This is a genomic window from Streptomyces sp. NPDC090025, from assembly GCF_044748125.1.
Taxonomy (GTDB): Bacteria; Actinomycetota; Actinomycetes; order Streptomycetales; family Streptomycetaceae; genus Streptomyces.
Genome location: NZ_JBIVFL010000006.1, coordinates 62,726 through 118,223 on the forward strand (window position 1 = coordinate 62,726; position 55,498 = coordinate 118,223).

Sequence of the window (55,498 nt, forward strand, 5' to 3'; positions counted from 1 at the left end):
CAACCTGGGCCTCACCCACACCAAGCACCCCGAGACCGGCGTCCGCAACCTCGGCCTCTACCGCCTCCAGCGGCACGACAAGCGCACCATCGGCATGCACTGGCAGATCCACAAGGACAGCCGGAACCACTACGCGGTCGCCGCGGCGCGCGGTGAGCGGCTGCCGGTCGCCATCGCCTTCGGCTGCCCGCCGGCCGTGACGTACGCCTCGACCGCGCCGCTGCCCGGCGACATCGACGAGTACCTGTTCGCGGGCTTCGTGCAGGGCAAGCGGATCGAGATGGTCGACTGCAAGACCGTGCCGCTCCAGGTCCCGGCGCAGGCCGAGGTCGTCATCGAGGGCTGGCTGGAGCCGGGCGAGATGCTGCCGGAGGGCCCGTTCGGCGACCACACCGGCTTCTACACGCCGCAGGAACCGTTCCCCGCGCTGAAGATCGACTGCGTGACCATGCGGAAGCGTCCGCTGCTCCAGTCGATCGTGGTCGGCCGCCCGCCGACCGAGGACGGCCCGCTGGGCCGTGCCACCGAGCGCTTCTTCCTGCCGCTCCTGAAGATCATCGTGCCGGACATCGTGGACTACCACCTGCCCGAGTCGGGCGGCTTCCACAACTGCGCGATCGTCTCGATCGACAAGAAGTACCCGAAGCACGCCCAGAAGGTGATGCACGCCATCTGGGGCGCCCACATGATGTCGCTGACCAAGCTGATCATCGTGGTGGACAAGGACTGCGACGTCCACGATCTGCACGAGGTGTCCTGGCGGGCCCTCGGCAACACCGACTACGCCCGCGACCTCACCGTCGTCGAAGGCCCGGTCGACCATCTCGACCACGCCTCCTACCAGCAGTTCTGGGGCGGCAAGGCGGGCATCGACGCGACGAAGAAGCTGCCCGAGGAGGGCTACACCCGGGACGGCGGCTGGCCGGACATGGTGGAGTCGGACCCGGCGACGGCGGCCCTGGTGGACCGCCGCTGGAAGGAGTACGGGCTGTGACCACGGCCGCCGTGCCCGGCGCCGAGCCGGGCCGCACCAAAGCCTTCCTCCGGCTGGTGATGATCGAGCACTCGGTCTTCGCGCTGCCCTTCGCGTACATCGCCGCGCTGACCGCGATGTACCAGCTGGACCGGAACATCCACTGGTGGACGCTGTTCCTGGTGACGGTCTGCATGGTGGGTCTGCGGACCTTCGCCATGGCCTGCAACCGGATCATCGACCGCGAGATCGACGCCCGCAACCCGCGCACCGCCGGCCGCGAGCTGGTCACCGGCGCGGTGTCGGTGCGCTCGGCGTGGACCGGCGCGGGCGTCGCCGTCGTCGTGTTCCTCGGCGCGGCGGCCCTGCTCAACCCGCTCTGCCTGGCGCTCGCGCCGCTCGCGGTGATCCCGATGGTGATCTACCCGTACGGGAAACGGTTCACCAACTTCCCGCACGCCATCCTCGGCCTCGCCCAGGCCATGGGCCCGATCGGCGCCTGGCTCGCGGTGACCGGCGAGTGGTCCTGGGACGCGGTGATCCTGGGCCTCGCGGTCGGCATCTGGATCGGCGGCTTCGACCTGATCTTCGCCTGCCAGGACGTCCAGGCGGACCGCGCCCACGGCGTGAAGTCGGTCCCGGCCCGCTTCGGCATCCCGGCCGCCCTGTGGGGCGCCCGCGGCTCGGCCGTCGTGACCACCGGACTGCTGGTCTGGTACGCGCTGGCGACCGACGCGGGGCTGTTCTTCTGGGTCGGGCTCGTGGTCGTGATCGCCGCGTTCTGCTACGAGCACTCGATCGTGAAGCCGCACGACCTGTCCCGGCTCAACCGGGCGTTCTTCACCACGAACGGCTTCATCGGCATCTCGCTCTTCGTGTGCGCGCTGCTCGACCTGCTGGTGCGCGGCCTGACGGTGTAGCCCCTCCGACGGGCGTACGGTTTCCCGCCCCGCTCAGTCGATGACGAAGCGCGGGCGGGCCGGGGCGGCTGCCGCGGCCGCCGGATCGGGCTGGTTCATCTGCCGGAAGCCGCCCAGCGGGTTGCTCCAGCTGTCGTCGCTGCTGTCGGAGTCGTAGTCCGAGTTCGGACCCATGTCGGCGGCGATGTCCTCGCCCTTGCGCGGCGCCCCGCTCTTGTCGTTGCGGCGCTTGATCGAGTCCTGGAGCGTGTTCGGGTTCTCCAGGAGCGGCATCCCGAGGCCCGGCGCGGACTCACCGGTCGCGGCCGTGAAGGCGGCGCGGGCGAAGGTGGTGCAGTTGAAGGTGGCCAGGTTGTACTCGCGGCCCTCGCTGCTCCGGATGAACTCGCGGGCGTTGTTGTACTGCTCCTCGGTGAGCTCCGCCGTCAGCTTGGACGAGGCGTTGTCCGGGCTGTCGTGGTTCCGCTTGACGACGCCCTGCACCGACGTGAACGGCTTGTTGTGGGGGACGTTCTCGGCGGGGAAGAAGCCGTACGACTTCCAGGTCGACTGCCCGCCCTCCTCCTTGTAGAGGGCGACCCAGGCGTGGCCGAGGGCGAGGTTCGCCCAGTAGTCGAGGTGGTGGGTGCGGCTGTTCTTCGTGGTCTGGATCTGGATCCGGTAGCGCGGCGGCGCGGCCGTGGTCGCCGCGTCGCTCGCCCCGCCGCTCGACGAGCTGTCGGAGTCGGCCCGCTGCACGGCCCGCTGCCGGCCGACCGCGTCGACGGCGGCCGCGTTCCCGGCCCCGGCCTGCATCGCGCGCAGCCCGGCGGGACTGAGCGGCCGCCCGGCCCCGGCGCCCTGGGCGAGCCGCTCGGCGTGCGGCTGCGGGCCCTGCTGGGCGTTGCGGACGCCCGGGGCGCGGCCCGGCGCGGGGCGGCCCGCGGCGCGGTCTCGGTGGGTGAACATGGCCGCTCCGGAAGGCGAGACGTCAGGACGTGCGCGTCCGCAGTCTTCCGGGGTACGGCGGGGCCGGTCGAGGGCCCCGGGGGCAGAGCCGGGGGCAACGCGGGGCGGCCGGGCGGTCCGGGGGCCCGAGGAACGGGTTCCTGCCCGGTCCGTCAGGCGGGGGTGCCCGCCGCCGTGCGGCGGCGCAGCAGGACGGCCGCGACGATTCCGGCGAGCAGCCCGCACAGGTGCCCCTGCCAGCTGATCACCGGCTGCGGCACGAGCCCGGTCAGCATCGTGCCGCCCCAGACCGCGCCGACCAGCAGGCCGACCAGGACGTCCAGCGGGCGCCGGTTCACCAGGCCGCGCACCACCAGATAGCCGAACAGGCCGAAGACCAGTCCTGAGGCGCCGAGGGTGAGGGTGTTCGGCGGGGCGGACAGCCAGATGCCGAAGCCGCCCGCGAGCACGATGAACGCGCTGACGAGGAGGAAGCGGCGGATGCCGCCGAGCGCGGTGAGGAAGCCGAGCACGAGCAGCGGCACGCTGTTCGAGGCGACGTGCCCGAAGCCGAGGTGGAGGAAGGCGGCGGGGACGATGTGCGACAGCTGGGACGGGTCGCGGGGCACGATCCCGTACGGGTCGAGGGCGTGCCCGGTGACCAGGTCGACGCCCTCCAGGGCCCACAGCAGCGCCACCCAGCCGAGCATCAGCTTGGCCGCGGCCTTCGCCCGGTCGGCCCGCGACCACGTGTCCGGCGTGGCCAGGATGCCGCTGGTCCCGCCTCGGCCCGGTTCCACCACAAGCCCCCCTTGCGTGCGGCACCCGCGGTGCCCTGTTGACGTCCGGGGGACCTTACCGGGTGGCCCGGACGCGGCTGCGGATAGGCTCGTCGGCGTGGAGCCGGTGAACAAGCAGCAGCGTCGTCCGTGGGTCGTGGGAGTGTCCGGAGCGTCCGGGACGCCGTACGCCGCCGCCGTGCTGCGAGGGCTGCTCGCGGCGGGCGAGAGCGTCGACCTGATCGTGTCGCGGGCGTCGCGGCTGACCCTGCTGGACGAGACGGGGATCGCCTTCCGGGACGCGCACTGGCGCGAGGACCTGGCGACGTGGCTGGCGCGTGGCGCGGACGGGAAGCCGGACTCGTTCGACGTGTCGGGCCGGCTCGCCGACGCGCTGGACGACGTGCGGTACTGGGCGGCCGGTGACCTGGCCGCGGGGCCGTCGTCCGGCTCGTACCCGGTGCAGGGGATGCTGATCGTGCCCGCCTCGACGGCCTCGGTCGCCGGGGTGGCGCTGGGTCTGTCGAAGGATCTGCTGCAGCGGGTGGCGAGCGTGACGCTGAAGGAACGGCGTCCGCTGGTCGTGGCCGTGCGGGAGACCCCGCTGAACGGTCAGACGCTCAAGCACATGGTGACGCTGGACGAGGCGGGCGCCGTGGTGCTGCCCGCCTCTCCGGCGTTCTACGCGGGTGCGACGCACATCCAGGATCTGGTGGACTTCGTCGCCGGGCGGGTGCTCGACGCGGCAGGGGTGCCGCACGGCCTGTACCGCCGGTGGGAAGGGGAACTGGGAGGTTCCCGGGAGTGACGGGGAGTCGGTGACGGGGAGCTAGCGCTTCTTGGCGGCCGAAGGCTTCTTCGCGGCGCGCCGAGCTGCGGTGGACGGCTGGTGGGCACGCGAGCGGTTGGCCAGGTCCTGCAGCTCGCGCATACGGGCGTAGGCCATCTCGATCGTGTACACGGTGAACCACTCCTGAAAGATCGTCTTTGATCTGCTGAAAGATTCACAGGGTGTCGCCCCTGTGTGCCTTAGATTCTATACCTATACTCGCGGTATCGCTGGACAATGGAAGGCTTCATACCTATGGACGCCGTGGACAGGCAGCTCATCCAGGCCCTGCGCGAGAACGGCCGGGCCTCGTACGCCGAGCTCGGACGGCTCGTCGGGCTCTCCGGCCCCTCGGTCACCGACCGCATCAACCGCCTCGAAGCGGCCGGTGTCATCACCGGCTACCGCGCCACCGTCGACGCGGCCTCGCTCGGGCTCGGCGTCACCGCCCTGATCGGCATCTCGCTCTCCGACGCCGCCGACCACGAGGACGTGGCCCGGCGCCTGAAGGACCTCGCCGAGATCGAGGACTGCTGGTTCATCGCGGGCGACGACTCCTTCATGCTCAAGGTCCGCGTCGGCGACGTCGACGGTCTGGAGAAGACGATCCGCCGGCTCTCCGGCACCAAGGGCGTCTCCCGCACCCGCACCACGATCGTGCTCTCCACCAAGTGGGAGAACCGGGTCGGGGATCTGCCGGAAGAGGGCTGAGAGTACGGTGGTGGGGCGCCGTTCCCGGCGCCCGACCGCGCCGGGTCGCACCCGGTTCGCGCACGCAGACGAGAGTGGGAGGCGACCGTATGGACGCGGGGCTCAAGCGGGAGCTGGAGCAGAAGGTCCGCGCCGGTGAGCGGCTGAGCCGTGAGGACGGCATCGCGCTCTACGAGTCGGACGACCTCGCCTGGCTCGGCGGTCTGGCCCACGAGGTCAGGACCCGCAAGAACGGTGACCTGGTCCACTTCAATGTCAACCGGCATCTGAACATGACCAACGTCTGCACCGCCTCCTGCGCCTACTGCTCCTTCCAGCGCAAGCCGGGCGAGAAGGACGCGTACACCATGCGCATCGAGGAGGCCGTGCGCCTCGCGAAGGCGATGGAGAACGAGAACCTCACCGAGCTCCACATCGTCAACGGGCTGCACCCCAACCTGCCCTGGCGCTACTACCCGCGCTCGCTCTCCGAGCTGAAGAAGGCGCTGCCGAACGTCTCCCTGAAGGCGTTCACGGCCACCGAGATCCACCACTTCGAGACCATCTCGGGCCTCTCCGCCTCCGAGATCCTCGACGAGCTGATCGAGGCCGGTCTGGAGTCGCTGACCGGCGGCGGCGCCGAGATCTTCGACTGGGAGGTCCGCCAGCACATCGTGGACCACCGCACCCACTGGGAGGACTGGTCCCGGATCCACCGGCTCGCGCACGAGAAGGGTCTGAAGACCCCGTGCACGATGCTGTACGGGCACATCGAGGAGCCCCGGCACCGGGTGGACCACGTGCTGCGGCTGCGTGAGCTGCAGGACGAGACCGGTGGCTTCCAGGTCTTCATCCCGCTGCGCTACCAGCACGACTTCGTCGACATGCAGGACGGCAAGGTCCGCAACAAGCTCCAGGCGCGCACCCAGATGGCGACCGGTGCCGAGGCCCTGAAGACCTTCGCGGTCTCCCGGCTGCTGTTCGACAACGTGCCGCACGTCAAGGTCTTCTGGGTGATGCACGGCGTCCAGACCGCGCAGCTGGCGCTCCAGCACGGCGCGGACGACATGGACGGTTCGGTCGTCGAGTACAAGATCACGCACGACGCCGACAACTACGGCACCCCGAACAAGCTGACCCGCGAGGACCTGCTCGAACTGATCACGGACGCCGGGTTCCGCCCGGTGGAGCGCAACACGCGCTACGAGATCATCCGCGAGTACCCGGGTCCGGACGCGGAGCGCCGCGAGGCGCCGCAGCCGATGCGGTTCTGACCGCGTCGATCCGTCCCGCGCGTCCGCTGCGGTCGCGCGGTGCTCAGTCAAGCGGCAGCAGCATGATGATGTCGTCGCGGTCGTCGCCCGGGGAGACCCGGATGGCGGCCGGGACGCGTCCGACCTCCTTGTACCCGGCGCGCGCGTAGAACGCGTCGACGCCGGTGCCGCCCCGGCAGGTCAGCCGGATCGCCTCGATGTGGCCGAAGCCCTCGGCGGTCCGCGCCGCGTCCTCGACGGCGGCCATCAGCTCCCTGCCGTACCCCTTGCCCTGATGGCGGGGGTGCACCATCACCGTGTACAGCCACACCCAGTGGGTCATCAGCTGGTGGGTGTTGTACGTGAAGAACGCGGTGGCGGCGATCTCGCCCGCCGCGTCCCGCCCGACGAGCAGCCGGGTGCCGCCCTCCGCCATCCCGACCAGGTGCTTGAGCAGCGAGGGCCGGATCTCGTCCGGGGTCACCGGCGGGGTGAAGCCGACCGAGCCGCCCGCGTTGGAGACGTCCGCCCAGAGGGCGAGGACGCCGTCGCGGAGCGCGGGGTCGATGGCCGGATCCAGCTCAAAAGTAAGGGACATGTCCGCAGAGTACCTATTACCTGGCGAGGCTCTCAAGAGCTGACGACCTTCGCCCGTCCGGTTCGGGACCTTCGGCGGTAGGGGCGGGGTAAGGGGAGGCGTAGCTTGTGAATGTATTCACAAGCTCGCGCCGCGAGTTCGGTACGAGGAAGGGGAGAAGGTCCCGTCATGGCCGCTCTGCACACGCCGGAACGTCACACCACCACCCAGCGGGTCGGCGGACCCGGCAGCCAGGACGAGGTGCTGGTCCGCTCGGGCAAGGCCCGCGCCCTGCTCGCCGTCGCCCGCGTCCTGACCGGGTTCTACTTCCTGTGGGCCTTCCTCGACAAGGTCTTCGGCCTCGGCAAGTCGACCCCGTCGGAGGGCGCCTGGATCCGTGGCGGACACCCCACCGAGGGCTTCCTGCTGCACGGCACCACCGGCCCGTTCGCCCACGTCTTCGACTCGGTCGCGGGCGCCTGGTGGCTGGACACCCTCTTCATGCTCGGCCTGGCCGGGGTCGGCCTCGCCATGATGCTCGGCATCGGCATGCGGATCGCCGCCGCCTCGGGCGCGCTGATGATGGGCTTCATGTGGCTGGTCACCCTGTGGCCCGGCACCAACCCGATCATGGACGACCACTGGATGATCGCCATGGTGCTGCTGATCACCGCCGCGACCGGCGCGGGCCGCTACTACGGCCTCGGCGGCTGGTGGGCCGGCCTGAAGCCGGTGCGCGAGCACCGCTGGCTGATCTGATCCGAAGCCGGCCGTGGTCGGCCTTCGGGAGCCGGGTCCGGCGCGACATCCCGCGCCGGACACCCCGGTCAGATCGAGCGTCCCTCCCCGTGCTTCACTGGAGGGACGCTCGTCCGGTATGGGAGGGACACGCATGCTCCGCTACACCCTGATGCGCCTCGGCATCTTCGCCGGCAGCTTCCTCGCGCTGTGGGGCCTGGTCTACGTCGGCGTGCTGCCGCGCGGCCTCGGCGACTCCAACCTGCTCTGGGTCCTGGTGCTCGCCCTGCTGGTCTCCGCGCCGCTCAGCTTCGTGCTGCTGCGCAAGGTGCGTGACGACGCCAGCGCCGAGGTCGTGGCGCGGGTCGACCGGGCGAAGGGCCGCCTGGAGGCGAACCGCTCGGCCGAGGACGCCGCGTAACGCCGTCCTCGTCCTCGTCCTCGCAAAACTGGCTTGATAAAGCTGACGTAAGTTAGCTCACATCACCGATACGTCCGGACACCCCGGGCGGGAGCTTCGAAGGCTCCCGCCTGGGGTGTTCTGCGTTTCGCAGGCGTTCCCACATCCTGGGATCCCAAAGAATGGCTTTGAGGATCTCAAAGTTCAAGTGTTAACGTGTTCGCCATGACGTCCGCAGCGCACCTCTCCCACGCCCTGAGCAGCCCGCTCGTGGCGCGCCTGCACGTCGATCTGTGCCGCTGTATGTCCGCGGTCTGTCGCCGCGCGTTCTGATCCGGCATCATGCAGCGGCCCGCGCCCGTGGCGCGTGCGAGTGCCGCACCCCCCGTCCCCGTATTTCCCCCGATACGCACCAGTGGAGTGCCCGTGTCCGCGTCCGCTTCCGCGCCCGCGAAGTCCCCGTCCCGTATACCCAAGGTCCCGTTCTGGGCCCAGATCGTCGCCGGTCTCTTCATCGGCGTGCTGCTCGGCTGGCTCGCCCGCAGCCAGGACATCGGCTGGCTGAAGGAGACCCTCGGCCAGGTCGGCGGCATCTTCGTCCAGCTGCTCAAGCTGGCCGTCGCGCCCCTCGTGTTCTTCGCGATCCTCGTCTCGATCACCAACCTGCGGAAGGTCAACAACGCGGCCCGGCTCGCCGCGCAGACCCTCATCTGGTTCATGATCACCTCGCTGATCGCGGTCGCCATCGGCCTCGCGATCGGCCTGCTCACCAACCCGGGCGCGGGCACCGGCCTGACCCCGAAGGACGGCAAGCTCCCCGAGCACCAGGGCAGCTGGATCGACTTCCTCACCGGGATCGTCCCGACGGACGTGATCACCCCGTTCACCGAGCTGAACGTGCTCCAGATCGTCTTCATGGCGGCCGTCGCCGGTATCGCCGCGCTCAAGCTCGGCGAGAAGGCGCAGCCGATCCTCACGCTCTCCGAGTCGGTCCTGGAGCTGCTCCAGAAGGCCCTGTGGTGGGTCATCCGGCTCGCCCCGATCGGCACCGCCGGTCTCATCGGCCGCGCCATCGTGAACTACGGCTGGGACCTGATCGGCAAGTACGCCACCTTCACCGCGGACGTCTACATCGGCTGCGCCCTGGTGATGTTCGGCGTCTACCCGCTGCTGCTCGCGACCGTCGCCAAGCTGAACCCGCTGCAGTTCTACAAGGGCGCCTGGCCCGCGATCCAGCTGGCCTTCGTCTCCCGCTCCTCGGTCGGCACCATGCCGGTCACGCAGCGCGTCACCGAGCGCCTCGGCGTCCCGAAGGAGTACGCCTCCTTCTCCGTGCCGTTCGGCGCGACCACCAAGATGGACGGCTGCGCCGCGATCTACCCGGCGCTCGCCGCGATCTTCATCGCGCAGATCTTCGACGTGCAGCTGGGCGTCAAGGAGTACCTGCTCATCGCCTTCGTCTCGGTGATCGGCTCGGCGGCCACCGCCGGTCTGACCGGCGCGACGGTCATGCTGACCCTGACCCTCTCCACCCTGGGCCTGCCCCTGGAGGGCGTCGGTCTGCTCATGGCGATCGACCCGATCCTCGACATGATGCGCACCGCGACCAACGTGGCCGGCCAGGCCCTGGTCCCGGTCATCGTCTCGGCCCGGGAGAAGATCCTGGACCTCGCCGCGTACGAGTCGGCCTCGGCCTCGCCGGTCGACGACCTGGTCGACGGCCGTGACGCCGACGCCAAGGTCCCGGTGGCCGCTGCCGCCTGACCCGTCCGGTCCCGCCTGACCCGCCTGACCCGTCCGGTCCTGCAGTCGAGGCCCGCGCCCCCCCGGAACACCCGGAGGGAGCGCGGGCCTTCGGCGTTCCGGCGGGCCGCCGCGCCGTCGGGGATCTGTCCAAATCCCGTTCCACACCCTAGATTTACTCGGAAGTAAGGTTACTGTCCGGTTCTCCCCGAGGAGCCGCACGTGCCCGTCGTGTCCGAGCAACAGCCGGTGCCCGAGCCCGAGTTGGTCCGGGTCGACGGAGTGGTGCGGGAAGCGGCCGTGGCGCCGCTCGCCGGGCCGGTGCGACGGGGGTCGCTCGCCGACCTGCCGTACGACACCGCCCGTGACGAACCCGGCGCGGTGCTCTTCTCCCGCAAAGGGGAAGGGGGCTGGCAGGACGTGACCGCCGCCAGGTTCGCCGCCGAGGTGCACGCGGTGGCCAAGGGGCTCGTCGCGCAGGGACTGCGGCCGGGCGACCGGCTCGCCCTGATGGCCAGGACCCGCTACGAGTGGACCCTGCTCGACTTCGCCGCCTGGGCCGCCGGACTGATCACCGTGCCGGTCTACCCGACCTCGTCGGCGTACCAGACCCGCTGGATCCTCCAGGACTCCGGCGCCGCCGCCTGCGTCGTCGAGGACGCCGCGCAGGCCCGGATCGTCTCCGCCGAACGCCGCCAGCTGCCCTCCCTCGGCCAGCTCTGGGTGCTCGACACCGGCGCCGTCGACCAACTGCGCAAGGCCGGGGCACGGGTCCCCGACGAGGCCGTCACCTCACGGCGCGGACTGCTCACCCCCGAGACCCTCGCCACCCTCATCTACACCTCCGGCACCACCGGCCGCCCCAAGGGCTGCGCCCTCACCCACGCCAACTTCTTCGCCGAGGTCGACAACGCGGTCGCGCTGCTCCACCCCGTCTTCAGCTCGGTCAGCAAGGAACCCGCCGCCACCCTGCTGTTCCTGCCGCTGTCCCACGTCTTCGGCCGGATGGTCGCCATCGGCTGCGTCCGGGCCCGGGTCCGGGTCGGCCACGCGCCCTCCGTCGAAGGCCCCGAACTCCTCGCCGACCTCGCGAGCTTCAAGCCCACCTTCCTGCTCGCCATCCCCTACGTCCTGGAGAAGGTGTTCCACACCGCCCGCGCCACCGCCGAACGCGCCGGCCGCGCCGCCTCCTTCGACCGTGCCGCCCGGGTCGCCGAACGCTACGGGCGCGGCGCCGCCGCCCGGGCCCGCCCCTCGCTCGGCCTGCGCGCCGCCCACGCCCTCTACGAACCGCTGGTCTACCAGCGGATCAGGGCCGCGCTCGGCGGCAAGGTCCGGCACGTCATCAGCGGCGGCTCGCCGCTCGGCGCCCGCCTCGCCGAGTTCTTCGCGGGCGCCGGGGTCGACGTGTACGAGGGGTACGGCCTGACGGAGACCACCGCCGCCGCCACCGTCACCCCGCTGCGCGGCCCGCGCCCCGGCACCGTCGGCAGCCCGCTGCCAGGCACCGCCGTGCGGATCGCGCCCGACGGCGAGATCTGGCTCAAGGGCGGGCACGTCTTCGCCGGTTACTGGGACGCGCAGCGCGGGGTGGCGCTGCCGTACACCGACGAGGGCTGGTTCCCGACCGGTGACCTCGGGGCCCTCGACGACGAGGGCCATCTGCGGATCACCGGCCGCAAGAAGGACATGATCGTCACCTCGGCGGGCAAGAACGTGGCCCCCGCGCCGCTGGAGGACTGGCTGCGGGCCCACCCGCTGATCGCCCAGTGCATGGTGCTCGGCGACGCCCGCCCGTACGTCACGGCGCTCGTCACCCTGGACCACGAGGGCCTGACGCACTGGCGCCGGATGCGGCACAAGGACCATCTGGCGCTGTGGGAACTGGCCCGCGACGAGGAGCTGATCGGCGTGGTGCAGCGGGCCGTCGACGACGCCAACCGGCTGGTGTCACGGGCCGAGTCGATCCGCGCGTTCCGCATCCTGACCAGCGAGTGGACGGAGTCGGGCGGCCACCTCACGCCGTCCCTGAAACTGCGCAGACGGGCGGTGCTGCGGGACTTCGCCCGGGAGATCGAGGACATGTACCCGCACTGACCGGGTCCGTACCCGGACTCCCGTCACGGCCAGAGCAGTTCCCGCTCCCAGAGACCGTCGTCGTGGCGCCGGTAGCGCAGCCGCACGTGCCGCCGCCGCTCGTCGCCCTGGAAGAACTCGACCTCCCGCGGCTCCACCAGGTACGGCGTCCAGCTCGGCGCGTCCGCGTCCGGCTCGGCCACCGCCCGCTCCCAGGCCGCCGTGCTCGCCGCCGCCAGCTCGTCGAGGGAGCCCAGCGGCTCGCTCTGGCGCCCGACGAGCGCCGAGGCGAGGGCGCCGGTGGTCCGGGCGTGCAGATCGGCGTACGCCTCCGCCCGCGTCCCGGCCACCACCCGGCCCCGCACCCGGACCTGGCGCCCCTGCGCGGCCCAGTAGAAGGTGAGCGCGGCCACCGGCCGGTCGGCCAGCTGACGCCCCTTGGCACTGCCGGAGTGCGAGGCGAAGTGCCAGCCGCGCCCGTCCGCCCCGTGCAGCATCACGACCCGGCTGTCCGGCAGCCCGTCGCCGTCCACGGTGCCCAGCGTCATGGTGTGCGGCTCCACCACCCCACCCCCGACGGCCGCCACGAACCACCGCCGGAACAACTCCACCGGCTCGTCCGGCACGTCCGCCGGATCGAACCCGGGCAGTGTGGTGTCCCAGACCCTAAGAGACCGCAGGGCCTCCTGAAAACGCCGTTCGTCGTCCATGGCGTCCATCATGAGGCCCTGCGGGGGTGCGCCGCGGCGCACGGGGGTGGGTCGGTCGTTCAGTCGCGGCCCAGGATCACCGTGCCCGATGAGCAGAACCAGCCGCCGGTGCCGGAGGCGACCGCGAGGTGGGGCAGGGAGCCGTCGGGGCGGCGGGTCTGGCGGCCGGGGGCCTCGCCGCGGAGCTGGCGGACCGCCTCGACCAGCAGGAACAGGCCGCGCATCCCGGGGTGGCAGGCGGAGAGGCCGCCGCCGTCGGTGTTCACCGGGACCCGGTCCTTCTCCGCGAAGTACGCGCCGCCCTCGCCCTTCGCGCAGAACCCGAGGTCCTCCAGGGTCACCAGGGTCATATAGGTGAAGGCGTCGTAGATCTCGGCGACGTCGATGTCGGCGGGGGTGACGCCCGCGCGCTCGAAGGCCAGGCGGCCGCTGACGGCGGCGGGCGAGACGGTGAAGTCCGCCCATTCCGACATCGTCGTGTGCGACACGTGCTCGCCGGTGCCGAGCACCCAGACCGGTGCCTTCGCGGTGTCCGGCACCAGGTCCTCGGCGACCAGCAGGACCGCGCAGCCGCCGTCGCTGCGGATGCAGCAGTGCAGCTTGGTGAACGGGTCCGCGATCATCGGTCCGGCCAGGACCTCGTCCACGGTGACCGGGGTGCGGAACATCGCCTCCGGGTTGAGCGCCGCGTTCGCCCGGGCGTCGACCGCGACCGCGGCGAGCTGCTCCAGGGTGGTGCCGTACTCGTGCATGTGACGGCGCGCGGCCATCGCGTACTTGGCGATCAGGCTGTGCCCGTACGGCACTTCGAACTGCAGCGGCCCGCGCGAGCCGAACGACAGGTTGCCGGTGCGGCGGCGCGCCTTGATGTCGGCGCGGGCGGTGGAGCCGTAGACCAGCAGCACCGCGTCGGCGTGCCCGGCCGCGATCGCGTCGGCGGCGTGCGCCGCCATCACCTCCCAGGTGGCGCCGCCCACCGAGGTGGAGTCCACCCAGCGGGGCCGCAGCCCCAGGTACTCGGCCACCTCCACCGGGGCGAGGGTGCCGAGCCCCGCCGAGGCGAGGCCGTCGATCACCGCGCGGTCGAGCCCGCTGTCGGCGAGCGCGCGGCGGGCGGCCTGGGCGTGCAGCGCGTACGGAGTGGCCTCGTCGACCCGGCCGCAGTCGGCGAGGGCTATGCCGGCGACCGCGACGCGACGACGGCGTTCCGGTGTGATGGTGGGCATGAATCTGACGGTACATCAGATTCGACGGGATCCCGAGGGTCTGGCGCTCTGTGCTTCTGCCCCACACGGCTCTAGCATGACGGCCCGTCAGATACGGAGGGGAGCCCATGCACACCGCCGCCGTCACCGAGGAACAGCGGGAGATTCGCCGCACCCTGCGCGAACTCCTCGCGAAGAGAGCGGGACCCGCCGAGGTCCGCGCCGCCGTCACCACCCCCGAGGGGTACGACACCGGGCTCTGGGCCACCATGGCCGGCACCCTCGGCCTGCCCGGACTCACCCTGCCCGAGACGTACGGCGGAATCGGCTGCGGCCCCGCCGAACTCGCCCTCGTCTGCGAGGAGACCGGCCGCGTCCTCGCCCCCTCCCCGCTGCTCGCCACCGCCGTGCTCGGCGCCCCGCTGATCGCCGCCCTCGGCACCGACACCCAGCGCGCCGAACTGCTGCCGAGGATCGCCGACGGCACCCTCACCTGCGCCCTCGCCCTCCCGGGCGGCTCGCTCCCGCTCGCCCTCGCCCTCACCGGCGACAACACCGCCGTCCCCTGGGCCGGCGGCGGCCGCTCCGGCGGCGTCCAGGCCACCCGCCCGGACGACGGGCCCTGGCGGCTGTACGGCGAGGCCGGACACGTCCTCGACGGACACAGCGCCGGACTGCTGCTGGTCGCCGCACACGCCGGAGGCTTCCCGCGCAGCCGCACCCTGCTCTTCCTGGTCCGCCCCGACGCCGCCGGACTCGACCGCCGCCGGGTACCCACCCTGGACCTCACCCGCGCCCAGGCCACCCTGCAACTGAGGGACGTGGAGGCCGAGTTGCTGGGCGAGGAACCGATGGAGACACTGCCCGCGCTCGCCGCCGCCGGACGCAACGCGGCCATCGCGCTCGCCGCCGAGGCGGTGGGCGCGGCGCGCGGCGCGCTCGACCGGACCGTGGAACACGCCTCGACCCGCGAGCAGTTCGGCCGCCCCATCGGCTCCTTCCAGGCGGTCAAGCACCGTCTCGCCGATCTGCTCGTCCAGGTCGAGTCGGCCCGCTCGCTCACCCTGTGCGCCGCCCGCGCGGCCGAGGCAGAGGCGGCGGCGGCCGAGGCCGGGGGAGGGGGCGGGGAGCCGGACCCGGCGTCCGCCGCGCTCGCGCTCGCCCAGGCCCTGGAGGCCCAGCGGGCCGCCGCCGCCGAGACCGTCCAGCTGCACGGCGGCATCGGCATCACCTGGGAGCACGACGCCCAGCTCTACTTCAAGCGGGCCGCCGCCGACGAACTCCTCTTCGGCCCCGCCGTCCGGCTGCGCGCCCGGGCCGCCGAGACCATCGGCCTGTTCGGCGACGCGGGCAGCGGACCCGGCACCGGCGCCGCCGGGCGCACGGCGGGGGAGGTGGCCTAGATGGCACCCGTCGGACTGCGCATGATGCAGAAGGTCTCCGCCACCCGCACCTTCGCCAAGGTCGCCCCGCACGTCATCCCCGCCATGGACCGGGCCGTGCACCGGCTCACCCGGGGCAAGGTGCTGCTCAGCGCCAGGATGCTGCCCGGCGTGATCCTCACGGCGAAGGGCGCCAAGTCCGGACGGCCCCGGGTCACCCCGCTCGCCTGCATGCCCGAGGGCGACGGCAGCTGGCTGCTGATCGGCTCCAACTTCGGCCGCCCCGGCCACCCTTCGTGGACCGCGAACCTGCTCGCCCACCCCGCCGCCGAGATCAGCTGGCGCGGCGAGAGCTTCCCGGTCACCGCCCGGCTGCTGCGCGGCGAGGAACGGGCGGCGGCCTGGCAGGCGGCCCTCGCCTTCTGGCCGCCGTACGCCACCTACCAGGCGCGGATCGACCGCGAGATCAGACTGTTCCGGCTGACCCGGGGCTGACCGGGGGCTCCTGGCCGGGGCGGGGCGGGGCGGCCGGCACCCGCCCCGTCACCGTGAACGCCACCGAGTACGTCAGCGTCTCCTCGCTGTCCAGATGCGCCAGGAACACCCCGACCGCCCGCTCCGCCGCCTCCGCCGAGCCCAGCGCCCGCGCGATCAGCGGCCGGGCGATGTCCAGCTTCAGCGCCCACTGCTCCCGCTCCACCGGGTCGATCCGGCCCGCGATCAGGTGGTACGGGTCCACCCGCACCGCGAGCTCGGTCAGTCCGGCCGAGCGGGCGAGCCCGAAGAGGCGCCGACCGGTGTGCGGGTCGAAACCGGCCGCCCCGAGCGCCGCCGTCACCGGGTCGAGCAGCGCGCGCAGTTCGGGCCCGACCGGGTCGTGCCAGACCAGCTGGCCGTCCAGGTCGAAGAGCACCACATGGCCGCCCGGCCGGGTCACCCGCGCCATCTCGGCGACGGCCCGGCCGCGCTCGGCGACGTACTGGAGCATCAGGCGCGAGTAGACCAGGTCGAACGAGCCGTCCGCGAAGGGCAGTTCGCGGGCGTCCCCGGTGCGGCGCAGCAGGGCGCCGCCGGCCTGCCCGCCGGTGCCCGCGGCCAGCCGCTCCGGGTTGCCGTCGAACGCCGTCACCTCGGCGCCCGGCCGGGCCCGCAGGACCGCCTCGGCGAGGTGCCCGGGACCCGCGCCGACGTCGAGCACCCGGGACCCGGCGGCGCCCGGCGGCGGCAGCACCGGGTCCAGGTACTCCCGTACCCAGCCGTCCGCGTCGACCTTCGCGATCAGCCGCCCGGCCTCGCGCCGGTCCTCCATCAGATACGGTACGGCGCTCACGCGCTCCTCCTCGGGGTCGTGGCGGCGACGGCGGGGGCCCCGCCGCGGCCCTGGCGGCGGCGCTCGTACAGGCCGTCGATGTGGCGGGCGAAGTCCTGGCCCGAGCTGCCGAGCCAGAGGGCGCGGCTGTACGGGCGGACGGGTTCGGCGCCCGCCGGCAGCAGCCGGTCCATCGGGGTCTCGCTCGCGACCGGGATCCTGGCCGGTTCGAAGTCGGCGTAGACGGGGGCGACGGCGGCGAGCAGCGCGCCGACCGCCGCCCGGGCCGCCGGAGGGTCGAGCGCGGGGTCGACGAGGAGGTCGCAACGATTCTCCAGGAAGGAGAAGTTGAAGCCGAGCGGGCCCCGGGTGGCGAGCGCGGCGGCCTGGATCCGGCCCGCCCGGTCGTGGTGCACGAAGATCCGCCGGTAGCGGCGCAGCCCGACGAGCCGGTAGAGCCGGTCGACCTCGTCGAGGCCCAGGTCGCCGAGGTCCAGGCTCTCGGCCCTGACGAAGACCTCGCCCCGGCAGCGGGCGGCGAACGCGGCGAGCTCGGGGCAGGCGCCGCCGTCCAGCTCGGTCACCGGGCCGGGCCCGGAGCCGGGTCCGCCGAGGGCGTGGGCGAGGGTGAGCGGGACCATCAGGTAGTCGCCGGGCAGCACGGTCGCGGCGGCCGGGCCGAGGCTGTCGGCGACGGTGCCGAACACCAGGGCGGCGAAACGGTTGCTCGGGCTGAACCAGTTCTGCTGGGCGAGGTCCGTGCCCCGGTCGGCGCGCATCGCGAGCGCCGTCGTCATCACGGCCCGGCCGCCCGCCAGGGTGCCGGAGGAGACCAGGTGCTGGGACTGCCAGCCGCCGTGCGTGGAGCGCCAGCCGGACACGGAGGCCCAGCCGCCGCCCGGCTCCTCGTGGCTGATCTCCGCCATCAGGAGCTCGCCCGCGCGGCGGGCGCGGCGCCAGTTGTCGAGGATCAGCGCCCGGTACGGGGCGAGCCGGGCGCGCTTGGCGGGGTAGAGGAAGCGGGAGCTCTCGTACCGCTCGAAGAGCGCCGAGGGGGGCAGCGCGTTCACCCGGCAGTCGGGGTCGGCCGCGACCCGGGCGTCGGGTGTCTCGCGGGACGCGGGGGCGCCGGATAAGGGCGTGGCGGGGGCGCGGTCCATGACCGCCGGGGAGTTCATCGGCTGTGCCGTCCTGTTGGTGGGGTGTCGTGTCGTCGGATCAGGTGATCATCCGAAGCACCAACGGCGGCCCGGGGGAAAGGTGACGGCCGTCCGTATGAACTTCGCCGGGCGGCCCGGTGCCCGGGAAAGGAAACGCCGGCGGGGCTCCCGTACCCGATGAGGGGTGTGTACGGGGGCCGCCGCCGGCGCGACAGGACGGGTGAGGAGCTGCGGGCTCCGGGGTCAACGCGCGGAGATCCGCGCGGGGTTCACTTCGTCGGCTTCTTGCCGGTGATCCCCAGGTGCACCAGGAGGGCGAGGTTCGGCTTGAGTTCGGCCTGCTTCACGCCCCAGGTCTGGAAGCCCTTCTGGTGTCCGGCGACGGACGCCAGCATGGCCACCAGGGAGCCCGCCATGGCGGCCGGGCTGATGTCCTTGTCGACCTTGCCCTTCGCCTGGAGGTCCTTCACCGCGTCCGTCAGGGAGTTGGTGACCGAGTTCAGGATCTTCATGCGGATCTTGTAGAACCGCTTGTCGCCCTCCGCGGCCCCGAGGTCCACCACCCGCAGGATCGCGTCGTGCTTGCGCCAGAAGTCCAGGAAGCCCTCGACCAGGTCCTCGGAGCTCTGCCAGCCGGCCTTGCCGATCCAGGAGCGTCCGGAGACCAGTTCGGTCAACCCGGCGCCCTCCTTGGCCATTTCCTCCGCGATTTCGAGGACGGCGCCCTCGACGTCAGGGAAGTACTGGTAGAACGTGGCGGGTGAAGTGCCCGCCTTCCGGGCCACGTCGATGACCTTCACGTCCCGGTAGGGCGAGGTACTGAGCATCTCGCCGAGGCAGTCGAGCAGCTTCTGCCGCGTCGCCTGACCGCGTCGTCCGGCCACGCGGCCGTCGACGGTGCGTACTTGTCCTGTCATGCCGTCAGCTTACCGAGGGGTGATCGACGCGCGATTCGGCCGACTGCAAATGGGGTGCACCCCCTCCGCGGGCGGCGGGAGCGGCGGCGCACCGGGGGTCCGGCGCGGGCCCGGGGCGTTCGAGCGGGGGCCCGGGAGGGGCGGGCGCGGGTGGTCCCGTACCCCCGCGCGTACCCCCGTGCGCCCGATAGGCTTATTAACAGCCTGTGGACAACTTCGGTGGACAACCCGTGCGGGACAAGGGTTCCGGGCCCCTTATGTGCACATTTGTTCGCTTTCGGAAGCGTGCGGGAGCGGGGCCGGACGCTCATTCTGAGCCCATGGCCGTATTCGCACAGGGCACCCCCTGCTGGGTGGACGCGCAGCTTCCCGACCTCGAGGCGGGCAAGCGCTTCTACGGTGAGCTGTTCGGCTGGACCTTCGACACCGCCCGCGACGAGGCGCTGCTCGACGGACGGCGGGTGGCCGGTCTGGTGCCCAAGCGGGACGGGCGGATGCCGACGACCTGGACGGTGTACCTGGCCGCCGACGACGCGGGCGCGCTCGCCGCCCGGGTGACGGCGGCCGGCGGCCGGATGGTGATGGAGCCGTACCCGGTCGGTCCGTTCGGGGTGCTCGCGCTCGCCGCCGATCCCGGCGGGGCGGTGCTCGGCCTCCGGCAGGCCGGGGACGACGACGGCTTCGAGGTCACCATGGAGCCCGGCGCCTTCTGCTGGCTGGAGGTCTACACCCGGGAGCCCGGCGCCGTCGACACCTTCTACGCGACCGTCTTCGGCTGGCTCGGCCGCCAGGTCGACCCGGCCGACGAGGGCCGGGGGAGCGGCTTCGACTACCGGGTCTGGTCGCCGCCGGGCTCCCGCTCGGGCGACGACTCCGCGTTCGGCGGCCGGGCCGTGATCACCGACGCCTTCCCGGCCGAGATGCCGGGCCACGTCCTCGTCTACTTCGCCGTCGCCGACTGCGACGCGGCCTGCGCCACCACCGTGCGGCTCGGCGGCCGGGTCGCCACCGGCCCCTTCGACACCCCGCACGGCCGGATCGCCGTCCTCCACGACAACCAGGGCGCCCGCTTCGCCGTCCTCGCCGAGCCCGGCGCCCCGGGCGCCCCGGCCACCGCCGAGGCCCCGGCCACCGCCGACGCTCCGGCCACCGCCGACGCTCCGGCCACCGCCGAGGCCCCGGCCGCCGTCCAGGACCCGGTGCACCCCGAGGCCCCGCCCACCCCCGCGCCGCCCGCCGCCGAGGCCACCACCCCGGCCACCACACCGGGCGCCGACACCCCCGCCGACACCACCGGCCCGCGCCCGGAGTGACCCGGGACACCCCGATCCGCCCCCGGGTTCGCCACCACCGCCCAGGACAGGAACAATCAGGGGCCACGGGGCCGTAATCTCATGGCCCTACGGGGAGGTGGCAGGCAAGTGGAGCAGCTGACGCAGCACGACCCGAGAAGGATCGGGCCCTTCGAGGTGCTGGGCCGGCTCGGTGCGGGCGGCATGGGCCTCGTCTATCTGGCGCGCTCGGCGTCCGGGCGCCGTGTGGCGATCAAGACCGTGCGCACGGAGCTCGCCGAGGACCAGCTGTTCCGGGTCCGCTTCACCCGTGAGGTGGAGGCGGCCCGCGCGGTCTCCGGCTTCTACACGGCGGCCGTCGTCGACGCCGACCCGCGCGCCGCCGTGCCGTGGCTGGCCACCGCCTATGTGCCCGCGCCCTCCCTCGAGGAAATAGTGAACGAGTGCGGGCCGCTCCCGGCCCAGGCGGTGCGCTGGCTGGCGGCCGGGGTCGCCGAGGCCCTGCAGTCCATCCACGGCGCCGGTCTGGTGCACCGCGACCTCAAGCCGTCCAACGTCCTCGTCGTCGAGGACGGCCCCCGGGTGATCGACTTCGGCATCGCGTCCGGCGTCTCCAACACCCGGCTGACCATGACCAACGTCGCCGTCGGCACCCCCGCCTACATGTCGCCCGAGCAGGCCCGCGACTCGCGCAGCGTCACCGGCGCGAGCGACGTCTTCTCGCTCGGCTCGATGCTGGTGTTCGCCGCCACCGGGCACGCGCCCTTCCACGGCGCCAACCCGGTCGAGACCGTCTTCATGCTGCTGCGCGAGGGCCCGGACCTCGAAGGACTGCCGGACGAGCTGCGCCCGCTGATCGACGCCTGCATGCAGATGGACGTGGCCCAGCGGCCCACCCCCGCCGACCTCCAGGCGATGCTCGCGCCGCACCTCTTCGGCTCCGGCGACGACGACAGCGGCACGGCGGCGGCCTGGCTGCCCCGGTCCGCCGTCGAGATGATCGAGACCCGGCGCGGCGGCCGGGTGCCGCAGCCCGCGCAGGCCGCCCCGCCGCGCCCGCCCCGGCCGCCGCGCGAGCCCGCCGAGTGGGGCACCGACCCGCGCGCGGGCGACCGTCCCGGCGGCCGGCACGCCGGTCCCTCCGAGTCCTCGGTGAACGGCCCCTCCGGTCCTTCGATCCTCGGCGGTCCGGTCGCTCCGGCCGGTCGGGTGAGCGGTGCGCCGCAGGACGGTCCGGTACGGCTCGTCGGCGCCGCCCTGCCCATCGGTCCAGGGCCCCGGGTCGCCGACACCCGCGCGCACATCGCCGTCGGCCCCGGCGCCGCCGCCGGTACGGCCACCGGCTGGATCCGGCCGCCCGGCGGCGGCCCGAACGGCGCCGAGCCGGGCCCGCCGCCCGGGGCCCGTCCGCTGCCCGCCCCGGCGCCCGCGCCGGACGCCAGGACCCACCAGCAGGAGGCGCCGGGCCACTGGCGCCCCTGGCGGTTCCGGATGTCCAACGACGTCTGGGGCACCCCGGTCGTCGACGGCGACCTGCTCTACGTCACCTCCTTCGAGGTGCACGCGCTGGACACGGCGAGCGGCCGCCGCCAGTTCAAGACCCGTGACGTGGCCTGGTCGATGGCGGTCGCCGGGGGCCGGATCCACGCCTCCGACGGGCCGACGCTCTACGCCCTCGACGCCGTCGACGGCACCGAGCGCTGGCGGCTGCACACCGACGCCTGGGTGTACTCCCTCCAGGTGGACCGGGGCACCGTCGTCACCGGCACCCGGGGCGGCGGCGTACAGGCGTGGGAGGCGTCCAACGGCGCCAAGCTGTGGGAGATCACCGGCGCCCAGACCGACTTCGAGACACCGGAGGGCGGGCCCTCGGTGCACGGCGACACCGTGTACGTGTGGCGGGACGCCCGGCTCCTCGCGCTCGACGCCCGCAGCGGCGCCGAGCGCTGGTCGTACCCGGTCGGCGACGCCGCCTCCTGCGCGCACGTCCCGGTGCGGGTGGCTCCGGCCGAGGACGGCTGCGTCTACGTCTCGGCGGGCACCCGGGTGCTGTCCGTGGACATCGCGAGCGGGCACGTCCGCTGGCACTTCGAGGCCCCGGCCGTGTTCCTGTCGCCGCCCGCGTTCGCGCCGGGCCCGGCGGTCACCGGCGGCGGGGTGTACCTGTCCGACCACCTCGGCACGGTGTACGCGCTCGACGCCACCACCGGCAAGGACCGCTGGCGGATCGCCACCGAGCCGCGCCAGTCGCCCGATCCGGTGCTGATCGCCGCGGGCCATGTGCACGTGGGCAGCGGCAGCGCGCTCTACACCCTCGACGCGGTCACCGGCACCCCGAAGTGGCGGTTCGCGGCCGGCGGCCAGCTGATCGGCACCCCGGTGGTGGCCGACGGCCGGGTCCACTTCGGCTCCGCCGACCACGTCCTCTACACGCTGGACGCGAGCGGCGGCCAGCTGCGCTGGAAGCTGGCGACCGGCGGCGAGATCACCGGCTCGCCGGTGGTGCGCAACGGTGTCGTCTACGCGTGCAGCAAGGACCGCTGCGTGTACGCGCTCGACGCGGTGAAGGGGACGGCGACCAACCGCACCGGCTGATCCACCGGACACCCCCTAGCGGTTCTGCGGGTCCTCGGGCCGGTGGTCCGGCGGGTACGGCTGGTCCGGCGGGGGAGTGTCCACGGTCGGGTACGTGGCGGTCGGCGCGTCCCCGCCCGGGTACGGGCCGACGGGATACGGGTCGGCGGGGTACGGGTCGGCGGGGTCCGGGTCGGCCACCGGGACGGGGGCCGGGGCCGGGGCCTGGTCGACCCGGGCGGTACGGCGCCGTCCGCGCCGCCCCGACATCACCACGGCCCCCAGGAGCAGCAGCACCCCGCCGCCGAAGGCGTTCGCGACGCCGATGCCCAGGCCCTGCCCGTCGCCGCCGACGGTCAGACTGCCCTCGGCCTGGCCGACCCGGACCATCCACAGGACGGTGAAGCCGAGCACCACGATCCCGGCGAGCGCGACCAGCGCGCGGGAGCGGAAGAGGACGCCGACGAGGGTGAGCAGCGCGGCGAAGGCGAACGGCAGCAGGATCGAGCCGATCACCTCGGCCTTGGCGTCCGTGATGCCGGTGAAGAGTTCGTCGATCGCGTAGTCGCGACCGTGACGGCCGTCGTACCAGGCACGGAAGGGGCTCCAGACGGCGGCCGTCGCTCCGGCGAGGGCCAGGACCGAGCCGACGATGTTGCGGATCACCGATCGGCCTCCTTGGGTCCGGCTCTCGCTGTCGACGCTACGCCGGGTGCGGGGGCCCCGCCACGCGACGAAGGGGCGCCGCTAGGGTGACGCGGACACGACGACGATCAGACGGCGACCAGTGGCACGGGGGTTACGACGATGGTCCGCACCAGGCTCAGGCTGGCGGCGACGCTCACGGTGGTGGTGCTCGCGCTGACCGGCTTCCAGACGAGCTCGGGGGGAAGCCACGGCAGCGGCAAGAGCAGCGGCCGGAGCAAGAGCAGCAGCAGCGGCAAGAGCAAGGGGAGCGGCGGCGGGGGCGGCTGCTCCAGCTCCAAGAAGAAGAACGACGACTACGACGGCTACGACGACTACAGCAACAACAGCGGGAGCAGCGGCGGCGGTTCGACGTCCGCGCCGACGCCCACCCCGTCCGCGTCGCCGGACGTCCGGGTCGAGGTCATGGACTGTGTGGAGCCCGCACAGAAGAAGCGCAAGGGCAAGCCGGCCCGCAAGGCCGACACCACCACCGACCTGCGGCTCGAACCGGTGGACGGCCACCGGGCGAGCTACCGGGTGACCGTGGAGTTCACCGGCGCGAACGGCTCGGCGGTGGACCGCGCCGAGACCACGGTGCGCACGGACGGCACGGAGCCCGTGCGCTTCGAGGTCGCGATGGCGCACCCGGGGACCGTCGGCCAGGTGAGGAAGTGCACCGTGCGCGAGGTCCGCGAGCTCTCCTGACGGGTGCCCGGGCAGGAGCGCCCGCGATCCCGCCTACCGGGTGGTGAACCCGGTCCGCCGCCCGCGCCCGGTGAACAGCTCCGCCTGCCGCTCCGGCGGCAGGTTCCCGAGCGTCACCAGGTGCGGGGCCTGGGCGAGCGCCTGCGACCTGACCGCCTCCTTGGCCGTCCACAGCGCCCGTACCGTCCCCTGCACGGCCTCGGTGGGCCAGCCCGCGATCACCTCGGCGCACCGGACGGCGGCGGCCAGCGCCCCGCCCGCCGCGGTGACCTCGCTGACCAGGCCGGTCTCATGGGCCCTGCGGGCGGAGATCCGCTCGGCGGTGCCCATCAGGGCCATCCGGGCGACCTCCCCGAACGGCATCCGCTGCGCCATGTGGATGGTCTCGAAGGCGCTCACCATGCCGTAGCTGGTGTGCGGGTCGAAGAACTCGGCGGTCTCGCCCGCGATCAGGAACTCGGCCTCGCCGAGCAGGTAGAAGGCGCCGCCGCAGGCCATCCCCTCGACGGCGGCGATCACCGGTTTCCACAGGTCGTTGGCCTTGGGGCCGATGGCGACGAGGGGGTCGTCGATCGTGTACGGGGAGGAGGGCTGCGGCACCCGTCCGGCGTCGTCGCGGTCGATGCCGGTGCAGAACGCCCGCCCGCCGGACCCGGTCACCACCACGGCCCTGACCTCGTCCTCGTACCGCAGTCCCCGCCAGATCGCGCCGAGCCGCCGGGCCATCTCCAGGGTGACGGCGTTGTGCTTCGCAGGCCGGTCGAGGGTGACGACGGCGACGCCTGTCTCCTTGTCCCGCTCGACGGTGACACCGTCACCGCCGACGGCGCCGCTGTCGCCGGTCGCCGTGGTGCCGGTGCCGCTCATCCGCGCTCCAGGAGCCAGCGCGGCACGCTCACGCCGTCGATCTCGGTGAACGCGGCCTTCACCGGGGCGCCGATCCGCAGCCGCGCCGGGTCGACGGAGTTCAGGTCCGCGTCGGGGGCGGCGACCACATTGCCCGCGAGCCGGATGTGCGGGGCCTCGGCGAGCTCGACCAGGACCGCGTTGTAGGGGGCCTGGGCGGCGTAGTCGGGCAGCAGCGGCGGGTGCGGGATCACGAAGGACCAGATCCGGCCGCGCCCCGACATGAGCCGCCACTCGCTGTCGAAGGACTGGCAGCGCGGGCAGCAGGGGCGGGGCGGGAAGCGCAGCTCGCCGCAGTCGGGGGCGGCGCACGCCTGGACCCGCAGCTCGCCGCGGGCGGTGTACTCCCAGAACGGCGCGCCGTCCTCGTCGATGACCGGGCTCAGCATGGTGTCCTCAACTCCTCAGGCTCGCAGCAGGATCGCGGATGTGGGGACGCCCTCACCGGCGGTGACGAGGCAGCTCGCGGCGTTCGGGACCTGGGCGGTGGAGGTGCCGCGGAGCTGCTTGACGCCTTCGTTGATGAGGTTGAAGCCGTGCACGTACGCCTCCGAGAGGCCGCCGCCGCCGGTGTTGAGCGGCAGTCTGCCGCCGATCTCCAGGGCGCCGCCCTCGGTGAACGCGGCGCCCTCGCCGCGCCCGCAGAAGCCGTAGCCCTCCAGGGAGAGCGGCACGAGCGGGGTGAAGGCGTCGTAGATCTGGGCGACGTCGATGTCCTCGGGGGTGAGGTCGGCGTGCTTCCACAGGTGCCGGGCGGCGGTCCAGGCGGGGCCGGAGAGCGGGTCGTCGTTCCAGTAGTTGACCATGCCGTGGTGCTGGGCGGGCAGGCCCTGGGCGGCGGCGTGCACGTACACCGGCTTCCGGCGGCAGTCGCGGGCGCGTTCGGCGGAGACGATCACGCAGGCGAGCGCTCCGTCGGTCTCCAGGCAGTTGTCGAAGAGGCAGAGCGGTTCGCTGATCCAGCGGGAGCTCATGTACATCTCACGGGTCAGCGGGCGTTCGTACATGATCGCGGCCGGGTTCTGGTTGGCCCGGTTGCGGCAGGCGAGGGCGACGTTGAAGAGGTGGTCGCGGGTGGCGCCGTACTCGTGCATGTAGCGGCGGGTCAGCATGCCGATCTCGTCGGCGGGCCTGAGCAGGCCGAAGGGGCGGGTCCACTGGCCCGGGGTGGGCAGCTGCACGGCGGTGTTCTTCCAGGGCCGCGGCCCGCTGCCGCGCTTGCGGGAGCGCCAGGCGACGCCGACGGTGGCCTGTCCGGTGGCGACGGCGGCGGCGAGGTGGCCGACGGTGGCGCAGGAACCGCCGCCGCCGTAGCCGACCTTGGAGAAGAAGGTGACGTCGCCGGCCCCGATCGACTTGGCGACCTCGACCTCGTCGGTCTCCTCCATCGTGTACGAGGCGAAGGCGTCGACCTCGGCCGGGGCGATCCCGGCGTCGTCGAGGGCGGCCAGGATCGCCCGGCAGGCGAGGGTCTTCTCGGACTCCGGGAGGTTCTTGGCGAAGGCCGTCTGGCCTATCCCGACGATGGCTGTTGCGTCCTTGAGCACGTGACCTCCCGGAACGGCACTACAGGGCAGCACTGCTGACAGCGCGTCAGGCTACAGCTAATCTGACGGATAGTCAGCTACGGGTCCTCGGCGGGAGGGTGGGGTCACCATGGAGCACGGCTCGATACCGGAGTTGGTGCGCTGGGCGGCGAAACGTTACGGGCCGGGCGAGGCCGTCGTCGAGGGCCGCACCCGGCTCTCGTACGCGGAGCTCGGTGCCCGGGTGGAGCGCGCCTCCGCCGCCTGCCTGGCCAGTGGCGTACGGGCCGGGGACCGGGTGGCGATCTGGGCGCCCAACACCCTGGACTGGATCGTCGCCGCGCTCGGCGCGGTCGGCGCGGGCGCCGTCCTGGTCCCGCTCAACACCCGCTTCAAGGGCACCGAGGCCGCCGACGTCCTCGCCCGCTCCCGGGCCCGGCTGCTCTTCGTCACCGGCACCTTCCTCGGCACCTCCTACGTCGCCTCGCTGCGCCGCGCCGGGGCCGAACTCCCGGACCTGCGACGGGTGGTGGTGTTCAGCGACACGGTGCCCGACGACCCGGCGTACACCACCTGGAAGGCGTTCCTCGCCGAGGGCGACACGGTGAGCGCCGAGCAGGTGCGGGCCCGCGCGGACGCCGTCGCGCCGTCCGACCCGTCCGACATCATCTACACCTCGGGCACCACCGGCCGCCCCAAGGGCGCCGTCATCAGCCATGAGCAGACGCTGCGCTGCTACGAGGTGTGGAGCGAGCTCGCGGGCCTCGCCGAGGGCGACCGCTACCTCATCGTGAACCCCTTCTTCCACACCTTCGGCTACAAGGCCGGGATCATCGCCTGTCTGCTGCGCGGGGCGGTGATGGTGCCGCAGCCGGTGTTCAACGTGGACACCGTGCTCGCCAACATCGCCGCCGAACGGATCTCGGTGCTGCCCGGACCGCCCACCCTTCACCAGTCGCTCCTCGACCACCCGGCCCGCGGCGCGCACGACCTCTCCTCGCTCCGGCTCGTCGTCACCGGCGCGGCCGTCGTCCCGCTCCAGCTGGTGGAGCGGCTGCGCGGCGAACTGGGCGTCGGCACGGTGCTCACCGCGTACGGCCTCTCCGAGGCGAGCGGCATCGTCACCATGTGCCGCCGCGGCGACCCGGCCGAGGTGATCGCCCGCACCTCGGGCCGCGCCATCCCGGACACCGAGGTCCGGCTCTCCGAGGGCGGCGAGGTGCTGGTGCGCGGCTTCCACGTGATGCGCGGCTACTTCGAGGACCCCGAGGCCACCGCCGCCGCGATCGACCCGGACGGCTGGCTGCGCACCGGGGACGTGGGCGTCCTGGACGAGGCGGGCAATCTGCGGATCACCGACCGGATCAAGGACATGTTCATCGTCGGCGGCTTCAACGCCTACCCGGCCGAGATCGAGCAACTCCTCGGCCTGCACCCGGACATCGCGGACGTGGCGGTGGTCGGCATCCCGGACCGGCGGCTCGGCGAGGTCGGCAAGGCGTTCGCGGTCCGCCGCCCGGGCGCCCGGGTCACCGCGGACGACCTGATCGCCTGGTCGCGGCGCGAGATGGCGAACTACAAGGTGCCGCGCGAGGTCGAGTTCGTGCCGGAGCTGCCGCGCAACGCGAGCGGGAAGGTGGTCAAGGGCGAGCTGCGGGCGCGGGTGCGGGCGGCGTCCTGAGTGTGGCGTGGGTCACTCCGTACGGTGGTATGGTCGACGGTATGGCAACCAAGAAGTACACGGTGACCCTGCCCGAGGAACTGGCCGAGGAGATCCGCCGCGAGGTGGGCCCGGGCGGTTTCAGCGCGTATGTCACCCGGGCCATACAGGGGCGGCGGGAGCAGGACCGGCTCGGCGAGGCGGTCGACTGGCTGGAGAACGAGTACGGCCCGGTGAACGAGGAGCAGTTGGCGGCCGCCGAGGCGGAACGGCACGAGATCATGCGGGAGCACGCGGAGCGGGCCGCCCTGCGGCGCACGGTGCCGGACGCCCCGAGCGGCGAGCGGGTGGCCGAGGCCGCATGACCGAGATCGTCTATGTCCTCGACAGCGAGGGGCTGTCCCGGGCCGTCCTCGGCGACGAGCCGATGCGGGCCCGGCTGAAGGACGCGCACCGGACCGGAATCCGGGTGGTGACCAGCTCGACGACCTTGATCGAGGCGTACCACGGCAAGCTGCCGTACAGCGCCTGGCAGTGGTTCGTCTCGCGGATCGTCGTGGAGCCGGTCACGGACGAGGTCGCGCACTCCGCCATCGCCCTGCTGAAGGACGTCGGGCTGCACGGCCACAAGTACGCGATCGACGCCGCCCTCGCGGTGATCGCCGCCCGGCAGCGCGGAGTCGTCACGGTCTTCACGTCCGACGTGGACGACCTCACCAAGCTCTGCCCGCCCCGCGTCCTCGTCCGCCGTCTCTGACGCCGAAGGCGAACTCCGTACACGCCAAGGGCCCGGACCGGTCTCCCGGTCCGGGCCCTCCCCCCTGCGCGCGCGTGGCGTGCCTGTCGGGTTCGACCGGCGGTCCCCACCGCCTGCCGTTCCGGACAAGATCGATCCTCGCCCACATCGAACGTGGGTGCGAGCGCTTCAGGCCGAGTCCGTCAGGTCGGCGGCCGGAATCCTCCCAGCTCACCGGCCCGGGACCCGGGCACGGCGAAGGGGCCGGGCCCCCAGCCCGACCCCTCCGGCCCGCCGTCCGGACGTCGCTCCCGGTCGTTCACCCGCCCGATCCCCCCGACCGTGCGGGCGCCCCCGAACCGGGTGCGACGCCTGTGTGTTCCGGACGGCCCGCGGCCTCGGCAGCTCCCCCGATGGCGCCGCCGCGACCTCCCCCGTGGCTTCCGTGATGGCTTTCGTGCCGCCTCGCGCGCGGATCCGGTCAGCCCTGCGAGGGCTTGAACGGCTCCGAGGTGGCGTGCATGTCCTTGGTGATGAGCTGCTGCTCGGCCTCGACGGCCGCACCGGCACCCGCGCCGGTGACCTTGGCGGTGATGGCGTCGATCGCCGGCTCGGACGTGGCGTGCATGTCCTTCGTGGTGATCTCACCGCCGGTGCCGCCGGTGGCGTGCATGTCCTGGGGCTTCACGACCGCGTCCTGCTCGATCGGGTTGCTCATCTGTCAGCTCCTGCGTGTGATGAAGAAGAACCGGTGCGATCCGTCCGGCCGCTCCCCCGTGACCAGCCGGACGGATCGCTCATTGGCCGCACACCTTAGTTGCCGGAGATGTCGGCCACACCGGTGACCCGCGTGCCCCCCGACGCGACGGATCGACAAGAAGAAGCATGCCGGGCCGCGATAAACGAACGATGAACGCGCAGGCTACGCCGCCGCGGCCGGGGCGAGCAGGCCCCGCACCTCGGCGGCCTCCGCCGCGCCGAGCGACTCGAACACGTCGAGCGCCTCCTGCCAGCAGACCTGCGCGCGGCCGGACTGCCCGATGCCGCGCAGCCCGCGGCCGAGCACCGTCAGGACGTTCGCCCGCCGCCACTCGCCGCCGATGCCCCGCAGCACGGTCAGCGCCATCTCCGCGTTCGACGCCGCCTGCGCGTACCGCCCGGCCGCGATGTCCACCTCGGAGAGCCGGAACAGGGTCATGCCCTCCCACAGCCGCTGCCGGCTGTCCCGGAAGATCTCCAGGGCCTCCGCGAGCCGCTCCACCGCGGTGTCGAGCTGCCGGGCCTCGGTGAGCGCGAGCCCCAGCGCGTACCGCCCGTTGGCGCCGCGCAGCGAGTGGCCCATCGAGTCGTAGATCCGGGTGCCCTCCTCGGCGAGCTCGATCGCCTTCGCCGTACGGCCCTTGGCCAGATGGATCCGGGACAGGTTGCACAGCGCGCTGGCCTCGCCGGGCCGGTCGCCGATGGACCGGAACCGCTCGATGGCGTGCGCGAGATGGACCTCGCCCTCGTCGAACCGGTTCTGGTAGAGCGCGATGATCCCGCGCGCGTTCGCCGACCAGCAGGCCGGCACCGGGTCGTCGGCCGCCTCGGCGAACGGCAGCGCCAGCTCGGCGTCCCGGTCGGCCTCCGAGAACCGCCCCGCGGTGTGGTGCACCCCGGCCAGCGCGGTCAGCGCCCGGCCCGCCGCGCGCGCGTCCCCGAACCGCTGGGCGGCGTCCCGCGCGTACGAGCCGACCGCCTCGAACTCCCGGGCGTTCGCCCCGGATTCGCCGAGGTCCAGGGCCGCCCACAGCAGGTCCACGGCGCGCCGCAGCGTCCCCGGGGCCGCCGCCGCCTGCCGGACGCAGGCCAGCAGGCAGTTCGCCTCGGCGTACAGCCAGTCCTGGGCCGCGTGCCGGTCGGCGAAGACCAGGCCCGGGTGCCGTACCGGCTCCAGGTGGTCGGCGAGCCGGTCGCCGGGCCGCTCGATCGCGTACACCTTGGCGGCCGACGCCAGATAGAAGTCGAGCAGCCGGGACATCGCCAGCTCGCGTTCCACCGGCGGCTGTTCGTCCCGCTCGGCGCACGCCCGCGCGTACAGCCGGAGCAGGTCGTGGTAGCGGTAGCGGCCGGGCGCCGCCGACTCCAGCAGCGAGGTGTCGACCAGGGCCTCCAGGAGGTCCTCGGTCTCCCATTCCGGCAGGTCCAGGACCGCCGTCGCCGCCGCGAGGGATATGTCAGGTCCGTCGGCGAGGCCCAGCAGCCGGAACGCCCGGGCCTGGGCCGGCTCCAGCTGGCCGTAGCCCAGCTCGAAGGTCGCCTTGACCGCGAGGTCGCCCGCCTGGAGCTCGTCGAGACGGCGCCGCTCGTCCGCCAGCTTCGCGGCGAGCGTGGACACCGTCCAGGTGCGCCGGGCGGCGAGCCGGGAGGCCGCGATGCGGATCGCGAGCGGCAGGAAGCCGCAGGCCGCGACCACGTCGAGGGCCGCCTCCCGCTCGGCGAGCACCCGCTCCCGGCCGACGATCCGGGTGAAGAGCTGGAGCGCCTCGTCCGGTGACATCACGTCCAGGTCGACCAGGTGCGCGCCCGCCAGGTCGACCATCCGGATCCGGCTGGTCACCAGGGCGGCGCAGCCCGCGGTGCCGGGCAGCAGCGGGCGGATCTGGGCGGCGTCGCGGGCGTTGTCGAGGAGCACCAGGACCCGGCGGCCGTCGAGGGTGGAGCGGTAGAGCGCGGCCCGCTCGTCGAGCGAGTCGGGAATGGCCGAATCCGGGGTGCCGAGCGCCCGCAGGAACGCGCCGAGCACCGCCTCGGGGGCCGCCGCGTGCGAACCGGCGCCCTGGAGGTCGACGTACAGCTGTCCGTCCGGGAAGTGCGGCCTGGCCTCGTGGGCGACGTGCACGGCGAGGGTGGTCTTGCCGACGCCGCCGATCCCGGCGAGCGCGGACACCGCCATGACGGAGCCCTCGGCGGTGGCGAGCCGGGCGCCGAGCTCCCGTACGAACGCGGCCCGGCCGGTGAAGTCCGGGACGGTGGCCGGGAGTTGGGCGGGCCGGGCGACGGGTGCGGCGGCCGGGGCCTGCTCCTCGACGGGGCGGGCGAGTTCGGCGTCGGCCTGCAGGATCCGCTGCTGGAGCCGGGCGAGTTCGGGGGTGGGGTCGACGCCGAGTTCGTCGGCGAGCAGCCGGCGGGTGTCGGCGTAGACGGCGAGCGCCTCGGCCTGCCGTCCGGACCGGTAGAGGGCGAGCATCAGCAGTTCGCGCAGCCGCTCGCGCAGCGGGTGGGCGGCGGTGAGCGCGGTCAGCTCGGAGACGGCCTCGGCGTGCGCGCCGACCTCCAGGTCGAGGTCGAGCCGGGTCTCCAGGAGCTGCAGCCGCCATTCCTCCAGGCGGGTGCGCTGGTTCTCGGCGTACGGGCCGGGCACCGAGGCCAGTGCCTCGCCGTCCCACAGCGCGAGGGCGTCGCCGAGCCGGTCGCGGGCGTCGCCGCGGCGGCCCTTGGCGCGCAGCTTCTCGGCCTCGGCGGCGAGCTCGTGGGCGAGGTTGAGGTCGAGGTCGAGCGCGGTGGTGCGGATCGCGTAGCCGCCGGACTCGCTGACCAGTACGCCCGGGTCGAGGATCTTGCGCAGCCGGGAGGCGTAGGTGCGGACGGCGGCGAGCGCCTGGGAGGGCGATTCCTCGCCCCAGATGGCGTCGATCAGTTCGGCGGCGGTGGCGGTGCGGCCGTCGCGCAGCAACAGGGCGGCGAGCAGGGCGCGCTGCTGCGGGGAGCCGGTGGGCAGGGCCTGTCCGTCGCGGGCGACGCGGACGGGTCCGAGCACGGCGAAGCTGAGCCGGGCGCCGTCGGCGGCGGCACCGGCCGTGGCCGTGCCCGCGTTCGTGTCCGCGCCGGCCGATCCCGTACCGACCGGTTCCGTGCCGGTCGATCCCGGCGCCGGTGTCCGCTGTCCCGGAACCCGCGGCCCGTTCTCACGGTCCATATGTCCCCCTGCCCGTACCGCTGGTCTCGCCCAAGACAGTCTGCCTTGTCCGCGGGGGAGGCGTCAGCATCGGGTCGGCCGTTCCCTGGCGCACGGAGGGCGCACGGTACCGGGTCGGAGCCGGGTCCGCGCGGTCAACGTAGCTGACGGATCGTCAGATCGGCGCTACCGTGAAGCGCATGGAGAGCTTCCCCAAGATCATCTCGGTGGACGACCACACCGTGGAGCCCCCGCACGTCTGGCAGGACCGGCTCCCGTCCCGATATCGCGACATCGGGCCCCGGATCGTCCGTGCCCCGTTGAAGGAAATGACCTTTCTGGGCGGAAAGTTCGCCCCTGTCATGGGCGCCAAGGGGGACGAAGGCCCCATCGGCGACTGGTGGGTCTACGAGGATCTGCACCGTCCGCTGACCCGGCTCGACACCGCCGTCGGGTACGACAGGGACGAGATCCGCCTGGAGGTCATCACCTACGAGCAGATGCGGCCGGGCTCGTACTCGGTGCCGGACCGGCTCGCGGACATGGACGTCAACCACGTCCAGTCGGCGCTCTGCTTCCCCACCTTCCCCCGGTTCTGTGGACAGACCTTCACAGAAGCCGCCGATCGTGAACTCGGTCTGCTCGGGGTGCGGGCCTACAACGACTGGATGGTCGACGAGTGGTGCGGGCCCGAGGCGCGGGGGCGGCTGATACCGCTGACCCTGGTCCCGCTGTGGGACCCGGAGCTCGCGGCGGCCGAGGTCAGGCGCAACGCGGCGCGCGGGGTGCGGGCGGTGGCCTTCTCGGAGATCCCGCCGCACCTGGGGCTGCCGTCGGTGCACACCGACCACTGGGACCCGTTCCTGCGGGCCTGCGACGAGACCGGCACCGTGATCGCGATGCACATCGGCTCGTCCAGCCGGATGCCGTCCACCTCGGCGGACGCGCCGCCGGCCGTCGGCTCCACCATCACCTTCGCCAACTGCTGCTTCTCGATGGTCGACTGGCTGATGAGCGGCAAGTTCGAGCGCTTCCCGAACCTGCGGATCATGTACGCGGAGGGCCAGATCGGCTGGATCCCGTACATCCTGGAGCGCGCGAACGTGGTCTGGGAGGAGAACCGCGGCTGGGGCGGCGTCGCCGACAAGGTCACCCGCCCGCCGTCGGAGCTGTTCGCCGAGCACGTCTTCGGCTGCTTCTTCGACGACGCCTTCGGGCTGCGCAACCTGGACGCGATCGGCGCGGCGAACGTCCTCTACGAGACGGACTACCCGCACTCGGACTCCACCTGGCCGAAGTCCCGCGAGGTCGGCGAGGCGCAGATGGGCCACCTGGACGCGGCGACCGTGGACCGGATCGTGCGGGGCAACGCGATCGACCTGCTGGGCCTGACGGAGGACGGCCTCTGGCGCGGATGAGGAGGTCCGCCGGAAGGTCAGGACCGGCACGGCCTTCCGGCGGGCGGTCTCGTGGTCAGAGCGCCAGGACGTGGCGCAGCGCGGTGGCCACCCGCGCCATCGTCTGGGCGGAGAGGGCACCGAGGTCGGCCTTGATGTCGTCCCGGTACATCGGGCCGAGATCGTCACAGAGGATCCGTCCCACGGCGGGATCGGCGGGGCTCAGCTCGACGATGCTCGGGATGTCGGGCTTGTCGCTCGTGGTGATGCGGACCACCAGGCACTCGTCCAGTTTCTGGTTGCGGGCGTTGTTCGAGACGACCAGCCACGGCTTGAGGCCGAAACCCAGGTCCGCCCGGTACAGCCGTCCGCGCACGGGGACGATCTCCGTCACTCGTCGCCCCCCGGGTGGATCCGCCTGCGGGCGCGGCGCGCCGCGGCGTAGGCGCGGTCCTCGTCGTCCTGGGCGGCGGCCAGCGCCGCATAACCGTTCTCGAGCGCCTTCTGCTCGACCGCGACCCGTCCGGCGTCGAGCAGGGCGCGCAGAACCTCGGCGTCCGAGGTGGTGTCGTCCACTCTTATGCCGGTGACCTGGCGCAGTGCCACGTTCTCAGGGCTTTCGTGGCGCCGCACGCGCTTCATCGTCTCCGCTGTCCGGGAGTCGAGCGGCACGCTCTTTCTCGTCATGGTGGCCATGCATCACATCGTGCTGCACAAGATGCTGCACGTCAAGAGCGGGGTCGCTCTGCGTGAGGTCCCGCTCACTCTGCGGGAGTCCGGGGTGGAGGCCGGCGAACATCTCGGCGATCCCGTCGTACTCCCGGCTGTCCCGCGCGCTGTGCGGGAACCCGGCCCGCCGCGGTCAGCGGCCGGCCTTCTCGGTCAGATGCCTGCGCGCGGCGTCCTCGACCGCGCCCCAGTGGCGGGCCCGCTCGAAGTGGCGGGCGATGCGGGCCGCCCGCTCCTGCCGCTCCGCGTAGAACCGGAGGGTGAGATTGACGGCCTCCGTCGCGTTCCTGGCCCTCGACAGGGCCATGGTGCGCCGCAGGGCGTCATCGTCGATGTCGATCCGGGTCGCGGCCATGAGCCTCTCCTCCGCTGGGGCGATGGGCAAAGTTGTACCCCCTCCCCGCGCGGAGCCGGGTGAGCCCGGCCCGCGTCCACCCCCGCTCCTCCCCGATGCCGCCGCACCCCTTGCCTGATGACCCGTCAGATACCAGCATGGGCCCCGCCCGCATCTTTGACGGACCGTCAGATCTAGGGAGTCGGCCATGGTGGTCTACGGCATGCAGCTGCCCGTCCAGTCGCAGAGCACCCTCTACGCGGAGGGCTGGGAGGCCGCCGCCGGGCCCGACGATCTCGTCGCCGTCGCCCGGGCCGCCGACGCGCACGGCTACGACTACATCGCGAGCTGCGACCACATCGCCATCCCGCGGCGGCTCGCCGGGGCGATGAGCACCATCTGGTACGACCCGGTCGCCACGCTCTCCTACCTCGCCGCCGCCACCGAGCGGGTCCGGCTGCTCTCGCACGTCGCCGTCGTCGGCCTGCGCCACCCGCTGGTCAGCGCCAAGGCGTACGCGACCCTCGACCACCTCTCCGGCGGGCGGCTCGTCCTCGGCGTCGGCGCCGGGCACGTGAAGGAGGAGTTCGACGCGGTCGGCGCCGACTTCGAGGGCCGCGGCGGGGTCCTGGACGAGACCGTGGACGCGCTGCGGGCCGCCCTCGGGCCCGAGGAGTTCCCCGAGCACCACGGCGAGCGCTTCTCCTTCGAGGGGCTCGGCATGCGGCCCCGGCCCGTCCAGGAGCGGATCCCGGTCTGGATCGGCGGCTCCTCGCCCGCCGCCGTGCGCCGGGCCGCCCTCAAGGGCGACGGCTGGCTGCCGCAGGGCGACCCGCGCCCCCGGCTCGCCGAGCAGATCGCGAAGCTGCGCGGGCTGCGCGAGGCCGCCGGGATCGAGGCCCCGATCACCGTCGGCGCCATCACCGAGGCGCTGTACGTCGGCGAGCCCGGCTGGGAGACCGGCCGGCGCACCCTGAGCGGCAAACCGGAGGCGCTGGCCGAGTCGCTGCGCGCGTACGGCGAGATGGGCGTGCACCAGATCCAGGTCCGGTTCCGCTCCCGGAGCCGTACCGAACTCACCGACCAGATGGCCGCGTTCGCGACCGAGGTCGCCCCGCTCATATGACCGCTGATGTAGGGCACGACACCAGGAGGACGGACATGGGCAAGCTGGACGGACGCGTCGTCGTCATCACCGGCGCCGCGCGCGGGCAGGGCGAGCAGGAGGCGCGGCTCTTCGCCGCCGAGGGGGCCCGGGTGGTCCTCGGGGACGTCCTGGACGACCAGGGCGAGGCGCTCGCCAAGGAACTGGGCGCGGACCGCGCGGTCTACGTCCACCTCGACGTGACCAGCGAGGACGAGTGGCGGGCCGCGGTGGCCACCGCCAAGGAGCGGTTCGGCCGGATCGACGGCCTGGTCAACAACGCGGGCATCCTGCGCTTCAACGAGCTGGTGTCCACCCCGCTGGACGAGTTCCAGGCGATGGTCCAGGTCAACCAGATCGGCTGCTTCCTGGGCATCCGCACGGTCGCCCCGGAGATCGAGGCGGCCGGCGGCGGCACGATCGTCAACACCGCCTCGTACACCGGGGTCACCGGCATGGCCGGGGTCGGCGGCTACGCGGCGACCAAGCACGCCGTGCTCGGGCTCACCCGGGTCGCCGCGCTCGAACTCGCCCCCAAGGGCATCCGGGTCAACGCGGTCTGCCCGGGCGCGATCGACACCGCGATGAGCAACCCGGAGGGCGTCGACCCGGCGGCCACCGCCGAGCTCTACCGCAGCCTGGTGCCGCTCGGCCGGATCGGCAGGCCCGAGGAGGTGGCGGCCCTCGCGCTGTTCCTGACCGGCGAGGACTCCTCGTACATCACCGGCCAGCCGTTCGTGATCGACGGCGGCTGGCTCGCCGGGGTCAAGCTTTTCTGACGCTTCATCAGCTATTGACCGCGCCGTCCGCGCGGTGCGACAGTCGGGCACATCAACTGATCTGACGGTTCGTCAGAAACCATCAAGGGCGGTGAACTTCCTTGGAATTCGGGATCTTCGTACAGGGATACGTCGGCAAGCGCGCCGAGACCGATCCCGAAGCCGAGCACAAGGCCCTGCTGGAGGAGACCGAGTACGTCATCCAGGCGGACAAGTCGAACTTCAAGTACGCCTGGGCCTCCGAGCACCACTTCCTGGAGGAGTACTCGCACCTCTCCGCCAACGACGTCTACCTCGGCTACCTCGCGCACGCCACCGACCGCATCCACCTCGGCTCCGGCATCTTCAACCCGCTGGCCCAGGTCAACCACCCGGTCAAGGTCGCCGAGAAGGTCGCCATGCTCGACCACCTCTCCGGCGGACGCTTCGAGTTCGGCTCCGGCCGCGGCGCGGGCTCGCACGAGATCCTCGGCTTCTTCCCGGGCATCACGGACATGAACCACACCAAGGAGATCTGGGAAGAGACCATCGCCGAGTTCCCCAAGATGTGGCTCCAGGAGGAGTACGAGGGGTTCCAGGGCAAGCACTGGTCGCTGCCGCCGCGCAAGATCCTGCCCAAGCCGTACGGCAAGTCCCACCCGGCCATGTGGTACGCGGCGGGCTCCCCCGCCTCCTACGCCATGGCCGGCAAGAAGGGCCTCGGCGTGCTCGGCTTCAGCGTCCAGAAGGTCTCCGACATGGAGTGGGTCGTCGAGTCCTACAAGAACGCGATCAAGGAGGCCAAGGCGGTCGGCGACTTCGTCAACGACAACGTCATGGTCACCTCCACCGCGATCTGCGCCGAGACCCACGAGAAGGCCGTCGAGATCGCCGTCGGCGGCGGCCTCAACTACCTCCAGTCGCTGCTCTTCCGCTACCACGACACCTTCCCGCGGCCCGAGGGCATCCCCGAGTGGCCCGAGCTGCTCCCGGAGTACTCCGCCGAGATCATCGAACTCCTCATCGCCGAGGAGCTGATGATCTGCGGCGACCCGACCGAGGTGCTCGCCCAGTGCAAGCGCTGGGAGCAGGCGGGCGCCGACCAGCTGTCCTTCGGACTGCCGATCGGCATCTCCTACGAGGACACGATGAACTCGATCAAGCTGATCGGCGAGCACGTGATCCCGAAGATCGACACCGACCCGGTCCACCGCACCACCCGCTTCCGGCAGGCCGCGGGCAGCTGACCGGGGCAGGCCCCAGGGGGTGCCCCGCCGACCGGGCCCGCCCGGCAACGATCGGCGGCTCACCCCCCAGGAGCGCGGGGCGGTGTCTTCCCGGACCGCCGTCCCCGCCACCCGCCCCGGACCGGGGGCCGTTCCGCGGCGACCCCCGGTCCGGGGCGCACCCCTGTCCACGTACAGAAAGGGAACGGATCGCCATGCTCGACCACCTGATCAAGGGCGCCACCGTCGTGGACGGCACCGGTGCCCCCGCCTTCACCGCCGACGTCGGCATCCGTGACGGGCGGATCGCGGTCGTCGCCGCGCCGGGGACGGTCGCCGAGGAGGCCCGTACGACCGAGGACGCCGCCGGACTCGTGCTCACGCCCGGGTTCGTCGACCCGCACACCCACTACGACGCCCAGCTGTTCTGGGACCCGTACGCCACCCCCTCCATGAACCACGGCGTCACCACCGTCGCGGGCGGCAACTGCGGCTTCACCCTCGCCCCGCTCCACCCCGACCGGCCCGAGGACGCCGACTACACCCGCCGGATGATGTCCAAGGTCGAGGGCATGGCGCTCGCCGCCCTGGAGGACGGCGTCGACTGGAGCTGGTCCTCGTTCGCCGAGTACCTCGACGCTCTCGACGGCCGGATCGCCGTCAACGCCGGTTTCATGGTGGGCCATTGCGCGCTGCGCCGGTACGTGATGGGCGCCGACGCGGTCGGCGGCCAGCCCACCCCCGAGCAACTGGACCGGATGACCGCCCTGCTGGGCGAGGCCATGGCCGCCGGGGCCTGGGGCCTGTCCACCACCCAGTCGTCCACCCACTCCGACGGCGACGGCGCGCCCGTCGCCTCCCGGCACGCCCTGCCCGCCGAACTCATCGCCCTGTCCAAGACGGTCGGCGAGCACGAGGGCACCCAGATCGAGGCGATCGTCGCGGGCTGCCTCGACCAGTTCTCCGACGCCGAGATCGACCTCTTCGTCGAGATGAGCGCCGCCGCCGGACGCCCGCTCAACTGGAACGTCCTCACCATCGACGCCAAGGTCCCCGAGCGGGTCCCGCGCCAGCTGCTCGCCTCCGAACGGGCCCGCAAGTCCGGCGGCCGGATCGTCGCCCTCACCATGCCGATCCTCACCCCCATGAACATGTCGCTCGGCACCTTCTGCGCCCTCAACCTCATCCCCGGCTGGGGCGAGATACTCGGCCTGCCGCTGACGGAGCGGATCGCGAAGCTGCGCGACCCCGACGTGCGCGCCGAGATGCTGCGCCGCGCCGACTCCAAGGAGGCCGGGGTCTTCCGGCGGCTCGCGCACTTCGCCCGGTACGTCATCGGGGACACCTACAGCCGCGAGAACGAGGGCCTGAGCGGCCGGGTCGTCGGCGACATCGCCGCCGAGCGCGGCCAGGACGCCTTCCAGTGCCTGGTCGAGATCTGCGCCAACGACGAACTGCGCACGGTCCTGTGGCCGATGCCCACCGACAACGACCCGGCCTCCTGGGCGCTGCGCGCCGAGACCTGGCAGCACGAGGACGTCATGCTCGGCGGCTCCGACGCGGGGGCCCATCTGGACCGGATGTGCGGGGCGCCGTACACCACCCGCTTCCTCGGCGACTGCCTGCGCGGCCGCCGGCTCGTCCCCCTGGAGCAGGCCGTGAAGATGCTCAGCGACGACCCGGCCCGGCTGTTCGGGCTGCGCGAGCGCGGCCGGATCGCCGAGGGCTTCCACGCCGACCTGGTCCTCTTCGACCCCGAGCGGATCGACGCGGGCCCGGCGACGCTGGTGCACGACCTGCCGGGGGACAGCCCGCGGCTCGACTCGCGCGCGGTCGGCATCGTGTCGGTGCGGGTCAACGGCGTGGAGACGGTACGGGACGACGAGATCACCGGTGCGGTGCCCGGCCGGGTGCTGCGCTCGGGCCGCGACACGAGGACGGTGAGCACCCGATGACGGATGCGCCCAGCGACCAGGACCCGCGTACGGAACAGCTGTACATCGACGGGGCCTGGGTGGCGCCCGACGGCGGCCACTACGAGGTGATCGACCCGGCGACCGAGGAGGTCGTGGGGTACGCGCCCGAGGCGTCCCGGGCGCAGGTGTACGAGGCGGCGGAGGCGGCCAGGGCGGCCTTCGCGACCTGGTCGCGGACCAGGCCCGAGGAGCGGGCCGCGATCCTGGACCGGGCCGCCGACCTGATGGCCAGGGACGCCGACGCCAACACCGCGCTCGCCCGGGCCGAGACCGGCGCCACCACCGGCACCGCGCGCGGGATGCAGGTCGCGGTCGGCGCCTCCCGCTTCCGGCGCTACGCGCGCGGCGCCCTCGAACCCGTCGAGCAGGCGCTGCCGCCGCAGATCAACGAGGCCGGGCCGATGGGGAAGGCCGGGGTGTTCGGGGCGGTGGCGGTACGGCGCCCGGTGGGCGTGGTCACCTGCATCACCTCGTACAACAACCCCTGGGCGAACCCGGCCGGGAAGATCGCCCCGGCGCTCGCCATGGGCAACACGGTGGTGGTGAAGCCCGCCCCGCAGGACCCGCTGTCGGTGTACGCGATGACCCGCTGCCTCGCGGAGGCCGGGGTCCCGGCCGGAGTGGTCAACGTGGTCACCGGCTCGGCCCCGGCCGTCGGCGAGGCCGCCGTCGACGCCCCGGCCGTCGACATGGTGTCCTTCACCGGCTCCACGGCGGTCGGCCAGGCCATCGGCGAGGTCTGCGGGCGGCAGCTGAAGCGGCAGCTGATGGAGCTGGGCGGCAAGGGCGCGGCGCTCGTCCTCGACGACGCCGACCTGGACTCCGCCACCATGGGCATCGGCACCACCTTCTCCTTCTACAGCGGCCAGATCTGCACCGCGCCCACCCGGGTGCTCGCCCAGCGCGGGATCTACGAGCGGCTGGTCGAGAAGCTGGCCGCGTACACCGGCTATCTGAAGGTCGGCGCCCCGGCGGAGCGCGGCACGGTCGTCGGCCCGGTGATCTCGGCGGCGCACCGCGACCGGATCGAGTCGTACGTGGAGTTGGGCCGCAAGGAGGGCGCCCGAGTGGTGGTGGGCGGCGAGCGGCCCACCGGGCCCGGCCTCGACCGCGGCTTCTACGTGGCGCCGACGCTGCTCGCGGACTGCGCCAACGAGATGCGGGTGGTGCGGGAGGAGATCTTCGGCCCGGTGGTCGTGGTGGTGCCCTTCGACGACGAGGAGGAGGGGATCGCGCTCGCCAACGACAGCGACTACGGACTGATCGACTACGTCTGGTCCGGCGACGTGGCCCGCGCTTTCCGCATCGCGGGCCGGCTGCGGGCGGGCGGGGTCGGCGTGAACACGATCGGCCGCAACATGGAGGCGCCGTTCGGCGGCTTCAAGAAGAGCGGGGTGGGCCGGGACGTCGGTTCGTACGCGCTGCACGCCTACAGCGAGCTGCAGGCGGTGGTCTGGCCGGGCTGACGGCACGTTCCGCACGGGATGCCCGGCGCCGGTCCGGCGCCTTCCCGGCGCCCGTCCGGCCCTGGCGCGCCGGGCCGCTCGGCTCCGGCGGGTGAGCGGTCCGGCACGCTCCCGTACCGGCCGGAAAATTCTTCGGGAAAATTTGGAAACGGACATTCCGGGCACTGCTGCGGTTCCCGCATATCGGACACTCGGCGCCGGGCCTACCGCTTGGTCGGTCGGGCCCGGTCGTCGATCTTTCAATCACTGGCGGGTGTCCGGATTTCGCCTCTCAATGCAAGGCGATGATCGATCAAGTGAGCGGACGTTGATCTTCCGGATGTGGAAACCGCAGCACTTAACGTCCTGTTCATGACTCAGGTGGACATACGGCCCCAGGCCGGAGACACGGTAAGGGGCGCCACCGCCCCGGGCGACACGCAGGGCGTGCGCACCAAGGGACTCGGCGGAAACTCCGTCGGGCTCCTCGGCAGCGCCGTGATCGGCATCTCCACCGTCGCCCCCGTCTACTGCCTGACCTCCACCCTCGGCTCCACCGCCGGTGAGGTCGGCCTGCAGATGCCCGCCGTGTTCCTCGCGGGCTTCCTGCCGATGCTCCTGGTCGCCTTCGCGTACCGCGAGCTCAACAAGGTCATGCCGGACTGCGGCACCTCCTTCACCTGGACCGTGAAGGCGTTCGGCCCCAAGGTCGGCTGGATGTGCGGCTGGGGCCTGGTGATCGCCACGATCATCGTGCTCTCCAACCTGGCCGGCGTCGCCACCTCGTACTTCTGGCTGCTCGCCGGGGAGATCACCAACAACCCCTCGGTCGGCGCCCTGGACGACAACAAGGCCGTCCACATCGTCACCTGCCTGGCGCTCATCGCCGCGGCCACCGCGATCAGCTACCGCGGCATGACCGCCACCAAGGGCGTGCAGTACACCCTCGTCGGCCTCCAGCTGCTCGTCCTCGCCGTGTTCGTCGGGATGGCGCTGTCGAAGGCGGGCGACTTCGAGACCTCGGTCAGCTTCTCCTGGTCCTGGATGAACCCCTTCGCGGTGCAGTCGTTCGCCGCGTTCACCGCCGGACTCTCGCTGTCGATCTTCATGTACTGGGGCTGGGACGCCTGCCTGACCGCGAACGAGGAGACCACCGGCTCCACCAAGACGCCGGGCCGCGCCGCCCTCATCGCGATGGTCGTCCTGGTCGGCTCCTACCTGGCCACCGGCATCGCCGCCCAGATGGTCGTCGGCTCCGGCGACCAGGGCCTCGGCCTGGCCAACCCGGAGACCTCCGACAACGTCTTCGCCGCCCTCGCGGGCCCCGTCATGGGCCCCGGCCTCGGCATCCTGCTCTTCGTCGCGGTGCTCGCCTCCGCCGCCGCCAGCCTCCAGACCACCTTCATCCCGGTGGCCCGCACGGTCCTGGCGATGTCGGCGTACGAGGCACTGCCCCCGTCCTTCGCCAAGGTCCACCCGAAGTTCAAGACCCCCGGCAAGGCGACCGTCGTGGCGGGCGTCGCGACCGGCGCCTTCTACACGGTGATGACCCTGCTCAGCGAGCACGTGCTGGTCGACACGATCTACGCGCTCGGCCTGATGATCTGCTTCTACTACGCGCTGACCGCCTTCGCCTGCGTCTGGTACTTCCGCCGCGAGCTCACCCGCACCCCCCGCGACCTGGTCTTCAAGGGCCTGTTCCCGCTGGTCGGCGGAGTGCTCCTGGCGGCGGTGTTCGCGAAGACGCTGTACGACATGTGGGACCCGGCCTACGGATCCGGCTCGGCCGTGTTCGGCGTCGGCTCGGTGTTCGTGATCGGCGTCGGACTGCTGCTGCTCGGCGTGGTGATCATGCTGGTGATGCGCACCAAGAGCCCCGCGTTCTTCCGGGGCGAGGTGCTCACCAAGGAGACCCCGTCGCTGGTCGTCGAGGACTGATGGACTTCTCGAACGGCCGGTGATGGACAGCGGCGAGGTGGCGGGCCCGTGGGGGGTCCCGCCACCTCGTCTTTTTGCCTCGGGGGGCGCGGTCAGTGCTGCCCGGGGAGCAGCCCGCTGACCAGCTTGTTGGCGCCCGGCATCTGCTGGGCGACCGCGGCGGGCGCCTCCTTCGGGTTCAGCACCCCGCTCAGCGGCACCACCGAGGGCAGGTTGGCGCCCCCGGTGTCGGCGGCGGCGGTCCCGGCGGCAGCGGCGGTGAGGCCGCCCGCGACGGCGAGGGTGGTGAGGGCGGCGGCGGTGAGGATCTTCTTCATGCCGCACCAACGCGGCCCCGGCGGGGCCGGTTACGCGGCCCGTCCCCCGGACGGTCCAGCGCCGCCGGGCCCGTTCCGTGTATACGGAGCCCATGCAGAGTGAGAACACGCGTACGGGCGCGGGCGCGGGAGCGGGCGCGGACACCGGTACGGCCCTGGAGTGGTCGCTCCGTCCGGCGCGCCCCGAGGACGTGACGGCCGTCGCCGAGCTCAAGGCGGTGGTGATGCGGGACGACCTGACCCGGCTCGGCCGCTACGACGAGGTACGGGTGCGGCAGCGGCTGCGGGACGAGTTCCGGCCCGAGCACACCTGGCTGATCGAGCTCGCGGGCGGCTTCGCGGGCTCGGTGGCCTTCGGCCCCCACCCGCCCGCTGCCGGCCACCACCTGGAGCACTTCTACCTGGCCCGCGAGGCCCAGGGCCGGGGCCTCGGCACGGCGGTGCTGCGCGGCCTGCTCGACCGGGCCGACGCGGAGCGGGTGCCGGTGCGGCTCACCGTGCTGCGGGGGAGCGCGGCCCGGCGGCTCTACGAGCGGATGGGGTTCACGGTCGAGTCGGAGGACCCGATCGACATCCGGATGGTGCGGGCGGTGCCGGAGGTGCGGGAGCCGGGGCGGTAGGGCCCGCTGTCTTCGGACCCGGCCCCGGCCCGGGGGCGTCACCAGCCGGCGCCCGCGGGCTGCCGGGTGGTGACGTTGATCCGGTTGAACAGGTTGGTGACGCCGACCATCAGGACGATCGAGGCCAGCTGCTTCTCGTCGTAGAAGTCGGCGGCGGCGTCCCACACCTCGTCCGGCACCGCGTCCGAGCTGTCGGCCAGCCGGGTCGCCGCCTCGGCGAGCGCGAGCGCGGCCCGCTCCTCGTCCGAGAAGTACGGCGTCTCCCGCCACGCGGCGACCGACCACAGCTGCTCGTCGCTCACCCCGGCCTTCCGCGCCCCCTTCGCGCCGAAGTCCACGCAGAACCCGCAGTTGTTGATCTGGCTGGCCCGCAGATGCACCAGTTCGAGGGTGGACTCCGGCACCCCGCCCTGCTTGGCGGCCTTCAGCAGCCCCATGATCGCGGGCAGGGCGCCGGGCAGGACGGAGGTGGGGTTGCTCATCCGGGCGGTGGGGACGTGGGTGCTGCTCATGGGGATCGCTCCTCGCGCTGTGAGGGCCGCTCGTGTCGGCCGCTGTGCGGTTGCCTTCGATGCACTGACGGAGCGCGCGAGGAGTGTGTGACCGGTCCGGCGGGATTTCCCGAAGTTTTTTTCACGGACCGCCGGACGGGCCCCCGTTCCGGTCAGTCCCGGTCCGCCGCCAGGAACACCGGGTTCGTGAACGCCATCAGCGCGCCCGGCAGGGGCGGGGCCGTCACCGGGTGGCGGAGCTCGGCGCGGACGTACGTGGCGTTCGCCGCCGTCGTCGTCCAGGTGGCCTCGGCCCCGCCCTCCGCCGGGAGGGTGGTGGTGAACAGGACGCCCTGGTCGGTGACGAGCCGGGCGGTGCGGCCCGGGGCGCCGGTGACGCGGAGGCGGGCGGTGACCGGCTCGTCGGTGCGGCGGACGGTGAGGCGTTCGCCGAGACCGGCCGAGCGGCCGCGGGCGTCGGTGAGGGTGAAGTCCAGGGCGACGGACGACGACTCGGCGACGTACGACCGCCCCGCCCGCAGCCCCGCCAGGACCGCCGCCCGGCTCAGCTCGTCCGCCAGCACCACGGTCTGCGGCATGCCGACCCGGTCCGGATCCCGGTGCGCGTCACTGTTCCCCATCGCCGGGGTCCACTTCCCCTGGACCAGCGCCCCGTCCCAGCCCGCCAGGGCGACCTCGTCGTCCGGCGTGTAGGGCCCGTTCCAGACCTCCACCGCGTCCGCGTCGCCGAAGCCGAACTTCCAGGCGCAGCCGATGCAGGTGGCCTGCGGGTGGGCCGGGACGACCAGGCCCCCGGCTCTGCGGATCTCGCGGGCGAAATGGCCGAAACGGTTCTCCCGGGCCCGGTAGCGCCAGTCCACGAACGTCCCCGGCGCCGTGCCGAGCGCCAGCACATGGCCGTTGCGGGTGGTGACCTCCTCGCCGAGCAGCACCAGCAGGTCGTCGCCCGCCGTCTCCGCCCACGCGCCGTGCCCGGCATGGGTGTTGTGCTCGGTGCCCACGATGAAGTCGAGCCCCGCCGCCCGGGCCAGCGCGGCGACCTCGGCGGGGGTGCGGCGGCCGTCGGAGTGCACCGTGTGCAGATGGCAGTCGCCCCGGTACCAGGCCCTGCCCCGCCCCCTCGCCCGCTCCGGCGGGTACACCGGCCGCACCACGGGCGCGGCGGGCCCGAGCCGCAGGGTGACGGTCACCGTGTAGTCGAGACCCTGCGGGGCGACGGTGTACGGGCCGAGGGCCACGAACCAGGTCCCGGCCCGTACCGGCCCGGCCACATAGCCGGGCGTCGCCGCGTCGGCCCGGACGAAGAACTCGCTGCGCGCGCCCCCGGACCAGCCCCGGAAGCCGCGCCCGCCGAGCTCGGTGCCGCGCTGGTCGAAGAGGCCGATGTCGAGGGCGTTGCCCTGGGTGCCTGGCGGCACGGCGGGCCGCTCGTAGCGGTAGGCCACATGGAGCTCGCGCACGCCGTGCGGCAGTTCCACCGGCAGATAGACGAAGTCGGGGGAGCCGGGCGGCAGCGTGCCGCTCACGGTACGGGTCAGGACGTCGCCGGAGTCGTCGGCGGCGTCGGCCTGGGCGAAGCTCACGGTGCCCAACGTAAACGCGGTCGCGGCGCCCGTCATGAGGAGCGCGCGTCGGGTCGTATCCGTCATGCGCACGACTGTCCCGCGCGTGCGTGAACGACGGGACAACGGGACACCGCCCGAGGGCAGCCCCTCGGCCGGTTTCCGCCCCCGCGCGCCAGGGAGCCAGGTCCCGGCTTCCCCCCGTACCGGCCCATACCGGCCCCCGCCCCGCCCCACTCCGTACCGCCCGGTATCCCGCCCCGTCACACCCCTCGGAAAACCGCGCCGCACCGCCTACCGTGCCGCTATGCGGATCTCGACCACGATCTTCCTGACCGACGAGACCATCTCCCCGGTGCGCCTCGCCCGCGAGCTGGAGCAGCGCGGCTTCGCCGGGCTCTATCTGCCCGAGCACACCCACATCCCGGTCTCCCGGGACACCGACTACCCGGCCGGGGGCGAGCTGCCCCGTGAGTACGGCCGGACCCTCGACCCCTTCGTGGCCCTCGGCCAGGCCGCCGCCGTGACCGAACGGCTGCTGCTCGGCACCGGCATCACGCTGGTCGTCGAGCACGACCCGATCGCCCTGGCCAAGCAGATCGCCACCCTCGACCACCTCTCCGGCGGGCGCTTCACGCTCGGCGTCGGCTTCGGCTGGAACCGCGAGGAGGCCGCCGACCACGGCGTCGACTGGCCCACCCGCCGCGAGCGGACCCGCTCCGCGATGCGGCTGATGCGCGCCCTGTGGGCGGCCGAACCCACCGCGTACGAGGGTGACTTCGGCCACTCCGTACGCGCCTCCGAGGCATGGCCGAAGCCGGCCGGCGGCGCACCCCGGATCCTGGTCGGCGGCGCGGCGGGCCCCAAGCTCTTCGACCACATCGCCGACTACGCGGACGGCTGGATGCCGATCGGCGGCCGCGGCCTGACCGAGACGCTGCCCGCCCTCCGCGAGGTCTGGCAGCGCGCGGGCCGCGCCCCGGAGTCCCTCCAGCTGGTCCCGTACGCGGTGCTGCCGAGCCCCGGCAAGCTCGCCCACTACGCGGAGCTGGGCTGCGAGGAGGTCGTGCTGCAGCTGCCGCCGGGGGACGAGAAGGAGGTCCTGGGGGTGCTGGACGCGTTCGCGCCGTACGTGGGGTGACCATTCCGTAATCCCGCTATAGTTCCACTATGGCATCGACGACGATCCAGGTCTCCAAGGAGACCCGCGACCACCTGGCCGCGCTCGCCACGGAGCGCGGCCTCACCCTCGGGCAGCTCGTCCAGCACCTGGCCGAACGGGAACCCACCAAGGCCCAGATCGCCGAACGGCTGAAGGCGGACCGGGACCACGCCCGCACGCTCCTGGACGTGGAGATGACGGACGAGGAGTTCGACAACGCTCCCGACGTCCTGGGCAACATCTACCGGCTCGCGGCGGAGAAGGTACGCACCGCGCGGGGCGAGGTCGCGTGATCATCCTCGACACCAGCGCCGTCCTGGCGCTGGCGGGGGGCCGTCACAAGGCCCTCATCGAGCTGGCCGCCAACATGGCCAGGACACCGGGCGACGCGTTGTGGGTGCCCGCGCTGTGCCTGGCCCAGGCCGAGTCGGAGGACGCGGGGGCGGGACGGGCGGCACTCACGTTCTCCACCGTCGCCGTCGATCCCCTCGACACCGTCGCCGCCGTCACGGTCGGCACCCTCGTCCGGGAGGGCTTCGGTGGCATCGACACCTGCCACGCCCTCTACTGCGCCTCCCCCCGCCCGCAGTTCACCGGCATGTCCATCCTCCTCACCGCCCACGAGGACCGCTACCCGCCGGGCATCGTCACCGTGGACATCGACGCCCCCGGGATACTGGGCCACCACTGACGGGTTCGGTGACCGTACCCGCTCGTATGCTCGTCGCATGACGGATCACCAGGCAGCACGCGACGCCCGTCCCACCGAGAACGCCATGCGCCGCGCGCTCAAGCGGGCCAGGGACGGGGTCGCGCTCGACGTGGGTGAGGCGGCCGTGCTGTTGCGGGCGCGGGGGGCCGATCTGGCCGACCTGGTCGCGACGGCCGGGCGGGTGCGCGACGCCGGGCTCGCCGCCGCCGGGCGGGCCGGGATCATCACGTACTCCAAGAGCGTCTTCATACCCCTCACCCGGCTCTGCCGGGACCGGTGCCACTACTGCACCTTCGTCACCGTCCCCGGCAAACTCCGCAAGGCCGGCCACGGGATGTTCATGACCCCCGACGAGGTCCTGGACATCGCCCGCAAGGGCGCCGAACTCGGCTGCAAGGAAGCCCTCATCACCCTCGGCGACAAGCCCGAGGACCGCTGGCCCGAGGCCCGCGAATGGCTCGACGCGCACGGCTACGACGACACCGTCGCGTACGTCAGGGCCATGTCGATCCGCATCCTCGAAGAGACCGGACTGCTGCCCCACCTCAACCCCGGGGTGCTGTCCTGGACCGACTTCCAGCGGCTCAAGCCCGTCGCCCCCAGCATGGGGATGATGCTGGAGACCACCGCCACCCGGCTGTGGAGCGAGCCCGGCGGCCCCCACCACGGCTCGCCCGACAAGGAACCCGCCGTCCGGCTCCGGGTCCTGGAGGACGCCGGACGCTCCTCCGTCCCCTTCACCAGCGGACTGCTCCTCGGCATCGGCGAGACCCACGAGGAACGCGCCGAATCCCTCTTCGCGCTCCGCCGGATCGCCCGCGCCTACCACGGCATCCAGGAACTCATCATCCAGAACTTCCGCGCCAAGCCCGACACGGCCATGCGCGGCATGCCCGACGCCGAACTCGACGACCTGGTCGCCACCGTCGCCGTCGCCCGCCTCATCATGGGCCCCAGCGCCTGCCTCCAGGCCCCGCCCAACCTGGTCGACGCCGAGTACGAGCGGCTGATCGCCGCCGGCATCGACGACTGGGGCGGCGTCTCCCCGCTCACCATCGACCACGTCAACCCCGAGCGCCCCTGGCCGCGCATCGAGGAACTCGCCGAGAAGTCCGCCGCCGCCGGGTTCGAACTGCGCGAACGCCTCTGCGTCTACCCCGAGTTCGTGCGCCGCGGCGAACCCTGGCTCGACCCCCGGCTGCTGCCGCACGTGCGCGCCCTCGCCGACCCCGCCACCGGCCTCGCCGACCCCGACGCCCCCGTCCGCGGCCTGCCCTGGCAGGAGCCCGACGAGGCGTTCACGGCCACCTCCAGCGGCCGCACCGAACTCCACGCCACCATCGACACCGAGGGCCGCACCGGCGACCGCCGCGAGGACTTCGACGACGTGTACGGGGACTGGGACGCGCTCCGCGAGGCCGCCGCGCCCGGCCTGGTGCCCGACGCCCGCGCGCCCGAGCGGATCGACACCGAGGTCCGCGAGGCCCTCGCGGTCGCCGCCGACGACCCGACCCGGCTCACCGACCCGCAGGCCCTCGCCCTGCTGCACGCCGAGGGCCCCGCGCTCGACGCGCTCTGCGGCGTCGCCGACGCCATCCGCGCGAGCGTCAACGGCGACACCGTCACCTACATCGTCACCAGGAACATCAACTTCACCAACGTCTGCTACACCGGCTGCCGGTTCTGCGCCTTCGCGCAGCGCCGCACCGACGCCGACGCCTACACCCTCTCCCTCGACCAGGTCGCCGACCGCGCCCAGCAGGCGTGGGAGGTCGGCGCCGTCGAGGTCTGCATGCAGGGCGGCATCCACCCCGACCTGCCCGGCACCGCCTACTTCGACATCGCCAAGGCGGTCAAGGCCCGGGTCCCCGGCATGCACGTGCACGCCTTCTCACCCATGGAGGTCGTCAACGGCGCCTCCCGCACCGGCCTCTCGATCCGCGAATGGCTCACCGCCGCCAAGGAGGCCGGGCTCGACTCGATCCCCGGCACCGCCGCCGAGATCCTCGACGACGAGGTCCGCTGGGTGCTCACCAAGGGCAAACTGCCCACCGCCACCTGGATCGAGGTCGTCAGGACCGCCCACGAACTGGGCATCCGCTCCTCGTCCACGATGATGTACGGGCATGTGGACCAGCCCCGGCACTGGCTCGGGCACTTCCGCACCCTGGCCGGCATCCAGCGGGAGACGGGCGGCTTCACCGAGTTCGTGACCCTGCCGTTCATCCACACCAACGCGCCGGTCTACCTCGCGGGCATCGCCCGCCCCGGCCCGACGGTCCGCGACAACCGGGCGGTCACCGCCATGGCCCGGGTGCTGCTGCACCCGTACATCCCCAACATCCAGACCAGTTGGGTCAAGCTCGGCACCGAGGGCGCCGCCCAGATGCTGCGCTCGGGCGCCAACGACCTCGGCGGCACGCTGATGGAGGAGACCATCTCCCGGATGGCCGGGTCGAGTTACGGCTCGTACCGGTCCATCAAGGACCTGGAGGCGATCGCCGAGGCGGCGGGCCGCCCGTCCCGTCCGCGCACCACCCTGTACGGGGAGGTGCCGGACGAGCGGCAGCGCGCGGCCCGGGCCTCGGACGGCCACCTGCCGCAGCTGCTGCCGCTCGTTGAGTAGCCATTCGGCGTGCTCAGCGAAAGTTGCGTTGCACCCGGCCACGGAGGGGCAGTCGGAGCTGGGTGTCGGACGTTACGATGACGCAAAACACTCACAAGGACAGCTGAGGTGTATTGATGCGGCCCCCCGTGATCGAGGCGATCAAGATTGAGAACTATCGGACGCTTCAGGACGTCGAGATCAAAAAACTCAAGCCGTTTTCTGTGCTAATTGGCCCCAATGGAAGTGGCAAGTCGACTCTTTTTGACGTCTTTGCTTTCATGGAGACTTCATTTAGCTTGGGTGTCAGGAACGCTTGGGATCAGCGGGGTGGTTTGCGGCAGCTTCGATCGCGGGGGCAGGGCGGGCCGATCGCTATTCAGATTTCATATCGAGAGGACCCTAGAGCGAAACTGCTCACGTATCGACTCGAGCTCGAGGAGGAGCGCGGAAGGCCAGTGGTGAGCCGAGAATGGTTGCGCTGGACAGCAGGGGCGGCTCAGGGGCGACCTCGTCATATTCTGGATTTCCGGAACGGGTCCGGATATGTAGTGGATGAGGAAACCGGGAAAAAGGCGGAAGAGGTCCTGGATGGTCCGGATAGGCTCGCCGTCAATGCTCTGGGGCAGTTCAAGTCCCACCCTAGAGTAGCGGCCCTTAGGCGATTCATCTCTGGTTGGTATCTCTCTTATCTTTCCGTAGCCGAGGAACGAAAGTCCCCCACGGCCGGACCTCAAGAGCGACTGTCTCAATCCGGTGATAATATCAGTAATGTTCTTCAGTATCTGAAGGAGAATCATCCGGACCGGCTCGGTTCAATTATGCATGCACTTCGTGCTACGGTTCCCACCCTGGAAGCGGTGGATTATGAGACGTCTCCTGACGGTCGACTCGTGCTGTTCATTAAGGACTCTCCGTTCGGAGACCCGGTGCTGGCCAGCAACGCATCCGACGGAACCCTGAAGCTCCTTTCGTACCTGACGCTGCTTCATGATCCGGCGCCAGCTCCGTTTATTGGGATCGAGGAGCCAGAGAATCATCTGTACAGCTCAGTTCTGCCTGGTTTGGCGCAGCAATGCCGGGTATCCAGTGAACGCTCTCAGGTTCTCGTCACCACTCATTCCTACGAATTTGTAGATGCCTGCAAGCCCGATGAGGTTATTGCGCTCTATCGTGCCGAGGATGGTTATACCAGGGTTGTCAGGCCAAGTGCGCTCCCACTTGTCGCGGACATGCTCGATAGCGGTGCACTTCTGGGATCTTTGTGGCAGGAAAACTACTTCAGTGAACTCCCTGAGCCGAAGACTCCCACCATTGAGCTCGGTGGGCTTGGGTGAAAATGAAGAATCAGAAGGGCGTGAACCGGAGCGCAGTCGTTCTGCTCGAAGTTTTGGTGGAGGAGGAATCGGCTGCCGAGGCGATCCGTCCGCTGCTCAGGAGAATCCTCGAAGGGTGCCAGGTGAAGATCGGTATTCGGCAGTTCCGGGGGAAGCCTGATCTTCTCAAGAAGCTACCAGAGCGACTCCAGGGATATGCTGCAGCTCGACGACGGGGGGAAGACGTTCGTGTCATCGTCTTGCTGGATCGAGATAATGACGAGTGCGTTGCGCTAAAGGCGCGCCTCGATGAAATCGCCTTAAAGAGCGGGATGCGACCGCGGAGTGGAGTCGATTCAGGTGAGGCCTTCCATGTCTTGAATCGCATTGCGGTGAGGGAGTTGGAGAGTTGGTACTTCGGTGACTGGGCGGCTGTAAGGAAAGGTTTCCCGAAGGTTCCGCCGGATCCCCCAAGGAGCTACAGGGGGGATCCGGACAGAGCCTCTGGTAAGTGCTCCGACGCCTTCGAGAACGTCCTGTTTTCCAGTGGTATCAGGATAGCTTCAAAGCCTGAATGGGGCCGCAGGATCGGGCCTCATCTCAGTCTGGAAAGCAACAGGTCTCCGAGCTTCCTTGCTTTCGTTTCAGGCGTGAGAGCGATCGTTTCAGCTTGAGGGGTCAGCCGACCAGCAGCTCGCGCTTGAGGTCGGCGACCTCCTGGCGGTTCAGGCCCACGCCCTGCTTCAGGTACGAGTTGAACGAGCCGAACTTCGCCTCGACCTCCGCGAAGCTCGCGTTCAGGTACGGGGCGCGCACGTCGAGCATCGGCTTGTAGACCGCGGCCTGGGCGGGCGGCAGGTGCGACAGGACGGCCTCGTTGGCGGCGGCCCGGTAGGTGTTGCTGGCCAGGTAGTCGGCCATCACCGTGTCACGGTCGACGCCGAGCGCGGTCAGCAGCGCCGCGTTCGACCAGCCGGTGCGGTCCTTGCCCGCGGTGCAGTGGAACAGGACCGCGCCGCGGCCGCCGTCGGCGATGTCGTCGAAGACCGCGGAGTACGCGGTCTGCGCGGTGTCACCGCTGACCATGAAGCGGTTGCCCTCGACCATCATGGCCTCGGCCTCGGCCGGGGACTTCGGCATCCCGTTGAAGGTGCCGGTGCCCGCGAGCACGTCGGCGACCTTGTAACGGGCACCGGCCGGGACGCGGTCCGGGGCCGAGGTGCGCTCGGACTGCATCCGCAGGTCGTAGACGGTGGCGATGCCGAGGCGCTTCAGCTTGGCCAGGTCGGTCTCGGTGAGCTTGTCGAGCGCGTCGGAGCGGTAGACCTCGCCCATCTTCACCCAGTGGCCGTCCTGGGTGCGGTAGCCGCCCGCGTCGCGCAGGTTGACCGTGCCCTGGGTGCGGACCAGCCGGTCGGCCAGGCGCAGCGAGCCGCCGCGCTCGGGCACCAGGTCGAAGAAGCGGCGGTCGGCGGCGGCCAGGCCGCGCACGGTGACGGTGCCGGCGGCGCCGCCGCGGGCCACGGTGCGGCCCTCGGTGCGGATCGCGACGGAACGCACGCCCGGCGCCTTCCAGGTGATGGTGAAGGTGCCGGCGGTGGCGTCCTCGGTCACGGTCGCGGCGGTGAAGGGGATCCGCCGGCCGTGGCCCTGCTGCTGGCCGTGGCCGTGGTCGCGGTCGAAGGAGTGCGCGGAAGCGGTGGCCGGGGCCGCGAGGCCCAGGAGGAGGGCGGCGGCGAGCGCGGCGGAGGAAGTCTTTACTCGTGTCACGGGGGTCATGGCGCGGATCGTTCAGCCCGACCAGAAACTTGAGGTGAACTCCGCTCAAAAGTGGACTGAAGGGCGACCGATCACATAACGTTCCGGCCCCCGAACGAGCGCATCCGGTCTATTACAGTGCTCGGCAGACCGCTGGGTACGGGTCGTGCGGGAGGTTCACGTCGAGGCGCGGACCGGCCGCCACGGTCCGTGCCGCTCGTACGGGGGGAGGGCACGTCGTGACCACCACAGCCGCGGCCGTGTGGGGCCGCACCGAACAGCAGGACTTCCGCTCGCGGGTGCGCGGCTGTCTGCTCGGCGGGGCGGTCGGCGACGCGCTCGGCGCGGGCGCCGCCGGACGCCCGCTGGCCGCGCTGCGCGCCGCCCACGGCCCCGAGGGCCTGACCGAGCTCGCCCCCGCCTTCGGGCGGCGCGGCGCCGTCACCGCCGCCACCCAGATGTCCCTGTTCACCGTGGACGGTCTGATCCGCGCCCAGGTCCGCCGGGACACCGGCGCCTGGCATCCGCCGACCGACGTGCACCGGGCCCATCTGCGCTGGGCCGCGACGCAGCGCGACTGGGGCCCGGACGAGCGCCGCCGCGATCTGGGCTGGCTGGCGGGCGAGGAGTGGCTGTACGCCCGCAGGGACCCGGCGAAGGCGTGTCTGACCGGGCTCGGCGACGAGGTGCTCGGCACCCTGGACCGGCCCAAGAACCCGGGTGCGGCGGACAGCGGGGCGCTGGTCCGCTCGGCGCCGTTCGGCCTGCTGGTGGGCTGGGAGCCGCAGTTGGTGTGCCAGCTCGCGGTGGAGTGCGCGGCGCAGACCCACGGCGACCCGGCCGGGCACCTCGCGGCCGGTGCGGTCGCGGTCGTGGTGCACGGGCTCGCCCGGGGCGGCGGTGTGGACGCCGCCGTGCTGGTGGCGATCGACCAGTTGTCCGCGCGGCCCGGCCATGAGCCGGTCACCGGGGCGCTGCGGGCCGCGCTGGCCGCCGTACGGGCGGGGAAGCCGGACGCGGAGCGGGTCACCGCGCTCGGGGCGGCCGAGGACCGGGCCGAGGGGCAGCTGGCGGCGGCCGTCTACTGCGCGATGGTCGGCGAGGACGTCCGGCACGGGCTGCGGCTGGCGGTCAACCACGACGGGCCCTCGGCGGCGACCGGCGCCGTGACCGGGGCGCTGCTCGGGGTCCTGCACGGCGAGACGGCCCTCCCGCCGGCCTGGGTGGCCGAACTGGAGGGCCGTGCGACGGTCCTTGAGCTGGCGGACGACTTCGCCATGGAGCTGACCCAGGGCCCGGCCCTGCACGGCCCGGCCGACACGGCCTCGGGCTGGCTGACCCGGTACCCGAGGACCTGACCGCCCCCGGCCGCACGG

53 protein-coding genes and 1 pseudogene (1 of these 54 only partly in view) are annotated in these 55,498 nt (G+C 72.3%); 32 read left to right on the plus strand and 22 right to left on the minus strand.

Going from position 1 to position 55,498, the window contains the following annotated elements; genetic code table 11:
- Positions 1–994, plus strand: the 3' portion of a protein-coding gene (locus tag ACIPXM_RS16455) for a menaquinone biosynthesis decarboxylase (protein ID WP_401655641.1). It extends 458 nt beyond the left edge of the window; 994 of the gene's 1,452 nt are visible here — the last part of the coding sequence; its start codon lies off the left edge, out of view; its stop codon occupies positions 992–994.
- Complete coding sequence (gene mqnP, locus ACIPXM_RS16460) at positions 991–1,893, plus strand: menaquinone biosynthesis prenyltransferase MqnP (protein WP_401655643.1); 903 nt, start codon at positions 991–993, stop codon at positions 1,891–1,893. Before ACIPXM_RS16455 ends, mqnP begins: the two co-directional genes overlap by 4 nt.
- A 33-nt stretch (positions 1,894–1,926) precedes the next feature.
- On the opposite strand, the gene ACIPXM_RS16465 is transcribed toward mqnP, so the two are convergent.
- Both ACIPXM_RS16465 and ACIPXM_RS16470 read right to left on the minus strand, forming a co-directional pair.
- Positions 1,927–2,841, minus strand: coding sequence for a hypothetical protein (locus tag ACIPXM_RS16465; RefSeq protein WP_401655645.1), 915 nt, complete (start codon positions 2,839–2,841; stop codon positions 1,927–1,929).
- Positions 2,842–2,993: 152 nt separating this feature from the next.
- Positions 2,994–3,530, minus strand: coding sequence for a rhomboid family protein (locus ACIPXM_RS16470; protein ID WP_401656175.1), 537 nt, complete (start codon positions 3,528–3,530; stop codon positions 2,994–2,996).
- A 196-nt stretch (positions 3,531–3,726) separates the two neighbouring features.
- Between ACIPXM_RS16470 and ACIPXM_RS16475 the strand changes: the two genes are divergently transcribed.
- Entirely contained in the window at positions 3,727–4,407 is a 681-nt protein-coding gene (locus ACIPXM_RS16475) for a UbiX family flavin prenyltransferase (protein ID WP_401656177.1), read from the plus strand.
- Positions 4,408–4,428: 21 nt separating this feature from the next.
- Here ACIPXM_RS16475 and ACIPXM_RS16480 read toward each other — a convergent pair whose 3' ends face one another.
- On the minus strand, positions 4,429–4,560 hold the full coding sequence (locus tag ACIPXM_RS16480) for a hypothetical protein (protein WP_401656223.1): 132 nt from the start codon (positions 4,558–4,560) through the stop codon (positions 4,429–4,431).
- A 123-nt stretch (positions 4,561–4,683) separates the two neighbouring features.
- Between ACIPXM_RS16480 and ACIPXM_RS16485 the strand changes: the two genes are divergently transcribed.
- Together ACIPXM_RS16485 and mqnE are read left to right on the plus strand one after the other, a co-directional pair.
- Complete coding sequence (locus ACIPXM_RS16485) at positions 4,684–5,139, plus strand: Lrp/AsnC family transcriptional regulator (RefSeq protein ID WP_024761206.1); 456 nt, start codon at positions 4,684–4,686, stop codon at positions 5,137–5,139.
- An 89-nt stretch (positions 5,140–5,228) separates the two neighbouring features.
- The gene (mqnE, locus tag ACIPXM_RS16490; RefSeq protein WP_401655648.1) at positions 5,229–6,392 is read left to right on the plus strand and encodes an aminofutalosine synthase MqnE; all 1,164 of its coding nucleotides are present in this window, start codon (positions 5,229–5,231) and stop codon (positions 6,390–6,392) included.
- 43 nt (positions 6,393–6,435) lie between these two features.
- Here mqnE and ACIPXM_RS16495 read toward each other — a convergent pair whose 3' ends face one another.
- Entirely contained in the window at positions 6,436–6,969 is a 534-nt protein-coding gene (locus tag ACIPXM_RS16495) for a GNAT family N-acetyltransferase (protein ID WP_401655650.1), read from the minus strand.
- A 168-nt stretch (positions 6,970–7,137) separates the two neighbouring features.
- Between ACIPXM_RS16495 and ACIPXM_RS16500 the strand changes: the two genes are divergently transcribed.
- The 4 genes from ACIPXM_RS16500 to ACIPXM_RS16515 all read left to right on the plus strand — a co-directional run bounded on the left by ACIPXM_RS16500 (position 7,138) and on the right by ACIPXM_RS16515 (position 11,926).
- On the plus strand, positions 7,138–7,707 hold the full coding sequence (locus ACIPXM_RS16500) for a hypothetical protein (protein ID WP_401655653.1): 570 nt from the start codon (positions 7,138–7,140) through the stop codon (positions 7,705–7,707).
- A gap of 133 nt (positions 7,708–7,840) precedes the next feature.
- Entirely contained in the window at positions 7,841–8,107 is a 267-nt protein-coding gene (locus ACIPXM_RS16505) for a DUF4229 domain-containing protein (protein ID WP_401655655.1), read from the plus strand.
- A gap of 405 nt (positions 8,108–8,512) precedes the next feature.
- Positions 8,513–9,850 (plus strand): dicarboxylate/amino acid:cation symporter, encoded by a 1,338-nt coding sequence (locus ACIPXM_RS16510; RefSeq protein WP_401655657.1) that lies wholly within the window; start codon positions 8,513–8,515, stop codon positions 9,848–9,850.
- 201 nt (positions 9,851–10,051) lie between these two features.
- The gene (locus ACIPXM_RS16515) at positions 10,052–11,926 is read left to right on the plus strand and encodes an AMP-dependent synthetase/ligase (RefSeq protein ID WP_401655659.1); all 1,875 of its coding nucleotides are present in this window, start codon (positions 10,052–10,054) and stop codon (positions 11,924–11,926) included.
- A gap of 23 nt (positions 11,927–11,949) precedes the next feature.
- Here ACIPXM_RS16515 and ACIPXM_RS16520 read toward each other — a convergent pair whose 3' ends face one another.
- Both ACIPXM_RS16520 and ACIPXM_RS16525 read right to left on the minus strand, forming a co-directional pair.
- Complete coding sequence (locus ACIPXM_RS16520; RefSeq protein WP_401655661.1) at positions 11,950–12,615, minus strand: pyridoxal 5'-phosphate synthase; 666 nt, start codon at positions 12,613–12,615, stop codon at positions 11,950–11,952.
- A 59-nt stretch (positions 12,616–12,674) separates the two neighbouring features.
- A complete protein-coding gene (locus ACIPXM_RS16525) occupies positions 12,675–13,841 on the minus strand; it encodes a thiolase C-terminal domain-containing protein (protein ID WP_401655664.1) in 1,167 nt (388 codons plus the stop codon).
- A gap of 107 nt (positions 13,842–13,948) precedes the next feature.
- Between ACIPXM_RS16525 and ACIPXM_RS16530 the strand changes: the two genes are divergently transcribed.
- Complete coding sequence (locus ACIPXM_RS16530) at positions 13,949–15,223, plus strand: acyl-CoA dehydrogenase family protein (protein ID WP_401655666.1); 1,275 nt, start codon at positions 13,949–13,951, stop codon at positions 15,221–15,223.
- Positions 15,224–15,697 (plus strand): nitroreductase family deazaflavin-dependent oxidoreductase, encoded by a 474-nt coding sequence (locus tag ACIPXM_RS16535; RefSeq protein WP_401655668.1) that lies wholly within the window; start codon positions 15,224–15,226, stop codon positions 15,695–15,697. It begins immediately after the preceding gene.
- On the opposite strand, the gene ACIPXM_RS16540 is transcribed toward ACIPXM_RS16535, so the two are convergent.
- The 3 genes from ACIPXM_RS16540 to ACIPXM_RS16550 all read right to left on the minus strand — a co-directional run bounded on the left by ACIPXM_RS16540 (position 15,669) and on the right by ACIPXM_RS16550 (position 18,588).
- Complete coding sequence (locus ACIPXM_RS16540; RefSeq protein WP_401655670.1) at positions 15,669–16,532, minus strand: methyltransferase domain-containing protein; 864 nt, start codon at positions 16,530–16,532, stop codon at positions 15,669–15,671. The genes ACIPXM_RS16535 and ACIPXM_RS16540 overlap by 29 nt on opposite strands.
- The gene (locus tag ACIPXM_RS16545) at positions 16,529–17,689 is read right to left on the minus strand and encodes a hypothetical protein (RefSeq protein ID WP_401655672.1); all 1,161 of its coding nucleotides are present in this window, start codon (positions 17,687–17,689) and stop codon (positions 16,529–16,531) included. The genes ACIPXM_RS16540 and ACIPXM_RS16545 overlap by 4 nt, the downstream gene beginning before the upstream one ends.
- 251 nt (positions 17,690–17,940) lie before the next feature.
- The gene (locus ACIPXM_RS16550; protein ID WP_401655674.1) at positions 17,941–18,588 is read right to left on the minus strand and encodes a TetR family transcriptional regulator; all 648 of its coding nucleotides are present in this window, start codon (positions 18,586–18,588) and stop codon (positions 17,941–17,943) included.
- 320 nt (positions 18,589–18,908) lie between these two features.
- Here ACIPXM_RS16550 and ACIPXM_RS16555 point away from each other — a divergent pair.
- Positions 18,909–19,679 (plus strand): annotated as a pseudogene (locus ACIPXM_RS16555) (VOC family protein); the annotation flags it as partial.
- A 303-nt stretch (positions 19,680–19,982) separates the two neighbouring features.
- Positions 19,983–22,475 carry a PQQ-binding-like beta-propeller repeat protein gene (locus ACIPXM_RS16560; protein ID WP_401655676.1) on the plus strand — a complete coding sequence of 831 codons (2,493 nt, stop codon included), beginning with the start codon at positions 19,983–19,985 and terminating at the stop codon, positions 22,473–22,475.
- A 15-nt stretch (positions 22,476–22,490) separates the two neighbouring features.
- On the opposite strand, the gene ACIPXM_RS16565 is transcribed toward ACIPXM_RS16560, so the two are convergent.
- Positions 22,491–23,120 (minus strand): hypothetical protein, encoded by a 630-nt coding sequence (locus ACIPXM_RS16565; RefSeq protein ID WP_401655678.1) that lies wholly within the window; start codon positions 23,118–23,120, stop codon positions 22,491–22,493.
- 141 nt (positions 23,121–23,261) lie between these two features.
- Here ACIPXM_RS16565 and ACIPXM_RS16570 point away from each other — a divergent pair, with 141 nt between their 5' ends.
- The gene (locus ACIPXM_RS16570) at positions 23,262–23,846 is read left to right on the plus strand and encodes a hypothetical protein (protein ID WP_401655680.1); all 585 of its coding nucleotides are present in this window, start codon (positions 23,262–23,264) and stop codon (positions 23,844–23,846) included.
- Between the two features lie 33 nt (positions 23,847–23,879).
- On the opposite strand, the gene ACIPXM_RS16575 is transcribed toward ACIPXM_RS16570, so the two are convergent.
- The 3 genes from ACIPXM_RS16575 to ACIPXM_RS16585 are packed head-to-tail and all read right to left on the minus strand — an operon-like array spanning position 23,880 to position 26,299.
- Complete coding sequence (locus ACIPXM_RS16575) at positions 23,880–24,713, minus strand: enoyl-CoA hydratase/isomerase family protein (RefSeq protein WP_401655682.1); 834 nt, start codon at positions 24,711–24,713, stop codon at positions 23,880–23,882.
- On the minus strand, positions 24,710–25,141 hold the full coding sequence (locus tag ACIPXM_RS16580) for a Zn-ribbon domain-containing OB-fold protein (protein ID WP_401655684.1): 432 nt from the start codon (positions 25,139–25,141) through the stop codon (positions 24,710–24,712). Before ACIPXM_RS16580 ends, ACIPXM_RS16575 begins: the two co-directional genes overlap by 4 nt.
- A 15-nt stretch (positions 25,142–25,156) precedes the next feature.
- Complete coding sequence (locus tag ACIPXM_RS16585; protein ID WP_401655686.1) at positions 25,157–26,299, minus strand: lipid-transfer protein; 1,143 nt, start codon at positions 26,297–26,299, stop codon at positions 25,157–25,159.
- Positions 26,300–26,408: 109 nt separating this feature from the next.
- On the opposite strand from ACIPXM_RS16585, the gene ACIPXM_RS16590 reads away from it, so the two are divergent.
- From ACIPXM_RS16590 to ACIPXM_RS16600, 3 genes are read left to right on the plus strand one after another with little or no spacing between them, the layout of a single operon-like run.
- A complete protein-coding gene (locus ACIPXM_RS16590) occupies positions 26,409–27,959 on the plus strand; it encodes a FadD3 family acyl-CoA ligase (protein ID WP_401655688.1) in 1,551 nt (516 codons plus the stop codon).
- 41 nt (positions 27,960–28,000) lie between these two features.
- On the plus strand, positions 28,001–28,303 hold the full coding sequence (locus tag ACIPXM_RS16595) for a hypothetical protein (protein WP_401655690.1): 303 nt from the start codon (positions 28,001–28,003) through the stop codon (positions 28,301–28,303).
- Positions 28,300–28,695 (plus strand): hypothetical protein, encoded by a 396-nt coding sequence (locus tag ACIPXM_RS16600; protein ID WP_401655692.1) that lies wholly within the window; start codon positions 28,300–28,302, stop codon positions 28,693–28,695. Before ACIPXM_RS16595 ends, ACIPXM_RS16600 begins: the two co-directional genes overlap by 4 nt.
- Before the next feature lie 460 nt (positions 28,696–29,155).
- On the opposite strand, the gene ACIPXM_RS16605 is transcribed toward ACIPXM_RS16600, so the two are convergent.
- Together ACIPXM_RS16605 and ACIPXM_RS16610 are read right to left on the minus strand one after the other, a co-directional pair.
- Positions 29,156–29,392, minus strand: a complete 237-nt coding sequence (locus ACIPXM_RS16605; protein ID WP_401655694.1) for a hypothetical protein — start codon at positions 29,390–29,392, stop codon at positions 29,156–29,158.
- A gap of 204 nt (positions 29,393–29,596) precedes the next feature.
- Complete coding sequence (locus ACIPXM_RS16610; RefSeq protein WP_401655696.1) at positions 29,597–32,632, minus strand: BTAD domain-containing putative transcriptional regulator; 3,036 nt, start codon at positions 32,630–32,632, stop codon at positions 29,597–29,599.
- Between the two features lie 179 nt (positions 32,633–32,811).
- Here ACIPXM_RS16610 and ACIPXM_RS16615 point away from each other — a divergent pair, with 179 nt between their 5' ends.
- Entirely contained in the window at positions 32,812–34,029 is a 1,218-nt protein-coding gene (locus ACIPXM_RS16615; RefSeq protein WP_401655698.1) for an amidohydrolase family protein, read from the plus strand.
- A 55-nt stretch (positions 34,030–34,084) separates the two neighbouring features.
- Here the strand turns inward: ACIPXM_RS16615 and ACIPXM_RS16620 are convergent, their stop codons facing one another.
- From ACIPXM_RS16620 to ACIPXM_RS16630, 3 genes are all read right to left on the minus strand, one after another.
- The gene (locus ACIPXM_RS16620) at positions 34,085–34,384 is read right to left on the minus strand and encodes a type II toxin-antitoxin system PemK/MazF family toxin (protein WP_401655700.1); all 300 of its coding nucleotides are present in this window, start codon (positions 34,382–34,384) and stop codon (positions 34,085–34,087) included.
- 14 nt (positions 34,385–34,398) lie between these two features.
- Positions 34,399–34,704: a hypothetical protein gene (locus tag ACIPXM_RS16625; RefSeq protein WP_401655702.1), complete on the minus strand. Its 306-nt coding sequence runs from the start codon at positions 34,702–34,704 to the stop codon at positions 34,399–34,401.
- Between the two features lie 166 nt (positions 34,705–34,870).
- Entirely contained in the window at positions 34,871–35,092 is a 222-nt protein-coding gene (locus ACIPXM_RS16630) for a type II toxin-antitoxin system VapB family antitoxin (RefSeq protein ID WP_401655704.1), read from the minus strand.
- Between the two features lie 187 nt (positions 35,093–35,279).
- On the opposite strand from ACIPXM_RS16630, the gene ACIPXM_RS16635 reads away from it, so the two are divergent.
- From ACIPXM_RS16635 to ACIPXM_RS16660, 6 genes are all read left to right on the plus strand, one after another.
- Positions 35,280–36,197, plus strand: coding sequence for an LLM class F420-dependent oxidoreductase (locus tag ACIPXM_RS16635; RefSeq protein WP_401655706.1), 918 nt, complete (start codon positions 35,280–35,282; stop codon positions 36,195–36,197).
- Between the two features lie 35 nt (positions 36,198–36,232).
- A complete protein-coding gene (locus tag ACIPXM_RS16640; RefSeq protein ID WP_401655708.1) occupies positions 36,233–36,994 on the plus strand; it encodes an SDR family NAD(P)-dependent oxidoreductase in 762 nt (253 codons plus the stop codon).
- Positions 36,995–37,095: 101 nt separating this feature from the next.
- Positions 37,096–38,220: an LLM class flavin-dependent oxidoreductase gene (locus ACIPXM_RS16645; protein WP_401655710.1), complete on the plus strand. Its 1,125-nt coding sequence runs from the start codon at positions 37,096–37,098 to the stop codon at positions 38,218–38,220.
- 194 nt (positions 38,221–38,414) lie between these two features.
- Positions 38,415–40,154 (plus strand): amidohydrolase family protein, encoded by a 1,740-nt coding sequence (locus ACIPXM_RS16650; RefSeq protein WP_401655712.1) that lies wholly within the window; start codon positions 38,415–38,417, stop codon positions 40,152–40,154.
- Positions 40,151–41,641 (plus strand): aldehyde dehydrogenase family protein, encoded by a 1,491-nt coding sequence (locus tag ACIPXM_RS16655; protein WP_401655714.1) that lies wholly within the window; start codon positions 40,151–40,153, stop codon positions 41,639–41,641. The genes ACIPXM_RS16650 and ACIPXM_RS16655 overlap by 4 nt, the downstream gene beginning before the upstream one ends.
- Before the next feature lie 351 nt (positions 41,642–41,992).
- Entirely contained in the window at positions 41,993–43,558 is a 1,566-nt protein-coding gene (locus ACIPXM_RS16660) for an APC family permease (RefSeq protein ID WP_401655716.1), read from the plus strand.
- A 92-nt stretch (positions 43,559–43,650) separates the two neighbouring features.
- On the opposite strand, the gene ACIPXM_RS16665 is transcribed toward ACIPXM_RS16660, so the two are convergent.
- Positions 43,651–43,875: a hypothetical protein gene (locus ACIPXM_RS16665; protein ID WP_401655718.1), complete on the minus strand. Its 225-nt coding sequence runs from the start codon at positions 43,873–43,875 to the stop codon at positions 43,651–43,653.
- Between the two features lie 92 nt (positions 43,876–43,967).
- Between ACIPXM_RS16665 and ACIPXM_RS16670 the strand changes: the two genes are divergently transcribed.
- Positions 43,968–44,495, plus strand: a complete 528-nt coding sequence (locus tag ACIPXM_RS16670) for a GNAT family N-acetyltransferase (protein WP_401655721.1) — start codon at positions 43,968–43,970, stop codon at positions 44,493–44,495.
- Positions 44,496–44,533: 38 nt separating this feature from the next.
- Here the strand turns inward: ACIPXM_RS16670 and ACIPXM_RS16675 are convergent, their stop codons facing one another.
- Together ACIPXM_RS16675 and ACIPXM_RS16680 are read right to left on the minus strand one after the other, a co-directional pair.
- Positions 44,534–45,007, minus strand: coding sequence for a carboxymuconolactone decarboxylase family protein (locus tag ACIPXM_RS16675; RefSeq protein WP_401655723.1), 474 nt, complete (start codon positions 45,005–45,007; stop codon positions 44,534–44,536).
- 152 nt (positions 45,008–45,159) lie between these two features.
- Positions 45,160–46,656 carry a CehA/McbA family metallohydrolase gene (locus ACIPXM_RS16680; RefSeq protein WP_401655726.1) on the minus strand — a complete coding sequence of 499 codons (1,497 nt, stop codon included), beginning with the start codon at positions 46,654–46,656 and terminating at the stop codon, positions 45,160–45,162.
- Between the two features lie 220 nt (positions 46,657–46,876).
- Here ACIPXM_RS16680 and ACIPXM_RS16685 point away from each other — a divergent pair, with 220 nt between their 5' ends.
- The 6 genes from ACIPXM_RS16685 (at position 46,877) to ACIPXM_RS16710 (ending at position 53,038) form a co-directional block, all read left to right on the plus strand.
- Complete coding sequence (locus tag ACIPXM_RS16685; RefSeq protein ID WP_401655728.1) at positions 46,877–47,710, plus strand: LLM class F420-dependent oxidoreductase; 834 nt, start codon at positions 46,877–46,879, stop codon at positions 47,708–47,710.
- Positions 47,711–47,739: 29 nt separating this feature from the next.
- Entirely contained in the window at positions 47,740–48,024 is a 285-nt protein-coding gene (locus ACIPXM_RS16690) for a hypothetical protein (RefSeq protein ID WP_401655730.1), read from the plus strand.
- The gene (locus ACIPXM_RS16695) at positions 48,021–48,422 is read left to right on the plus strand and encodes a hypothetical protein (protein WP_401655732.1); all 402 of its coding nucleotides are present in this window, start codon (positions 48,021–48,023) and stop codon (positions 48,420–48,422) included. The genes ACIPXM_RS16690 and ACIPXM_RS16695 overlap by 4 nt, the downstream gene beginning before the upstream one ends.
- A gap of 37 nt (positions 48,423–48,459) precedes the next feature.
- Positions 48,460–51,069 (plus strand): bifunctional FO biosynthesis protein CofGH, encoded by a 2,610-nt coding sequence (locus ACIPXM_RS16700; RefSeq protein WP_401655734.1) that lies wholly within the window; start codon positions 48,460–48,462, stop codon positions 51,067–51,069.
- 128 nt (positions 51,070–51,197) lie between these two features.
- Entirely contained in the window at positions 51,198–52,385 is a 1,188-nt protein-coding gene (locus ACIPXM_RS16705) for an AAA family ATPase (RefSeq protein WP_401655736.1), read from the plus strand.
- A 2-nt stretch (positions 52,386–52,387) separates the two neighbouring features.
- Positions 52,388–53,038 (plus strand): DUF4276 family protein, encoded by a 651-nt coding sequence (locus ACIPXM_RS16710; protein WP_401655738.1) that lies wholly within the window; start codon positions 52,388–52,390, stop codon positions 53,036–53,038.
- Between the two features lie 4 nt (positions 53,039–53,042).
- Here ACIPXM_RS16710 and ACIPXM_RS16715 read toward each other — a convergent pair whose 3' ends face one another.
- On the minus strand, positions 53,043–54,143 hold the full coding sequence (locus tag ACIPXM_RS16715; protein ID WP_401655740.1) for a tyrosine-protein phosphatase: 1,101 nt from the start codon (positions 54,141–54,143) through the stop codon (positions 53,043–53,045).
- Between the two features lie 218 nt (positions 54,144–54,361).
- On the opposite strand from ACIPXM_RS16715, the gene ACIPXM_RS16720 reads away from it, so the two are divergent.
- Positions 54,362–55,480, plus strand: a complete 1,119-nt coding sequence (locus tag ACIPXM_RS16720; protein ID WP_401655742.1) for an ADP-ribosylglycohydrolase family protein — start codon at positions 54,362–54,364, stop codon at positions 55,478–55,480.
- The last annotated feature ends 18 nt before the right edge of the window (positions 55,481–55,498 follow it).

Coding starts and splice junctions, on each gene's coding strand:
- ACIPXM_RS16465 (WP_401655645.1), bottom strand. CDS start 2,841: ATGTTCACCCACCGAGACCGCGCCGCGGGCCGCCCCGCGCCGGGCCGC.
- ACIPXM_RS16470 (WP_401656175.1), bottom strand. CDS start 3,530: ATGCTCGGCTGGGTGGCGCTGCTGTGGGCCCTGGAGGGCGTCGACCTG.
- ACIPXM_RS16485 (WP_024761206.1), top strand. CDS start 4,684: ATGGACGCCGTGGACAGGCAGCTCATCCAGGCCCTGCGCGAGAACGGC.
- mqnE (WP_401655648.1), top strand. CDS start 5,229: ATGGACGCGGGGCTCAAGCGGGAGCTGGAGCAGAAGGTCCGCGCCGGT.
- ACIPXM_RS16495 (WP_401655650.1), bottom strand. CDS start 6,969: ATGTCCCTTACTTTTGAGCTGGATCCGGCCATCGACCCCGCGCTCCGC.
- ACIPXM_RS16500 (WP_401655653.1), top strand. CDS start 7,138: ATGGCCGCTCTGCACACGCCGGAACGTCACACCACCACCCAGCGGGTC.
- ACIPXM_RS16505 (WP_401655655.1), top strand. CDS start 7,841: ATGCTCCGCTACACCCTGATGCGCCTCGGCATCTTCGCCGGCAGCTTC.
- ACIPXM_RS16520 (WP_401655661.1), bottom strand. CDS start 12,615: ATGGACGACGAACGGCGTTTTCAGGAGGCCCTGCGGTCTCTTAGGGTC.
- ACIPXM_RS16525 (WP_401655664.1), bottom strand. CDS start 13,841: ATGCCCACCATCACACCGGAACGCCGTCGTCGCGTCGCGGTCGCCGGC.
- ACIPXM_RS16530 (WP_401655666.1), top strand. CDS start 13,949: ATGCACACCGCCGCCGTCACCGAGGAACAGCGGGAGATTCGCCGCACC.
- ACIPXM_RS16535 (WP_401655668.1), top strand. CDS start 15,224: ATGGCACCCGTCGGACTGCGCATGATGCAGAAGGTCTCCGCCACCCGC.
- ACIPXM_RS16545 (WP_401655672.1), bottom strand. CDS start 17,689: ATGAACTCCCCGGCGGTCATGGACCGCGCCCCCGCCACGCCCTTATCC.
- ACIPXM_RS16550 (WP_401655674.1), bottom strand. CDS start 18,588: ATGACAGGACAAGTACGCACCGTCGACGGCCGCGTGGCCGGACGACGC.
- ACIPXM_RS16560 (WP_401655676.1), top strand. CDS start 19,983: ATGGCCCTACGGGGAGGTGGCAGGCAAGTGGAGCAGCTGACGCAGCAC.
- ACIPXM_RS16570 (WP_401655680.1), top strand. CDS start 23,262: ATGGTCCGCACCAGGCTCAGGCTGGCGGCGACGCTCACGGTGGTGGTG.
- ACIPXM_RS16575 (WP_401655682.1), bottom strand. CDS start 24,713: ATGAGCGGCACCGGCACCACGGCGACCGGCGACAGCGGCGCCGTCGGC.
- ACIPXM_RS16580 (WP_401655684.1), bottom strand. CDS start 25,141: ATGCTGAGCCCGGTCATCGACGAGGACGGCGCGCCGTTCTGGGAGTAC.
- ACIPXM_RS16590 (WP_401655688.1), top strand. CDS start 26,409: ATGGAGCACGGCTCGATACCGGAGTTGGTGCGCTGGGCGGCGAAACGT.
- ACIPXM_RS16595 (WP_401655690.1), top strand. CDS start 28,001: ATGGCAACCAAGAAGTACACGGTGACCCTGCCCGAGGAACTGGCCGAG.
- ACIPXM_RS16600 (WP_401655692.1), top strand. CDS start 28,300: ATGACCGAGATCGTCTATGTCCTCGACAGCGAGGGGCTGTCCCGGGCC.
- ACIPXM_RS16605 (WP_401655694.1), bottom strand. CDS start 29,392: ATGAGCAACCCGATCGAGCAGGACGCGGTCGTGAAGCCCCAGGACATG.
- ACIPXM_RS16610 (WP_401655696.1), bottom strand. CDS start 32,632: ATGGACCGTGAGAACGGGCCGCGGGTTCCGGGACAGCGGACACCGGCG.
- ACIPXM_RS16615 (WP_401655698.1), top strand. CDS start 32,812: ATGGAGAGCTTCCCCAAGATCATCTCGGTGGACGACCACACCGTGGAG.
- ACIPXM_RS16625 (WP_401655702.1), bottom strand. CDS start 34,704: ATGGCCACCATGACGAGAAAGAGCGTGCCGCTCGACTCCCGGACAGCG.
- ACIPXM_RS16630 (WP_401655704.1), bottom strand. CDS start 35,092: ATGGCCGCGACCCGGATCGACATCGACGATGACGCCCTGCGGCGCACC.
- ACIPXM_RS16635 (WP_401655706.1), top strand. CDS start 35,280: ATGGTGGTCTACGGCATGCAGCTGCCCGTCCAGTCGCAGAGCACCCTC.
- ACIPXM_RS16640 (WP_401655708.1), top strand. CDS start 36,233: ATGGGCAAGCTGGACGGACGCGTCGTCGTCATCACCGGCGCCGCGCGC.
- ACIPXM_RS16650 (WP_401655712.1), top strand. CDS start 38,415: ATGCTCGACCACCTGATCAAGGGCGCCACCGTCGTGGACGGCACCGGT.
- ACIPXM_RS16655 (WP_401655714.1), top strand. CDS start 40,151: ATGACGGATGCGCCCAGCGACCAGGACCCGCGTACGGAACAGCTGTAC.
- ACIPXM_RS16660 (WP_401655716.1), top strand. CDS start 41,993: ATGACTCAGGTGGACATACGGCCCCAGGCCGGAGACACGGTAAGGGGC.
- ACIPXM_RS16665 (WP_401655718.1), bottom strand. CDS start 43,875: ATGAAGAAGATCCTCACCGCCGCCGCCCTCACCACCCTCGCCGTCGCG.
- ACIPXM_RS16670 (WP_401655721.1), top strand. CDS start 43,968: ATGCAGAGTGAGAACACGCGTACGGGCGCGGGCGCGGGAGCGGGCGCG.
- ACIPXM_RS16675 (WP_401655723.1), bottom strand. CDS start 45,007: ATGAGCAGCACCCACGTCCCCACCGCCCGGATGAGCAACCCCACCTCC.
- ACIPXM_RS16680 (WP_401655726.1), bottom strand. CDS start 46,656: ATGACGGATACGACCCGACGCGCGCTCCTCATGACGGGCGCCGCGACC.
- ACIPXM_RS16685 (WP_401655728.1), top strand. CDS start 46,877: ATGCGGATCTCGACCACGATCTTCCTGACCGACGAGACCATCTCCCCG.
- ACIPXM_RS16690 (WP_401655730.1), top strand. CDS start 47,740: ATGGCATCGACGACGATCCAGGTCTCCAAGGAGACCCGCGACCACCTG.
- ACIPXM_RS16700 (WP_401655734.1), top strand. CDS start 48,460: ATGACGGATCACCAGGCAGCACGCGACGCCCGTCCCACCGAGAACGCC.
- ACIPXM_RS16710 (WP_401655738.1), top strand. CDS start 52,388: ATGAAGAATCAGAAGGGCGTGAACCGGAGCGCAGTCGTTCTGCTCGAA.
- ACIPXM_RS16715 (WP_401655740.1), bottom strand. CDS start 54,143: ATGACCCCCGTGACACGAGTAAAGACTTCCTCCGCCGCGCTCGCCGCC.